This window comes from Ekhidna sp. (assembly GCF_040220215.1).
In the GTDB taxonomy this organism is placed as follows: Bacteria; Bacteroidota; Bacteroidia; order Cytophagales; family Cyclobacteriaceae; genus Ekhidna.
In genome coordinates, this window is sequence record NZ_JAVJTR010000020.1 from 229748 (window position 1) to 275725 (window position 45978).

Consider the following 45978-nt stretch of genomic DNA (forward strand, 5'->3'; position numbering starts at 1 on the left):
CTATAATGTGTGGAGTAGCTCAATATTTCCAGAAAAATCCATTAGCTAAAGGAAAGGTGATACTTGTATTTCAGCCTGCGGAAGAAAATGGAGAAGGGGCAAAAGCTATTTTAGCTGATGGTCAGTTTAACTATGAACCAGATTTGGTTTATGCCTTACATAACCTTCCAGGATACCCACTTCATCAGATTGTAATCAAGGAGGGAAACTTCACCGCAGCAGCAAAAAGTATCATCATTAAACTGGATGGTAAAACTTCCCATGCTGCTGAGCCGGAATCAGGCTTGAACCCTGCTTTAGCTATCTCTGAGCTGATTCAAATGTTTAAGGATGTTAGCCAGCCTGATTTCAATCGCGATGATTTTGCACTGATAACCCCAATTTATATTCACATGGGAGAGTTGTCTTACGGAGTATCAGCAGGTCATGGAGAAGTGCATTATACTCTCCGGACATGGAACCGGGAGACCATGAACCCGCTGACAGAAACGGTGCTGAAGAGAGTGGACGAAATATTGGTAAAACACGATTTAAAAAGTGAAATCAGTTGGACTGAAGAGTTTGCATCGAACAGAAATGATCCTAAGGCTGTTCAACTCATTGATAAAGTGATCGAGGAGTTAGGTTTTAGTAAGGAGGAACGTGAACGACCATTTAAGTGGGGGGAAGATTTTGGGTTGTTCACTCAAAAATTTCCCGGAGCGATGTTCGGAATTGGTTCCGGAGAAGATTGTCCTGCCCTTCACAATCCTGATTATGATTTTCCGGATGAAATCACAGTGACTGGAATCAAAATGTTCACACATATAGTTGAAAAAGCAATCAATGACTAGTGCTTCATATATTGAATTAAGCCGGCAAGCCTATGAAAATAACATACGTTTTCTAAGATCTGTCATTAAAGATGGAACACGTATATCTTCAGTTGTTAAGGGTAATGCCTATGGGCATGGAATTACAGATTTCATACCTATGGCAGAGTCTATGGGGATTGATCACTTTTCTGTGAATAGCTCAGATGAAGCTGAAGAAGTACTGAAAGCACGTACCAATCCTGACACAGAAATTATGATCATGGGGTACATCGCAAATGAGGATATTTCATGGGCTATTAAAGAAGGAATTTCCTTTTTTGTTTTTGAGTTTGACCGGGTCAGAGCTGCAGCAAAAGCAGCAAAAGCCGCTAATAAAAAAGCCAAAATTCATATTGAGCTTGAAACCGGAATGAATCGAACCGGGTTTGATGAAGAAGAGGTAACGAGGCTAATTCCTCTTATCCATGAAAATACTAATGAACTTGAAATCGAAGGTTTGTGCACACACTATGCTGGAGCTGAAAGCATTGCCAACTACTTACGGGTAGAGGATCAAAAGAAGAAATTCAATGAAATGGCTAATCAATTAGCAGAAAATGGCATAAAAGCCAAAATCAGGCACACTTGCTGTTCAGCGGCTGCTATTCGTCTTCCGGATATGCACGAAGACATGGTGCGAATCGGAATTCTTCAATATGGGTTTTGGCCAAGCAGAGAAATATTTATTGAATACCTGAAGGGTAAGGAGGATAAAACTGAACCTTTAAGGCGATTGATAACCTGGAAGAGTAGCGTAATGAGTGTTAAAAAGGTGGAAATGGGTGAATTTGTAGGGTATGGGACCACATTTCTTGCTCAGAGAGACATGAAGATTGCTATTGTGCCGATAGGGTACTCACATGGGTTCAGCCGATCATTGAGTAATACCGGACGAGCGCTCATCAAAGGTTTCCGAACATCTGTTATTGGGATGGTGAATATGAACAACATGGTCATAGATGTTTCGGAAATAGATGATGTGAAAAAGGGAGATGAAGTAACTTTAATAGGAAAGAGTGGGGATGTAGACATAAGTGTTGCTTCTTTCGGAGAATTGAGTGATCAGCTTAATTATGAATTACTCACCCGTTTACCAACCAAAATACCGCGAATAATAAACTAGGCATGGCATACGTAGAATTATACAAAGACAAGCTGAAGAAGAATTATAAATTCCTTGATGACATTTTTAAGGAAAATGACATAGCCTGGGCTGTGGTTTCAAAGCTATTATGCGGTAATGAAAAATACCTCAAAGAGGTTATCGATCTTGGAACAAAGGAAATCTGTGATTCCAGAATTAGCAATCTGGAGACTATAAAGAAACTGGATCCTTCAGTGCAGACCGTGTACATCAAGCCACCTGCAAAGAGAAGTATTGAAAGATTGGTAAAGTATGCTGATGCAAGCTTTAATACCGAATATAAAACCATTAAGTGGATTTCCGATGAAGCAGTAAAACAAGATAAAAAACACAAGGTGATCATCATGATTGAGCTGGGAGATCTCAGAGAAGGAGTGATGGGTGATCAGTTGATGGGCTTCTATGAATCTGTTTTCAATCTTCCCAACATAGAGGTAACTGGAATCGGAGCTAATCTGAATTGTTTATATGGGGTAATGCCTTCAGAAGATAAGTTAATACAACTCTCTCTATATGAGCAGCTTATAGAAGCTAAGTTCAATAGAAAGATACCATGGGTGACGGGAGGCACGTCAGTTGTCATTCCACTGATCTTTAGAAAGCAAATACCGGAGGGAATTAATCATTTTCGTATAGGTGAAACGTTGTTTTTTGGATTGGATTTATTTACACAGGAAGTGGTCCCAGGCATGGAGGGTGATGTTTTCAGGCTGCATTCGGAAATTATTGAGATCACAGAAAAACCTAAAGTACCCACAGGTTATATGGAGGCTAATCCTTCCGGGGAAATGTTTGAAATAAATGAAGATGATTATGGCAAGACTTCCTACAGGGCTATTCTGGACATTGGGTTGCTTGATGTTTCGGAAGACTTCCTAATTCCTGACGATGATTCCATTGAAATTACTGGAGCAAGTTCGGATATGCTAATTGTTGATTTAGGTGAATCAAGTGAAAAGTATAAAGTAGGAGACCTGGTTTCTTTCCGGTTGAAATACATGGGTGCTTTGAGTATTTTCAATTCAGATTACATCGAAAAACGGGTTGTCTGAATATTCGTTTGAACTTTCCTACTTTTGCGCGTCAAACCTAATCAATCATGTCGGCAGATTTTCAGCGTAAAAAGCTTGGGTACTTTTTCAGAATCTTAGACCTCAACAGTAATGGCTGTCTTCAAATGGATGACTTTACCGAAATGGTAGAGAAAGTCCGTGTAACGCTTAATTATGAGCCTGGAAGCAAAGAGCATAAGCGTATTACGGATAAGGCAGTAAAACTTTTTAACTCACTAGTCAAGGATATTAAACCATTTGCATTTAATCAGGTAACAGAAGAAGAGTGGGTAGATTTCTTTCTTAAGAAAGTGATTCTGTCAGGAGACGAAGATACTCTGGATGATTATAAAGAACTGATTTTCAACTTCATGTTTGATTTCTTCGATCAGAATCGAGATGGATTCATTTCGAAAAAAGAATATGAAGACTTTTACGACATATTTGGGATAGATCGCGCCTATTGTGATAAAGCATTCAGCTTGCTGGACAAGACCCAAAACCACAAGCTCTCGAGGTATGACCTTATGAGTGCTGTAGAAGAATTCTTTGCGGCAAGCGATACCACGTTACACGGAAACTGGATTTTCGGAAACTGGGAGTCAGAACCGCACGTCATTGACTAATTCAACCTGTCGATGATCTGATCGTCCACCATATTGGGAAGCGTCACTTTTAATTCCGGCGTTCGCTCCATTTCGCGTTTTATTGCAAATAAAGCCTCATCGTTTCTCGCCCAACTTCTTCTGGCAATGCCATTATTCACATCGTAGAAGAGCATGGACTTCAATCTTCTATCTGCTTCATCAGATCCATCCAGCAGCATCCCAAAACCACCATTGATTACTTCTCCCCATCCAACACCACCACCATTGTGAATGGAGACCCAGGTAGCTCCTCGGAAACTATCACCTATTACATTTTGAATGGCCATATCAGCCGTATATCTACTTCCATCGTAAATATTACTGGTTTCTCTGTAAGGAGAATCAGTTCCACTCACATCATGATGATCGCGACCCAGTACAATAGGAGCAGATATATCTCCTGATTTGATAGCATTGTTGAATGCTTCGGCAATTTTAGAGCGACCTTCTGCGTCCGCATATAGTATCCTTGCTTGCGATCCTACTACTAATCGATTCTTTTCGGCTTCTTCAATCCATCGAATATTATCCTGCATCTGCTGCTGGATTTCTGGCGGAGACTGAGCTTTGATTTCCTGCATTACTTTAACAGCCAGCTGGTCAGACTTTCTTAGATCTTCCGCTTTTCCGGACGTACATACCCATCTGAACGGACCAAACCCGTAATCGAAACACATAGGTCCCAGTATATCCTGAACGTATGATGGATACCTAAAATCAATTCCATTTTCAGCCATCACTTTACCTCCCGCACGAGACGCTTCAAGAAGAAAAGCATTACCATAGTCAAAGAAGTAGGTACCTTTTTCTGCATGTTTGTTTACTGCTGCAGAATGCCTTCTAAGCGATTCCTGTACTTTTTCTTTGAAAGCTTCAGGCTGATGTCGGATCATATCATTTGCTTCCTCAAATCCTAGCCCTGCCGGATAGTATCCTCCCGACCATGGGTTGTGTAAGGAAGTTTGGTCAGACCCTAGTTCTACGAGGATATTTTCTTCATAAAAGCGTTCCCATACATCCACCACGTTCCCAACAAATGCGATAGATACCACTTCCAAGCCTTTCTTGGCTTTTTTGACACGTGATACCAGTTCTGATAAATCACTGATGATTTCGTCTACCCAGCCTTGTTCGTGCCTTTTATTCGCAGCATTAGGGTTTACTTCTGCACATACCGTGATGCATCCGGCAATATTGCCTGCTTTAGGTTGTGCACCACTCATTCCACCCAGTCCAGCTGTAAGAAAAATCTTGCCAGCAGGTGATTGTCCGGCACCTAATTTCTTTCTGAATGCGTTCATGACAGTGATAGTGGTCCCATGAACGATTCCTTGTGGGCCGATATACATGTATGATCCGGCTGTCATTTGACCGTATTGTGTGACACCTAATGCATTAAACTTTTCCCAATCGTCGGGTTGTGAATAGTTGGGGATCATCATACCATTGGTGACAACCACTCGTGGAGCATCCTTGTGGGATGGGAAGAGGCCCATCGGGTGACCTGAATACATGTGCAAGGTTTGCTCATCGGTCATTGTAGCCAAATACTGCATGGTGAGCAGATATTGCGCCCAGTTTTGAAAAACAGCTCCATTACCCCCATAGGTGATGAGTTCTTCAGGATGCTGAGCTACAGCCGGATCCAGGTTGTTTTGAATCATCAGCATAATAGCAGCTGCTTGTTGGGATCTAGCCGGGTAATCCTGGATAGGGCGGGCATGCATCTCATACTCCGGCATGAATCTGTACATATAGATTCTGCCAAAATCATTAAGCTCAGCAGCAAATTCCTGAGCCAGCTCCTTATGCCATGAAGGAGGGAAGTAGCGCAGGGCATTTCTCACTGCTAGTTTCTTCTCTTCTGCTGATAGGATATCCTTTCTTTTAGGTGCTCTATTTACCCCTTCTTTCAAAGGTTTCTTAGCTGGTAAGCTATCCGGGATTCCTTGAAGTATTTGTTCTTGAAATGTCATTTTTTTAACCACAAAGGCCGCAAAGAACTTCACTAAGGTCACAAAGAGCCATGGATAATTCTTTTTATACCGTTTTCTAAAAGTGAAACATTAAAATTAATGAGTAAACCAAGTTTATAATCACCAAGCTTCATATAGGTTAGTGTTTGAGCCATATGTACATCATTTAATACCTCAACACTTTTAAGTTCAATTACTAATTTTCTTTCTACCAGAAGATCGATCCGATATCCACAATCAAGTCTCACCTTTTCGTATTCTAAAGGCATAGGTTTTTCTTTTTCTACAAAGAGTCCTTCACTAATAAGCTTATAGCAAAGGCATTCTTTATAGGCACTTTCTAAAAGTCCAGGTCCAAGCGCTTTATGTACTTCAATAGCAATTCCTATTACTTTATTTGCTAATTGATTTTCGGTCATTCTCTGTGTTCTTGGTGCCTTCTTCGTGTACTTTGTGGTTGAATTTTAGAATTGATCAAAATCTGAACTAAAATCTGTTTCAATGGATAAAGAATGCTTTTTCGCTGCTTCTCGTGCCACAGCGATTAGCTCTTTGTTCTTCACCATTTCAATGGCAGTTTCCATTGTTTCATTCATTATACCATCCCTGGTAATGTGATCAATTTTTGAGCGAACATGGTTGTGAATAGCCTCCATGATCTTGCTGGATTTCAATGGACGATGAAAATCCAACGCCTGTGCTGCACAAAAAATCTCTACACCAATAATTTTCTCCACATTCTCCACCACTTTCAGTGCTTTGCGTCCACCAATAGAGCCCATACTCACATGATCTTCTTGACCTAGCGAAGTAGGAATGCTATCAGCGCTTGCAGGAAAGCACATCCCTTTGTTTTCACTCACTAAGGCAGCCGTTGTGTATTGAGGAATCATAAAGCCGGAATTAGTACCAGTCTCTTTCAATAGCAGTTTTGGAACGCCCGGTGTATCACCTTCCAGTGAAAGGTAGATTCTTCGATCGGAGATATTGCCAAGCTCAGCGGCAGCAAGACAGGCGTAATCAATTGGTAAAGCCATAGGTTGACCATGGAAATTACCACCACTAATGGTATGGTCTTCGCTAAAAACGATTGGGTTGTCTGTGACGGAGTTAATCTCAATCTCCAGCATTTCTTTTACATGCAACCAGGCATTTCTGGAAGCTCCGTGTACCTGAGGCATGCATCGGAGGGAGTAAGGGTCCTGAACTCTGGCACAGTTAGCATGGGAGTGAACCACTTCAGATCCATCAAGGAGATTTCTAATAAATGCTGCTACATGCCTGCTTCCTTTATATGCCCTTACTTCGTGAAGTTCCGGTGAAAAAGGTTTTACAGAGGCCAGCAACCCTTCTATCATCATAGCTCCTGAGATATCAGCATGAACGAGCACGTTTTGTATTTTTTCTACAATTTTAACTCCATGCGCTGCAATGAACTGCGTTCCATTTATTAGACCAAGTCCTTCTTTTGCTCCGAGAATGATTGGACTAAGGTTTTCTTTTTGCATCAATTCCTCTGTTCGAATGATGGTGCCTTTTACTTTGACTTTCCCAAGACCAATGAGTGGTAGGAACAAATGTGATAATGGAGCTAAATCTCCGGATGCGCCCACTGAGCCCTGCTCAGGTACCAGTGGTATAATGTCATTATCAATGTGGAAGATAATTCGATCGATGGTTGATTCCTGAACGCCTGAGTACCCTTTTGCTAAGGCATGAACTTTGAGAATCAACATCAGTTTGGCTATTTCATCAGCAATCGGATCACCTAACCCGACAGCATGACTCATCAACAGATTTTTTTGAAGTGTACTTGTTTCTTCTTTTGAAATCTGGGTGGTGCAAAGCGGACCAAAGCCGGTGTTTATACCATAAACAGCCTTATCACCGTTGGCAATGGTTTTTACATGCGCCGCACTTCTTTTAATGGCTTCTCGAGCTGAAGATGACAAGACCCCTTTTACTTCTTGCCTGGCAATAGCAAGTGCTATTCCTACCGTCAGGTGATCTTCACCATAATGAAATTTAGATGTGTCGTTCGCCATAGTAAAAGTTGTTGTGGCAACAAAGTTAGCAGACGCTATGATAAGCTCCTATAAAAACTGATCAGAGTTGAAACAGGAGGCTTGGATTAGCTACGCTGCTGGATTTGATTAAAAAATTTCATCGTTCAAAGTAATCAGATTGGTATAAAACTTGGGTAGTGGAGTTTGGGATTTGCTATAACTCAACTAAAATCCTGATTATTACGATGAGAAATTTTTATTTAGTACTAATGCTTGCCATAGTGGTTGGCTGTGTACAGAAAGAGGAAAGTAAACCTGTTGTATTTACAGAAGGGCAGGTAATTGCCAGAGGAAAACAGCTGGTTTCGTTAGGAGCATGTCATGATTGTCACACACCAAAAGTATTTACCGAAACAGGAGGAATGCACCTGGATGAGTCTAGGCTTTTATCCGGACATCCTAATGGTTCACCGCTACCAAAAATTGATGAAACTGTGTTCAAACCTGGTCACTGGACGTACTTTAATGAACACTTTACTGCAGCTGTCGGAATGTGGGGAATGACTTTTTCTAAAAATTTGACCCCTCATGGGACAGGTCTTAAAGGCTGGACTCCTGAAACGTTCATTGCCACCATGCGTACAGGTAGACATTTGGGTATGGAAACGGCCAGACCTTTAATGCCACCAATGCCTTGGGAGAATTTGAAAGATCTCCCGGATGAAGACTTGATAGCGATATTCAAATATTTGCAGTCAATAAAACCTATCGACAATTATGTTCCGGAACCTATGAATCCAGAACAAGCTCTAGCTTATAAGAATTGATTCCAAAGCCCTGAAAAGGGCTTTTTTTTTTGACCATTGCGCACCAATTGCGAAAGTGAATATTAAAACTCGATTAACATCAACATTTAATCTCCAATGTGATTATTTGAATATTAACTATAATTATTTTTATGGATCGTAAATAGTTTGAACTATATCATCCTGACCCACTTATATAAGGAGTATTATAGTATAAAGTAACCTAACTAAAGTATGAGATAAATGGTAATCCTTTTTTCTCATTCAGTTTTTAACCTTAAAATATTAACAATAGCATGGCCAAATGTTTCGCACTAATGGGATGGAGTCTTCCCGTAATAGAAAGTATGCAAAAAACAGGAAAACCCTTTGTTGTGGTTTCTTTTCCTGATTTTGAACCTTATGCTAAAGAAAACAACATTCCATTTATTCCATACCAATTGGACGAATGGAGTGATACGTCCAATTCCCTTGATTTGGCTGAAAAGCTAAAAGCTTTTGATGCAGATGTAGCAGTGCCATTGTATGAAGAAACCGTAGAATGGGCAGGGGCACTAAACTCAATTTATAGAGGGGATCCAAGAGTATTGAATAGAGCCTTCCTTTTCCGAAATAAGGCCATGATGAAGCGAAAGGCCTTAATAGGAGGTCTTCGAGTAGGTTTATTCGAAGAAGTTCACAACAAAGAAGGAGTTAAAGCTTTCATGAAACGACTAAATGAAGCCAATCTTCAATTAGATGGAGAAGAAGATAGCTGGGTGCATATCAAGCCTTTTGCTTCTGCAGGTACTGTAGGGCATAGGTTATTGAAATCCATGGATCAGATAGATGAAGAATGTGAGGATGGTGATTTTCCATGCCTGGCAGAAAGTCATTTGTCTGGCAGAGAATTTTCTTGTGAGGCATTTATCCACGGTGGAAAAATCAAATTTTTGAATATTACCGAATATGTGAAGTTGGGCTATTCCAACTTTATTCCAGAAGGAAAATATTTAGAGACCAAGCGACAGCTTATTCATGACCATGTTCAAAAGCTGGTTGACATTTTCGGAATAGAGTATGGAATGGTTCACCCAGAGTGGTTCCTGACTGAAAAAGATGAGTTGAACTTTGGAGAAACTGCTTGCAGAATTCCGGGAGGCCACATTCTGGAGCTATGTGGTAAGTCATATGAATTTGATGCGCTTGCAGCGTTTGTTCAAATTCACGATCCAAGCCTGACAGATGAAGAGTTGAAGGATATTCTTCCTCCGGAAGGATTTAAGCCTAAAAATCACCACGGCAATGTGATGATTTACCCACACAAAAAGCAATTTTCTAAACTTGAGATTCCAGAAGAACTCAACAATGAACCTTACTTTGTGGATCATACGTTGGTTCCGCCACTAAGCTCACAAAAGATCAGTGATGAGCGTGCAGGTTTCGGAAATCATTTTGGAACCATTAACTTCAAAGGAGAGGATCCTGATCGTATGACTGAATTACTTAAACACTATCAAAAAGTTGACTTTTACGTCTAAAGGCGAACTCAACGAACGTTAATGGAAATAGCAGAAAATCGACTTTTTAAAAATTTTGAAGAAAGTTTAGATTCCTTTAAGGAGGCAACTGATCTTACCAAACGGGACAAGGCATCCAAGCTTGCCAGTCAAATAGATATCCTTGCATTGACCCGGGACGGTCTGACATATTTATATCAAAAAAGTACAGAACTGGATGAGTTGGGTTTCTTTTCGGGTACTTCCTGGGAACAGCCGCTAAAGTTGGTGCCGACATTGGTGAAGGGAACGCTACAAGCAGGGCATCCCTCATCGAGCTTCGAAATTTTATCTGACCTTAGGTTGCTCGCTAATTCTAAGGGACAATCAAATAAGAAAATTTCTAAAGATGAGGCCAAATCACTTCTTGAAGAGATATTGGTGCATAATCTGGAGTTTGCTTTAAATGACCTTTCCGAGGATTCACGTCTCGCCATGAGCGAACGGGAAATTAAAAAAGCAACCAACCTTTTTGGGTTTCTCTTATCAGAAGTACCTGTGGACGGAATTTATGAAAAGCTGGCACTTGAAGTGGATTTGATTTGTAGCCAGCGTCCGGTTGAAACTCGCAAAGCAAGAGAGTTGATTCGATTGATCGATCAAAGGTTTGATACCTCCGGAAACACAGATACAGATGCCTTAGTCAAGTCGTTCATCAATGCACTAAAAGCTCCAACCAAATCAATTCTAAATAATCGATTGTCTCCCGATGACTATGCTACATATTTAGAAAGCTGTTCTAAAGTAGGCCTTGAACAAGAAGCAATGCAGATGGGAGAGTCGATGGTTGATACCGGCCTTGTCAGTCAATATCATGCTTATCTATTGCTTCACTGTGTCGAACATGAAGTTTCATTGATGCCTTTATGCCTGGGGTTAAATGATCGCGGCATAGCAGAATGGGAAAAGTTTGAGCAGACCATTATCACACTCATTAAAGAGATAGTCACTCCTGAAAACTATCAATGTATTTATGGCTTAAGCTGGGTTCTGGGAAGAAACTTACTTTCAAGACGTCCGGTTAGAGCCGGGCTGGAAAATCTACGTCGAGCTAAGATCAATGCGCAGGTTGAAAAAAGAATTCTCAAGTCCATTGATAATCCTAAAAGCTCCGTTTCTGCTTTGCAGTATTTAATTGGCGGGACTTTAAAGGTACTGGGTCAACCACTGGGCGTGGGACAGGGGAATAATCCAACGTGCCAGTCTGCTAGAGGTATCAGCATGTGGAGTCAGCATGCGCCAGCTAAGTTGATCGATATGATTATCACGGTGGCTACTCAAAACAACCTGATCATGAGATTTGAAAATCATGATCTTGAGTCTATCAAGTTGGCCAAAGGGTTAGTTGAAAAACTGGATTACAACCTGGATGTAGTATCAGCGATCCTCGTACCTCACCTTGATCGTATTTATAATGAAATGATGAGACGTTCAATGGGCCGAACGGATGATCCTCATAAGTGGGTAAACCCTGCTATGTACGGCCATTGGATTCCGGTTGGGTTTGCTTCCTGCTATGATTACCTATCTAACTCAATCATGGACTTTGATGGATTTACGCGAATTTTCTATGCTGCGTTTCATCCAAAATACAACGACAACAAACAAGTGGTCTATCCAATCCCCATAGGGATTTTTGTAACGAGTAATCATGGAAGCATGTTAGGGTTTCATGCTATTTCGCTACTCCGTGTAGACCTTGATCCGCATGATGAATATCGCATCTATTTCCTAAACCCAAACAATGAAGGACGTCAGGATTGGGGACAGGACATTAAACCATCAGTGCATGGAAACGGTGAAAAGCCGGGGGAATCTTCCTTACCATTTCACCAGTTTGCAGCAAGAATTTATGCCTTTCACTTTAATGCTTTAGAGGCAAATGCACATTTGCATTTAGTTGATGATGAAACCATTTCGAGGGTAAAAGATTTGGCGAAGGAGAGTTGGGGAACATCATATATCTGGAACGAACAAACCAAATTATGGTAAGACACTCCTCACGTATTGAGCTGAGTCAATCTTCACTGACCAGTAACATCAACTTCATTAAAAAGAAAATTGGATCTGAGGCCAGGATTTCCTCTGTCGTAAAAGCTAATGCCTACGGACATGGTATAGAGGAGTTTGTAAAAATGGCTGAACGAGCAGGGGTAGATCATTTTGCCACCGCGTCAGCATTTGAGGCGGAGACTGTACTGGAAGCTAAATCAGACAAAAGTGATGTCATGATCATGGGTATCTTGTATAGTGAAGATATCGCCTGGGCCATTGAAAACGAGATTGAATTTTATGTATTCAATTTTGAACGTTTACCTCTTGTTTTAGAAGAAGCTAAGCGATTAAATAAAAAGGCTAAGGTTCACCTGGAAGTGGAGACCGGCGCAAACCGTACCGGACTTCCTGAGAAGGAATTCCAACCGGCACTCAGTTTCCTGAAAAAGCATAGCAAGCACCTTGAATTCACTGGTCTTTGTACCCATTTTGGTGGAGCTGAGAGCTTCTCGAATCAGTTTAAGATTGATCGTCAACATAAGAAATTCAAAGAGTTCCTTAAGGTATGTAAGCAGAAAAAATTCATGCCTCAAATCAGGCATATTGCATGTAGTGCTGCAGCATTAGCATATCCGGATACCGTATATGATTTGGTGAGAATAGGCGTAGCTCAATATGGCTTCTGGCCCAGTCCGGATATCTATTATATGCACATGCAGAATGCTGGCCGTTCTTCCAATGGAGGTTCACTTAAGCGCTTATTCACATGGAAAACCGATGTTATGGATGTCAGAGACGTATGTGCAGGAGAGTTTATCGGGTATGGCACAGCATATCAGGCTACCCAGGATATGAAGGTAGCCGTCATGCCACTGGGATATTCCAATGGTTATCCTCGTGCACAATCCAATAGAGGCCATGTACTGGTAAAGGGAAAGAAAGCTCCGATCGTGGGACTTATTAACATGAACTTATTCATGGTAGATGTGAGTCATATTGAAGGAGTAGAAGTGGGAGAGGAAGTGGTCTTAGTGGGGAGACAAAAGAATAATACCATCAATATCAGTTCATTCACTCAGGTTACGCAGTTGATGAACAACGAAATGCTGAGCAGATTGCCGGCGGCAATACCCAGAAAAATTGTGAAATGAGGCGTCCGATTAGTAAAAAGGAAAAGCGTTTACTCAAAAGATTAATTAAATCTGATAGGGATAGCTATGGCTTAATAGATTTTTTGTCTCATGATTGGCCTGATGGAAAGATTGAAGTAAGTACATTTCAGCAAACACTTAGCCTTCAGGTTGAAGACGATCAACTTCCGGATGTAATGCATCATCTGGTAGATCGATTGAATTTCGTAAAAGCACTTGAAGGGGAAGGATATATTAACCTATGGTCACAGCTACCAACAACGGATAATACTAAGTCTTGTGGAACTGCTTCTTCGGATGCTAAAACTATTTTTGTTCCGGATATAGCAATAGCTACTGATATACTCAAGTATGCCAATTATTACATTTCCTTTAATGATTCATTGATCGAGTGGTCAAAACGTAATTTTAGTAGCAGGAATGATTTCAACTTGTTGAAGGCTGCTGTATATGTTTTTATTGTTTTGCTGGCAGCTGACTTAATTTATCATGCACGTGGTATTCGTTCCAGCATTAGCTCAGATCATCAGGAGATTGTTGCAAACAGTCAGGAACTGATTGAAAATCAGCTGCTGAGCAACCAAATTATAGACTCTCTTCGATTACAGAATAAGAATCTGGAGGAAATCACCAACAGAATTTCATCAAACACTCAGAACATGAAGGATGTTGTGGGATTGGTAAGGCAACAGCAGAAATCAATTCGTACCATCCAATCCCAATTTGACAAGCTCGATGAACAATTGAGTAATAATCGTAAATTTTTACTTAAAGCAGATAGTCTACTTACCAGACTGACAAAAAGAAAACCATGACCATACCCAAAACCATAGTGATAAAATATGGTGGGAATGCGATGGTGAACGAAGAGCTTAAGAGTGAAATCATTGATCGGATTGCTCAACTCAAAAGCCATGGATACCATATTGTTTTGGTGCATGGCGGTGGTCCATTCATTAATAAAATTCTGGACAAGGTTGCCCTTAAGTCTGAGTTTATCGGGGGACACAGAAAGACAACCAAAGAAGCCATGCGGTACATTGAAATGGCGCTCAAAGGAGAGGTTAATACGGGTCTGGTCGGTTTAATGAATGCTAAAGGCATAAAGGCGATAGGCATTTCAGGAAAAGACGCTGGTCTTGTAACGACTAAAAAGCGATATCATATCGAAGCGGATAGCAAGGTTGATTTAGGGCAGGTTGCAGATGTGGACGAGGTGAACTCACAAATTCTGATCGATCTGATAAATAATGGTTATTTACCGGTGGTGGCTTGCGTTGCAGCTGACAAAGAAGGAGTTTCATTAAATATCAATGCAGATATGATGGCCGGAGCACTTGCTGGAGCATTAGGTGCGGAGTATTTAGTACTCACTGATGTTGATGGTTTGAGAAGGGATAAAGACGACCCTGCTTCATTGATGTCTCAAATCCGAATGAGCGAAATACCTGAGTTAATGAAAACTGTGATTGTAGGAGGGATGATCCCTAAAATCGAATCATGCCAAATAGCTTTAAATACCGGCTCACCAAGAGCCAGAATCATCAATGGTACTAAGCCGGATATGCTACTTAAAATTATGAATGAAGAAGTTGAAGTTGGAACAGTAATAAGGAAGTAAAATGAGTTACACAACAGAAGAATTACATAAAATAGATCAGGAATATTATCTACCCACATTCAAGCGGTATCCGCTTGCCTTCAAAAAGGGCAAGGGTTCCAGACTGTGGGATATGGAAGGAAATGAGTATATCGATGCATTGGCCGGTATTGCTGTGAATAACATTGGGCATGGCCACCCTAAACTGGTAAAAGCCATAGCAGATCAGGCTCAAAACCTGATCCACATCTCTAATTTTTATGTCAGCGAACCACAGATGGTTTTAGCCAAAAAGCTGAGCGAACTGTCTGGCTTGAAGCGAGTATTTTTTGGAAACAGTGGTGCGGAAGCTGTAGAGGGTGCCATCAAGATTGCGAGAAAGTATGCAAGCAAGAACGGAAGAGGTGGGACTATCATCAATATGAAAAACGCCTTTCATGGTCGGACGATGGCAACCATAGCCGCTACAGGGAAGAAAGCAATGATGAATGGGTTTGATCCAATCCCCGAAGGATTTTGCCATGTTCCGTTTAATGAAATAGACCTGGTAAAGGAAAAAGTGAACCAGGATGTAGCCGGCATCATGCTGGAGCCGATTCAGGGTGAAGGCGGCATTATTCCGGCAGAGGCTGAATTCTTAAAGAAGTTGAGAGCTTTCTGTGACCAAGAGAATATCGCATTGATTTTTGATGAAGTTCAGTGTGGCATTGGCAGGACCGGAAAAATGTTCGCTTTTGAGTACTACGGAGTGGAACCTGATATAATGACTCTTGCAAAAGGCCTGGGTGGTGGTGTTCCAATAGGTGCAGTTCTGGCAAGTGAGAAAGTGGGTGGAGCTATTGACTGGGGCGATCACGGAACCACATTTGGTGGGAATCCATTGGTATGTGCTGCAGCCCTTGCAACCCTTGAAGTTATTGAAGAAGAAGGATTGTTGGAAAAAACTATTGCCAATGGACAATGGTTTAGAGAGCAGGTGATGAAGGCTACAGCCGACTATCCTGAGATTGAAGGTATAAGAGGAGAAGGGCTGATGTTGGGGGTGGTATTGTCTGTAGAGTCTAAACCTATTGTAGCAACTATGATGAAGCACAAAGTATTAGCGAATGCAACAGCCGGGAATATTGTTAGAATAGTGCCTCCATTGAATATTTCGAAGGATGATCTTCAGGTGGTACTGGATGTATTGTTTCAGTCTATTAAAGAAAATAGAAAATGAGCAAGAAGATAAATGTGGGGATTATTGGTGCTACCGGGTATACGGGATCAGAGCTTGTGCGAATTCTCATTCATCACCCATCGGTTGAAATTGCTGTGATTACTGCTGATTCTAGAAAAGGTGAACGCTTTGTTGATGTTCACCCACAATTCCGTGGAATTTTCGATGCTCCATTAGTCGGCATTGAAGAAATTGATAAGCATGATCTGGACGTTGTTTTCCTGGCACTCCCACACGGTGTTTCGATGGGTTTTGTAAAGGATTATCTTGACAGGGATTTCAAGATTATAGATCTATCTGGTGATTTCAGGTTGTCCTCTCCAAGTGTATATAAAACATGGTATAAAAAGGATCATAATTTTTCTGAGGGTTTTGAGTCTGCTGTTTTCGGACTACCGGAATTATTCAGGGCTAGAATCAAAAAGGCTCATCTTGTTGCAAATCCGGGTTGCTTTCCAACTTCTGCCATTTTGGCTTTAGCACCTCTACTCAAAGAAGGTGTAGTAGATAAAAACCACTTGATCGTAGACTCTAAAACAGGGGTGACAGGTGCTGGAAATAAAGCAAAAACCAATACACATTTCCCTGTTGTAAATGACAATTTCACAGCCTATGGAATAAAAACTCATCGACATACAATTGAGATACAGGAAGTCATCAATTCCTATTCAGGAGAAGAATCCAGTGTTTTGTTCACACCACACTTATTACCTGTGGATCGAGGAATTTTGTCTACCTGCTATTTAAAGCCAACCAAGGAAATGACAGAGCAAAAGCTATCAATGCTTTTCAAAAATTACTACGGTAATGAGCCGTTTGTAAGATTGGTGGATCAGGTACCTTCTATCAAGCAAGTCAGAGGTACGAATTTTGCCGATCTATTTACCACGTATGATGAACGTACGCAAACGATAATCACCGTGTCAGTCATTGATAATCTGGTGAAAGGCGCTGCAGGCCAGGCTGTTCAAAACATGAATTTAATGATGGGTCTATCGGAAGATGAGGGCTTGACGATTGTTCCAATACAACCATAAATAATTATCAATTATCGATATGATACGAAATATTACGAATGTTAGAGGAATAAAATGCTGGGGGGCACATACGGGTGTCAAATCTATGCGTAGGGATTTAGCTATTATGTACTCAGAGGTTCCGGCCAAAGTTTCTGCGACATTCACACAAAACCTGGTCTGCGCTGCACCGGTTACGCTTTCTAAAAAGCATTTGAAGGAGACAAATAACGTAGCTCGTGCCATTGTTGTAAACTCAGGAAATGCGAATGCAGTAACAGGCAAGCAAGGTGAGGAGGGAGCCCTTGCCATGGCGAAAGCCACAGCAGAGGAACTTGGTATTGACGTCAATCAAGTGCTTGTGTCTTCCACCGGAATTATAGGGAAAGAATTTCCGACAGATGAAGTGGTTGGAGGCATTAAAGAAAATGTTAAAAATCTTTCAGAAAATTCACGTGCCGGATCCTTTGCTGCAAATGCCATTTTAACCACTGACACCTTTGCAAAAGAAGGACATGTGGAATTTGAAATTGATGGAAACACGATAAACATTGCGGGAATAGCCAAGGGCTCTGGAATGATTCACCCCAATATGGCTACTATGTTAGCTTTCACTTTTACGGACATCAATATCGATCAAAAACTACTTGACAAGGCCTTTAAAGAAGCGGTAGATGATTCATTTAATATGATCACTGTGGATGGAGATACTTCTACTAATGATATGGCTTCCATTATGTCTACCGGATTGGCAGATAATGAGATAATCACCTCAGCCAGTGATCCTAATTTTAAGCTTTTCAAAGAAAAGCTTCATGAGTTGATGACCTACCTCGCCAAGTTGATTATATCCGATGGAGAGGGCGCTTCTAAGTTCATTGAATATAGATTAACAGGAGCCCGAAATAAAAAAGAAGCCAGAAAAATGGTACGTGTAGTATCCGATTCTTCACTGGTAAAAACCGCCATGTTTGGTAGAGATCCCAATTGGGGGCGAGTACTTGCGGCCATGGGCAGGTCTGGAATTGATTTCAATGTGGATAAAGTTGATCTTTTCTTGGGAAATGAAACTGAAACCGTGAAGATGCTTGATCAGGGTAAACCATTGGATTTTGATATGAATCTGGTAAAGCGGATTCTTAAGAAATCAGAGATCATTATTCAGATGAAGCTGAAAGAAGGTAAGGCTTCTGCAGTAGGATGGGGAACCGATCTTTCCACAGATTATGTGATGTTCAATTCTATGTACACAACCTAAGCAATGTTTCAGAAATAGATTTCCTGAGCCAGACGATATGTATTCGCGTGTGCCTCTAGTATATGTTTTATGTCTTCCGAATATCCGCCACCCATTGAGGCAACAAGCGGTATATTGTTCTTCCTCGCTAGTGAAATGACCAGCTCATCTCTTTTTCTACAACCAGCAATCGTGAGTCCCAAACGCCCAAGCTTATCTGTGGAAAGAACGTCCACCCCTGATTGGAAGAATATTAAATCGGGCTGAACATTATCAACCAATGTTTTAATGTTATGATCCAAAATTTTGAGATAGGTGGAGTCACTGGTGCCATCTTTAAGAGGAATATCCAAATTAGATCGCTCTTTATGAAGTGGGTAGTTATGCTCGCCATGCATACTGAATGTATAAACTCGATCTTCATTTTGAAAAATTTCCGCAGTTCCATTTCCCTGATGAACGTCCAGGTCTACCACCAGAACCTGTGATGCCTTTCCATGGTCAAGTAAGTATCTGGATGCGATGGCGATATCATTGAGTAAACAAAATCCTTCTGCACGATCTGAAAATGCATGATGTGTTCCACCGGCAATATTCATTGCTATTCCGTATTGAAGTGCAAATTCAGCACATTGGATGGTCCCTGCATTAATGGTTACTTCCCTCTTTACCAGCCCTTCTGAAATCGGAAACCCACTTCTTCGTTCTTCTTGTCTGTTAAAGTCTAGTTTTTGAAGTTTTTGCCAGTATTTCGTGGTATGAACCGCGAGTATCTCATCTGTGATTAGAGTACGAGGTGAAAATAAATCTGATTCTTTTATGGTCCCTTCATGTACCAACTGTTCTGGAAGCAAGTCATACTTCTCCATAGGAAACCGGTGCTTGGGTGGAAGCGGGTGATTGTAAATAGAAGACCAGGCTATCTTCAGCATTGGATATTAACTCTGACTTTAATTTAATGTTTGAGAATGGTAACTTAGGCATAGTAATTTTTAATCACTCAACTCACAACTATGCCCAAACTCAAAATAGAACGCTCCATCAAAATTAATGCGCCTGTTGCATTGGTGTATGCCGCGATCAGTGATTTCAATAAATGGGTGGTTTGGTCACCCTGGCTACTCATGGAGCCTGAAGCAAAAGTAGATATTGCAGACGATGCAAAATCATATAAATGGGAAGGTGATCGAGTGGGGGCTGGCAATATGAAAGTACTGGAGGAGAGGGAAAATGAATACCTTCATTGTGATTTGAATTTTTTGAAACCCTGGAAATCCGCCAACACTACCAGTTTTTACCTCACTAACACCAACGAAGGAACGGAAGTTAAATGGACCATGGATACAAGCCTTCCATTTTACCTTTTCTGGATGAAGAAGATGATGGGAGCTTGGGTTGGTGCAGATTATGAGAGAGGTCTGGATATGCTAAAGGCCTATGTGGAGCAGGGAGAGATTTATTCAAAGCTGGATTTTAAGGGAAATTCTGAGTTTGCAGGATGTAAATGGATTGGGATAAAAACGGACTGTCTGATTGATGATATGGCCACAAAAATGTCTGAGGATTTTGGAAGAATATGGCAGTATACAGAACGAGATGGAGATAATATTGATGGGGAGCCGCTAACTATCTACCATAAATGGGATATTGTAAAAGGCAAAGTTGCTTATACAGTGGCTGTTCAGGTAAAAGAAATTCCATCTGATTTACCCGACGGATTTGTTACCGGAGAGATTGAAAAAACACCGATATACACTCTTCGCCATACTGGCGCATATAAGCATTTAGGAAATGCATGGAGCACATTGTACACTATGCATAGAAATAAAGAATTTAAACCCAGGAAGGATATTCATCCATTTGAAACCTATCTAAATGATCCTCAAAAAACTCTTGAAAAGGAATTGATTACTGAAATCCACTTTCCTATTAAGTGAAAGCTTAATCCAAACCTACAATTCTGGGTTTACGCACATTCGGATTTTGGAAAAATTGTGGTGCAGAAAGGGTAACCTTAAAGTAAAATATCTGTCCTTCTGTGGGGGCGTTGGGAAATAAAGAGACCCTAAATTCGAATGTGTCGAAAACTAAACTTTCATTCCTGATCCGAACACCACCACCCGCTGTAAAGTAAGTTTTGTTATAGGGGTCTTGAATCCTGGATTCACGAACATTTCCGACACCTAAATGGCCATAGGTTGCAAAGCGAAAGCCATAAAAGTACCATGGTTGAAACACCACATATTCAGAAGTGAGTGTCATTAATTTATTACCCTCAATTTGCATTCCTTCAATGTTTCGAATTCTATTTTGCCCTGATAAACTTTGGGATATCGGAATAGAAAGGTTATCCCCATCGAAATAATGAAATCTAGTAAATATCCTTGAATAAGCTCCTCCAAAATCAAATAGAGGAGTAAAATGGCGTCCATCTATTTGCAGTACTTGATTTTTTCTCTTATTCGAGCTAGAAAAATAACCTGACTCAAGATTCAGAAAGAAATATCCCCATTTCTCTTTATAGGTAGAATAGCTTATTTGCACGCCTTTATAATCCCTTTCACCAAACTCTGTCCAGTCTTTACCCATTATAAAAGAGTAAATAAAACCTATTGGAACATCCTCAGTAATGTTGAACGAGAGGATATTCTTTGTTTTAAGGAAATTGATTTTACTATAGGAGAGAGCCCCAATCAGGAAGTGGTGATTGTGATATAACTCATTACTGTCAGGTCTCACCATCGGACGCTCATCAAAATTGTCATGTTGCAATCTCAATGCGGCATTAAAAGTCTTCCGTTCGTCTATTTGAAATGATCTGCCTCCCCAAACATCATAGCTTTTCCGGTCTATATTGAAATCCTTTTCGTATAAGGAATCAGCAAATATCAAATCAGAAATAGGCTCTACATGTTCAAAAGTAGCTTCTCCATAGTACTTAATATTTGGTGAAAGAAAATCCCTTTTGAAGGTGATTCCTTTACTCTTTCCCAAATAGTTGTCAGACAAAAAGATGGTTCCGTCAATGAATGAGTCATCTATGTTTCTCACGGTGTAATGAGCATCATAGCCATGCATTGGCATTTCTTCCCGTGTGTGCAGATAACCAATACCAAACTCATTTCCTGACCCTAAAATATTCTGATTGGTGAAACCGACCCGATAGGCATCATTGTTATCAATTGAGAGGTCTATAGACCAAGGAAATCGATCTTTTACGATAACATAGACCTTTACTCCTTCCAGATTTTCAGGATCTATTTTCAAGACTATTCTGGCATCTTCGATATATGGAAGTGATCGTATTATTCGCTCTGTATCTGCAAATTCGAAGGCATTCACTTCATCACCCCTGTCGAATAGAAGATGTTTAAAAACCACATTTTTTTTGGTGTTTTTGTGGAGCTCGTTGGTCAGTTTTCCAATACTGGATTCGGCCTTAAGTGTGGTGTCATTTACAGATCCACCAAACAAATCCACGGAAATGTAGTCAATGGAGGAAATCACTCGCCCTTCGAAATCTTCAAAAAATGATTCACTCTTTACAGGCTCTTTATTCTTAAAAGGATCCTGCTGTGTCGGTCTGTTAGTGATAAGCAGATTGTACAACTCTTTGGTAACTCGGGTCTTTTTAGCGGCGGAATATATCGAATCATAAAAACCTTCAGATAAAACATATTTATTGTCCAATACTTTATAATCAGAGCCGGCAGGTAAAATGATGGTGGTGTCTTTCTTGGGGATTACCAACGAATCAGCGATGACAATAAGCTGATTTTTACGTACTAAAATGGTATCAGTTTGTGCAGATGAGGTGCTAAAACTTAACAATAGCACGATTGTTACAATTACCCTATTTACGTAGTTCAATTTCCTCATATTCGACAATTGGCAAGTATAAAAGAAGTTCGTCTTGATATCCTATTTTTTTAGATAGTGATATTACTTTCACTTTTTATACAACTAATTGATTACTTTCACGTATTGTACAACAAATAAAAATTAGATTTTTATGAAAGGGAATCATCTTGGGGAGCTTGAAGAGCTTGTTTTGCTAACAGTTGGGTCACTCTACAATGAAGCCTACGGAGTAGCTGTAATGGATGAAATACGGGAGAATGCCGGACGAGACATGAACATTAGCGCAATTCATGCAGTGCTTCGGCGACTAGAAGAAAAAGGATTATTAAAGTCCCATATGGGAGGATCTACCAATGAAAGAGGTGGTCGTAGAAAAAGACTGTTTACACTTACAAAGGCGGGTAAGCTGGCCTTGGATCAAAGTATCTCCTTACGCCAATCACTATACGAGCGTATACCTAATATCACTTATAGTTTTTCAATATGAATTATGAGCCACCCAAATGGGCCGATCGGTTTCTAAGGTGGTATTGCAATCCACGATTCCTTGAGGAAATAGAAGGGGACATCTATGAACTCTTTGATCGTCGTGTTGAGCAGCAAAATCCAAATGTGGCAAAACTCAAATTTATCTGGGATGTTTTTCGATTTTTCAGATGGTCAAATATTAACAGGACAAACTCAAAATATACTAATATGAACCACTTTATGCTACTTAGGAATTACCTGAAGCTTGGTATGCGAAATATTCGTAAAAACCTGGTTTCTTCTTCCATTAACATTTTTGGAATGGCGATCGCAATTTGCTTCGCCATATCCATTTTCATTTTCACAGACGCTCAGCTAAGTATGGATAATTTCCATTCCAATGCTGATCGTATCTATCAGATTACAAATTATGTGGAACAGGAAGGGAATGATAACTTATGGAGCGACTCACCCATGATGCTGGGCCCGGCTCTTAAGGCGGACCACCCTTCAGTGGAAGAATTTGCAAGGTTTGAGTTTAGAAGTACTGTGGCAAAATACAAATCAGAAGTTTTTGATGAGCTGGCGGTTTTTACTGATCCTTCCTTTTTCAGGATGTTTGATTATGAAATGATAGCCGGAGATCGTGATGTGCTTTACAATAAAAGCAATGTGGTTATTAGCAAAGAAATGGCCATTAAGTACTTTAATGATGAAGATCCGATCGGCAAGGAGCTTTCCTTCAAGTTTATGAATGGAAAAGTTAAGCGCCTCGTAGTAGGAGCTGTTTTAGAAAAGTACCCTTACAATACCAGCATTGGATTCGATTTCTATTTGCCAATGGAAAACTTCTATGATCTGGAGTTTGAAAATGCTAATGATTGGGCGTTCATGACTGATGCGAATTTCATTCTATTGAAGGAAGGAGAGTCAATCAGCTCTATTTATGATTCATTTGACAAATACAAAGAATTGCAACATGGAAGTAACCCGGAATGGAAGGTTAGGTCGTTCGAACCGCTTGTTTTAACGGATCTTTCCACCACATCATATATGATTGAAGGATCTGTTTCTGGCGGTGGACACCCTGCCGGAAGAGTTGCATTGATTGTCATTGCGGCCTTTTTGTTAGGAATGGCTTGTTTCAATTTTATGAATATCTCGGTGGTAAGCGCTTCAAAACGATTGAAGGAAATAGCCTTGCGGAAAGTAATGGGTAGCGTAAGAAGGGAGATCATCTATCAGTTTATGGTTGAAAATTTACTCACATGTTTTTTTGCGTTGTTGGTAGGAGCAGCATTGTCCTATTTTCTACTCATTCCATGGTTTGATAGAATGATTCCTGAAATGGATATCCAGTTTCGGACGAATGATCCATTCACTCTTATCTACCTATTGCTTGGTTTATTGATTGGTGTTGGAATCATATCCGGTGCATATCCGGCATTCTATATCTCCAAATTTGACACCATCACCATCTTTAAAGGCAATGAGAAATTTGGTTCTAAGAATTTGTTTTCGAAGATCATGCTTGGGGTTCAGTTCTTTCTGGCGGTCATGACCATTGTGGGGTGCTTTATTATGACTGAACAAAGCATTTACCTCGGAGAAAAAGATTGGGGCTATGATCCTGAGGGTACCATGTCTGTCTATGTAAATGGGCAGGAGCAATATGATCTATTAAAGAATGAAGTGATCAATCATCCGGCAGTCATCAACCATACTTCTTCTGATTTACTCATTGGACGAGGTATAACTAAGGTCTCATTCGAAATGGGAGACAAGCAAATTGGTGTGAGGCGGATAGCAGCATCAGAGGGATATTTCGATACGTTCCGATTGAGGATGAAAGAGGGTAGACCTTTGACCGATAGGGCAGAAGACAAAAAAGGAAATGTAGTGGTCAATGAAAAGTTTGTTGAGTCTATGGGTTGGGAGAGTGCCTTGGAGAAAACGTTTACGCTCGATAGCACACTATATAAGGTGGTAGGTATCGTTGAAAACTTTCATTATTATGATTTCTTCTCACCAATTGACCCTGTAATGATTCATGGGTTGGATAAAGAAAAAGTAAGATACCTGACTGTTCAGGCGGATCCCGAAAAATTACCGCAACTAGAACAACATACGCGGGAAGCCTGGTTGGCTATTGCCCCAAATGATCCTTTTGATCGTGTATTTCAGGAGGATGTATTTGATGGTTTTTATCAGGAGAATGAGAGTAACATAAATATTTTGCTACTGATCACAGGTATAGCTATTGTGCTTGCGTGTCTGGGATTGTATGGGTTGTTGTCGTTTAATGTCCAGGGTAAACTAAAAGAATTTAGTGTTAGAAAAGTGCTCGGTGCAGAACCAAAAACACTTATTAAAATAATAAGCAAGCAATATTTCTGGGTGTTATTTATTTCGTTTTTGATTGGAGCGCCTTTAGGGACCATTGGTATGCTCAATCTGGTGGTAACCGTATTTCCGGATACAAAACCGGTAACAGCACTTCCTTTTATTGTGGCGGTATCAATCATTCTGCTAACATTGATCATCACAGTTGCTGATCAGATCAAGAAGGCCATAAACGTCAACCCAGCGGATTTGCTGAGAACCGAATAGGGCTACATGATTTGTGAGGAGATTCTAAAACCAGATCCTCCTCACAATCATTATCACTCCACTGATCACCATCATTGCAATCACAAGAATTCTGAATTGTTCGCTCTTTATTTTCTTGAGATAACCTTTTCCAATAATGCTTCCCAATGTAGCACCAAATCCAAGGGTTATTCCAAACACCCAATTTTCGGTAGTTAGCAATCCGAAAAACGTATAGCTACTGATCTGAGCTAGACCAGTAAAAAATGAATTCGCCGTTTTAGTCGCGATGAGCGCTTCCTTATCTAATCCGGCATTGAGGTAGAAGGGGTTGAGCACAGGACCTAATGCCCCGATCATGGTACCTAAAACAGAAACTATCAATCCGAGCGGAATAAAATACCATTCCTTGAACTCAAATGACTTTCTGGTTTTTCCAAACCGAAACTGAAATACAGTACTGATCAAAAATAGGCCTACTAATATTTGAAGGAAGGAGAGGTCGGCTCTTTTAAATAATAACGCTCCAATCCATGCACCGACAATAGCAGCCGGTGCGTAATAGACGCACAGTCTCCATTTAATATTTCGCCAAAAAATAATCAGCCGGGCGGGTCTCCCCAGAAAGATACCCAGATTTAATACTGGAGCAGTATGTGTAACACCAATGAGCCAATTGAGCACGGGTACAAGAACAAGTGCTCCTCCACCGCCGGAAATAGTCGATAGGATAAAGGCTAAAACCCCGGAGAAAAAAATAACTATCAGAAGAATGAAATCAATCTCAGTAAGCCATTCCAGCAGTGCACCCATGTGTCTAAATTTATGAACCTATAATTTACTATTTCTCATTAGTTTTATCCACCATGAGCGACACCAACCAACCAATCACTCCCAAATGGCTTTCGGAATTGCAACAAAAAAGCTGGGAGCCTGAAATCCTTTTATCGGGTATTGTGCTTTATGGAATGTTCAAAGTGCCAGGCCTTTTGGATCAATTCCTGAGCTTCTTCAAACTCAATATTTTTGGTAACTCTAATGACATTGACAACCTGGTAGCCCTTTTTAAAATGGGTATCTATTGGTTAATTTCCGGGCTTATTTTGCATTTGATTTGTCGGGGAATTTGGATTGGCATGGTAGGGTTGAGTTATACATTTCCGAATGGCATCCGACAGGATCGGCTAAACTATAAGGAGAAGTTCAGGGTCAAGGTGAATCAAACGCCTTCATATGAGCTCATTGTAATACGGCTGGAGAAAGTCTGTAGCTCGTTGTTCAGTATTTCCTTCATGCTCTTTATGAGTTTGATAGGAGGGTATCTGTTTTTTCTGGTTTTAGTGGTCATACCCTTCACAGTTGCATACGTCTATTTGGATCTTGGTTTTGAAGGGGCAGCATTTGAAGTATTTCAGTATTATGTAATGGTCATTGTAGTTGTCGCATTTATTGGATTACTCGATTTCATAAGCTTAGGATATTTTAGAAGGTTTAAGTGGTTTGCAAGGATTTACTGGCCGCTCCATAAATTGATAAGTGTACTTACACTCTCTCGTTTTTACCGTCCCATTTATTACGGGGTGGTGACTAACTTCAAAAAGTGGGTGTTCTTTGTTTTTTTACTCGTTTTTACCTTCGTGAGCATCTTTGGAGCAGGATCAATCACTGATACTACTTATCCAGGCGATGCATATAGCCGGCTTGAGTTCTGGGGCAATTCGAGAGGATACATGGCCTTTTCAGGATATTATGACGACCAAAACAATGAGTTACCATCGACCAGAGCGTCAATTCCTTCTGATGTTATTACGGGTAATGTTTTAAGGTTATTCGTTGTGGCCAATATTACTACGGAGGATCTTTACATGGAGCACATGCCCTTAGATTCGCTAAGAGAGGCGTATCCGGATACGAATTTGACCGCTTTAAAATTGATGGCCACTAAATCTTTTTATAAGGTACAAATAGATGGAGATTCTGTTGACGTGAGCTCCTGGCTTATGCATTATAAGTTTAATACTAAACAGCGCGGTTATCTGGCCTACATTGATATTAGTCAATTACCGGAAGGCATGCATTGGCTTACACTTGGAAGGCAGGGTAAAAATGCAACTGTCTATGCTGAAATTCCATTTTACAGAGATTTTACATTTAAATCTGTAGACATTTCGGGAAAAGACGATAATGAAAAGAATGACGCTGATTTTCAACCAAAGCCTTTTGGGATTAGAGATTAAAAAAGCTGTCCAAAAAGTGGATTTTTAGAAATCCTTAAACAGGTTCAGGATGACTGAAAGCACTTTTAAGACAGCTACTTGAAATTGTCTTTTTTCACTTTAACTATGAATGCGAAGGTTTAGATATAGTCACTGACTTATCGTCTTTTAACCATTGCATCGAAACAAAGGAAAATATAAAGCTTGATCCCATGGCCTCAATAAAAATCACCATAGCCAGGGTAAGCTGATTCATGAAAGTGTTATCAGGGAAATCAGCAAGGATGTTCGTCGTAAACACAGGGTCGAGGAATAAATAGACAACAACGAAAAATGAAAATAGTATTGCCGTGATCATTCCTACAGCCATCCCGGTTCCTATACCGGCGAGATAATTGAACTTATACTGAAAGTCTCCGTCTCTAAAACGCTTTATCGCTAAAAAGGCACCAGTGAACATAATGAATGCATTGAGTGCCCGGAGTTCTGTTATGTGGATGAGTCCTAAAAGTTTCATAACAAAAAAGAATGCAATGAGGCCTAAGCTTGTCTTTACCCCGTACAGTACGATGTGTTTTTCTAAGCTTTTCATAATACAATCAACAGGAATTAGACTGTGATTGTTTCATGAACCTGAAGATCATGCATTTTCGTCACTGAGCTTCTTATTGATATCCCGAAGAGCGTCATCCAACTCTCGTGCCGATATGTGAAGGCTTTGATTGATAAAATCCAGGTTAGAATTGTCGCCCGGTTCATAAAGATCAACCAAACCGAGTATACGTGCCAAAGGCGCCCTGACTATGTGTGAATTTGAAGATAGATATTCCTTTAATTGCTTGTTTCTCAACTTGAGTTCCTGAGTCCGACGATTGACAATGGTTTCCAGGTTGTTGTTCATCACTGTAATCTCGAGGTTTGCCCGTCTCAACTCTTCAGCTTGCGATTCTATTTGCTCATTGAGTTTTCTTAATGCTTCATTTGCCTTTCGTTTCCGGGTAAAGTTTTTATAAATCAAGTAGCAAATGCATATCATTAAGATGAGTCCTGCTATTAATGTGTTTCTAACCCATATCGCGTTGTTCAACACTTTGGCTTGCTCCAATTCAAGTTTTTTTCGTTCTACTTCATCTTTGATTTGCTTCTGATTAAACTCATATTCAGCTTCCTGAAAAGCCATCCTTCGAGCCAAATCTCTATTGAACAATGAGTCATTGGTTGATTTGAAAATCTTATGATACATCAAAGCCTTATCATATTGGTTTTGAGTTTCATATATGGTTGAAAGGTGTTGTGCGGCATCACGTCTTTCTCCCCGCATTCCTGCCGCAGAAGCCACATCGTATGCTTCAAGAAAACTACGTTCTGCTTCCTTCAACTGGTTCTGTTTCATATGAAGTTCACCCATATCTATGAGCGTAAGACTTTGGATGTAATGATTACGAAGCTCTTCTGATAAACTTAGTGACCAATCCAAATATTTCTTAGCTGAGTCTATGAGGTTCAATTTCATGAATACACTTCCTTTATTGTAAATAGGGAAGACCAAATTCTCAGGTCTACCGGTGTGCTTTCTAGAAGAAGCATTTAAAAACTTCAAAGCTTCATTATAGTCACCCTGTAGTTTATGAATGTGCCCGATATTGTTCAACATGCTTCCTTCTCGGGAATCATTTTTCAATTCCGCAAATAATGTAGCCGCTTGTTGGTAATGTTCCAGTGCCAGGTCATAGTCTTCAATGAAGTTGTAAATTCTCCCAATATTGTTAATGACCGAAGCTATCCTGGCCTGCACTCCTAAAGTTTCAAAGGTGGACTTAGCTTCAAGGAATAATCGCAGCGCTTGATAATAATGGCCTTGTGAGGTAATGGCTATTGCCTGTCGCATTTTTGCGTCAGCTACACCGAGGGGATAATTGGCCATCCTCGCCAATTGTTCGCTCTGGGTCGCTAGCAACAGCGCACTATCGGGATTGATATTTCTGATTGAGTATGAAGCTCCATTTAATGCATCTACCCTAAGAATTGTGTCAGGGGAATGTTGGGCATACTCCAGGAGACTATCCAGTTCCCCTTGTGCAAAAAGAGACGATACAAGTGCGCTTAGAATTGATATGGTTAATATTTTAAGTCTCAATAAAGTATAAGCCGGCGAAAGTATTTAAGATAATGAAAAAAGCGTGTTGCTACAATGGTATGCAAAATGCTACGGCAAATTTTTAAAACATTTTAGATTTAAATGTCTTTTTCATGGACAAATAGAATTGCGAAAGTGGAAGTAAAATTATGTATTCATCCAACGCCACCACCTACCCAACCAAGTTTTTGGTTCCTGCCTCTTTGAAGGTTCTGCTTTATGCTCAAAAGGCTCTGAAGTTCGTTTGACGGTTTGTTTCTGTTTTTTTACTTCAGGTTTTTGAAGTTTTTGTTGGTAATGAGAGGCTTTCAGTTCTTTTAGCTTTCTGGCTTCTTGTTCTTTGCGTCTCTTTTCCTGACGCGCTTCATAAGCTTCCTGCTTTTGTTTTGCCTTTAGTCTGCGTTTCTCTTTTTCCTCATCACTGATTTGCGGTCTGCTTCTTCGCTGATTTGAGTTTTCTGTCTCCTCGTTTTTAGCTTCAGTCTTCTTCTTTGGTTCTGGTAAATTAACTTTCCCTAAAACTTTTAACCCGGCTAGTTCCTTCTTAGGTGCTTTGATCAGTTTGATTTTGTCCAGGCCCATAGGACTTTCTTCAGACTCCAGCATTTCCAAAAGTTGATCTGTTTGGATCACCTCATCCTCCTTGATCGCTTCTTTTTCTTTCGGTTTATCATCATTGGGCTCTAACTCTTCCTTCAGCGTTTGTTCTGTCGATTCTGCAATTTCACCTTCAACCGAGGCAATATCATCCAGTGGTGTTTCAGGATAGGCCGGTGCTTTATCTGTCCTTACACCATACTCAGAGTCTTCGGCATCCCATTCGGGCTCTTTTTCCGTTACAGGTTCAGACATTACTACTGACTCTTGCGATTCTTTCTTTTTAGATTCCGACGCAATTTCCGGCTCATCCTCTATGATAGGAAGTTCCTTTTGAACCTCAACATCGATACCGAAAAAGTCCAAAATGTCGGATTCTACTTTATCACTTAGTTTGGTGTTGGAGTGAATTTCTTCTTTAGCATCATTCTCCAAATAGGAGATGAGGTCTTGTACGCGGATGTCATATTTTCTGGCAAATTGTCCTAGTCGCATTGATCAAGTCATTAGGCACTGCAAAGCTAATTTTTTAATGAAACTTTTTTTCAAATCGCATCAGATAAAAGGAAGCATAAAAAAGGGCAGCCATCCGGCTACCCTCATTTAGATTTTTAAAGATAAAATTAATCCTGATCCATTGCAGAATCAGCAATTAATTTCAGATGTGCTTTATGTGCTTTTGAAAGTGTATTACCTCCATTGTTATTTGCCATGCGTTTAATCTGTTGCAGATTGTACAGCGCCATTGAACGCGAAGTGTGACCATAGTTTTTGTCATCCTTTACGATGGAAGCCAGCTTATTTGCATACTCGATCTGTAGATTCTGACGGAAAGTGTTCACACTACCACTGATGTCAGCCTGCATAATGGCATTATTCAATGCACTCATCATTTCACCTAAATCATACGAATTTCCATACAATTCGGAATCAACCAGTCGTTGCAATGTATTGTAGTGCAATAAATGATCAAGGGCCTGATTTTGTATGTTCAGAACCAGGCTATGAATTTTCGGATCTTCCGGGCTCGAGAAGAAGTTATAACCTCTTCGCTGCATAGCCAGGTAGTTGTAAAGTGCATCTGAAGTTTTCCATGCATTTGGTGCAAATACATATTTACTTAACGCATCCATTGCTCGCTTTTGATCTGCATAAGACACTGGTGTGAATGGCTGTGTACCACCTTCCTGACCTGCAACAGCTCGATCAACGTAGACTCCACCAATGTATCTGGAAACAACCTTGGAAGCTCCGGCATACTGACCGCTAAGGATGTAGAAATTCTGTCTCAGTTCCTGGTAAGTATCACCATCTTCAATGGTGTTTTCTTTAAGGTCAGCCATCAGTGATCTCACTGTTTCAAACCGATCGATGCTATACTGAATTGCATCACTGGATAGGTCTCCTGTATTCACCCTTGGGTCAATTGCTTTGCCCGGAGAGCGCATATCATCTGCATCGTTACCAAAGATCAACTCAGGCTTAGTGGATTGTGCTAATAGCTCATTCATTTCACTATCATTAGCAAATGGTTGGTATCCGTATTGTACTGCCCATATATCGTAAGGGCCAACAGCCGTAGAATAATAATTTCCTTGTTTTGTACGGTCTTTAGTTACGTTTACTACAACATAATCCATCACAGAACCAGTAAGCACTCCGCTTGTATTATCAACCAACTGAGCAGGAGATAACATCTGTGAAGCCTTCATGTTGTGATTCAATCCTATGGTATGACCAACCTCATGTAGGATGAGTTCAATCATAGCTTCTTTCTTGATGCCTTCCATTGCCATATCGTCACCAGCGTTTATTCCGGCTGCAATCTGACCGAACAGCATATTCTGTTGCATGAAATCACCATAATTGCAGAATTTATTATTTCCTTTTCCAAACTGAGGGGTAAACGTTTCTTCCTCATTTGCTGCCAGGTTGTAGATCTTATCATATTTTACACGGTTAGCGAAATGTACAAATTCCAACATGATGTCTGCACCTAATATCTGACCGGTTCTAGGGTTGGTAAAGCTAGGACCATAGCCACCAAATGGCGGGTTAGGGGAGCTGGTCCATCTCAATACATTGTATCGGATGTCACCTGCATCCCAGTCAGCATCATCCGGCTGTACTTTTACAACCATCGCATTTTTGAATCCAGCCTTTTCGAATGCCGGATTCCAGGCCAAAACACCTTCTTTAATAGTCTCTCTCCACTCAACAGGTGTAGTGTTTTCAATCCACCAGGTAATAGGCTCCACTGGTTCTGAAACAGCCGCATTAGGATCTTTTTTCTTCAAATGCCATCTGTTGATCAAATCCCGATAAGGCGTAGCAGATGGAGAAGTCTGATCAGTTACCTGATTCAAAAAGTATCCAACTCTAGGATCATCGAAACGAGGCTCGTAATCATTTTCCGGTACTTCGAGCAAGGTGTAAAACACCTCGACACTCACATAGCGCGCGTCCGTAACAGCACTACCACCATAGTTTTTCGGTGAGCTATTATCATAAGCATAACGAACAGCCACATTTAGGTTTTCAGGATAGTTTTTGATTGATAAGATTTGTGTTTTATCCTTGCTTGCACTTCCAAGTGAAAAAGCATTTGGATTGCTAGAACCTGATCCTTTCACCTGGGTCAGTGTTTCCTGCACAAAAAGGTTGTTAGCATCGATTAGATATACGCCATTCTCATCTGTGATAATTTCTTCACTGGCCATGATTGCACGACTTATATTGGCATCAGCTGCTCTTTTAAGCGCACTTTCTTCATCGAAATAGAAGCTGGTGTTTACTTTTTCAAACTCCAGTCTATTGAAATATTTGTTGATCTTGAAAATGAACTCGCCATCGTAGGCGCCTCTGAAAGCACCAGCCTCCAACACACCATCTTTCACTTGTCCGAAGTAGATGAATTCTTTGCCGATTTGATCTTCACGAATAGCCATCTTCACCTTTCCGGTTGTACTGTCCTGATAGATCGTGAAAAGACCATCCATTTGAGAATGCTTCTTGGTCTCTTCCGCAATCGTTTTTTTCTTGTCTTCATTTTTAGGCTCTGCAGCCTCCGTGTCGTCCTTCTTTTTTTTCTTTTTCTGTGCTTCCACAGGGACAGCAAAGATCAAAAACATGCTTATCATGAGCATGCTGCTGTTTCGAATGATTTTCATGAGTTTTTGAGTTAAAATTTTATCCAAGATACTTCGGTGAGTACTATCAAGGAAAATATTCTTGATAAAGGGTTGGATTTAAGTTATTGGTGGTTTTATGAAGTAATAACCATACAAAAAGTAGTCGAAAAATCAGACTAATTGTTTTTCCGAATGGATAATACCCTTGGATTCCATTGCCATAAGGATAACTTCTATGATTTGATGAGGCTGTAGCGTTTGGGTATTAAGGACAAGATCGTATACAGCATCACCAACAAGATCACGACTAAGCTGATTGATCCAGGTGGTGCGTTTTTCATCTATTACTCTGCATTGCAATTCTGCTTCCTGAGGGCTTAATGACCACTTCTTTTGAACTTGAGAAACACGCCATTTGCGAGGAGCCTGAAGTTTGACGTGTAAAGACTTATCGATATGTTTGGCGATGTGAGCGCCCCCCCGTCCAACAATGATGACATGCCCCTCTACAGCATAAGACCAGATGACATCCCTGAGGGTTTCTAAGATTTTTTTACTGTTTGTGCCGTAATGCTGACTAAAAGAGGCAAATAGATCTTCAGCAGCACTTTCAGCGCTCTTATCCATAAAACCACGAATTTTTCGCTCGGATAATTTCAAATCATGTGCGGCATCTTCCAGTATTTCTTTGTTGATCGCTTTCCAGGTTTTGGAATCTTTGTAGATCGGTCCAGCTAGTTTTTTAATGAGTAAGCGGGTGATATTGTTTGCGTCGCAACCGTGCTCCCTGGAAATGGTGATTACCGGACCAGGCACCTGCTCACTTTCACGAATTTTATCTCGTTCATCCAGATATTCTTTGAGATCGATCTTGGCCATGACTTCATCATTCTAGCCTATAAAAGTTACTAATATTTGAACTTAAAAGGAAGAGGATATGACAATTTATTAGTGCCATTTTCATAAATAATTTAATGATCGGATTCATTCGGTTCAGTCAACTTGCTTATCTTCAATGCATGAAGCCGCTGACATGTATTTCCATTGATGATAATCCGCTGTTTACCCGCAAGCTTGAAGCCTTTACTGAATCAATGGATTGGATTTCGATTGTCGATTCATACGATAATCCGATACAAGGAGCAACTGCCGTTGTAAACACCAATCCGGATGTTGTTTTTCTGGATATTGAGATGCCTTACATTGATGGGGAGTATCTGGTTGATTGGATCAAGCCACGACTGGAATCGATGGAGAAGCAACCAAGAATTATTGTGATATCTTCCGTAACTGAGCCACCGGAGGAACTCCTTGCCAATACCGCGGGCTTTATTAATAAATCTACTGTTACTGATCCGGAAACACTTGAGGCTAGCCTCAAGTCAATTTTAGGTTGATTTTATCGGTAGGTTTATCGTGAAGGTGGTGCCTTTACCTTTTGTACTGGTCACTTCTACCTGACCTTTGTTCAGTTTCGTAAATTCTTGTACCAGCTGCAATCCTAATCCAATTCCTTTTTCACCTTTGGTACCATAAGTACTTGATTTCTCTGTGAGTATGAACAGGTTATCGATTTGTTCCTGATTCATCCCTACACCCGAGTCATGTACACTTACAGCTACCTGCTGTCCATTCGGTTTGGCAGTAATATCGATGGTGCCACCTTCGGGAGTGAATTTTAGGGCGTTATGGATCAGGTTACGAAAGATGGTCACCGTGCTGTTAAAATCGACATAAGCACTTGACTTTGAGGCTATACTGGTTTTCAGTTTAATGTCTTTGCTTTTAGCAATGGGTTCGAAGATGCCGAACAAATCATTGATCATGGTGTCTATAGCTACGACCTCTGGTTTATAAGGTATTTGACTAAGTTCGGAAGATGCCCAGTTTAGCAGGTTGTCTAGAAGTTTGGAAAGTTGATCGGTGGCCTGATCCACTTCCTTCATCATTTTTTCGAGCTCTTCATACTTGGCTTGCTGTAGGTAAAGTGAGATGATTTGAGTGATGCCCTGAAAAGAACTCACCGGTCCTCGCAAATCATGAGAGATGATGGCGAAGAATCGATCTTTCAATCTTTTCTGTGCCTTGATTTCTCGCAGATAGATTTTAAGCGTATCATTTTCCCTTAGCGTCTCTGCATTCTCCCTCAACTGCAGGATGTGTTTGATGGTCTTTACCATCGTGATTTCCAGGTCTTTAAAGTCGATGGGTTTAGTGATGAAATCAAATGCACCCAGGTTCATGGCAGTACGTATGTTTTCCATATCACCATAGGCCGAAACAATGACGGTTTTCAGGAAGTAGTTGCGTTCATTTAGTTTGGATAACAGGGTAAGACCATCCATCTCCGGCATATTGATATCGGTGAGGACCAGGTCAACTTCAATATCGTCAAGTACATCGAGGGCATGCCGTCCGTTTTCTGCAAAGTAAAATTCGTATTCTTTGTTACGGATGTTCTTACGGAACTTTTGCTTTACCAAAGTCTCTAAATCCGGCTCATCATCAACTACCAGAATTTTCGTCATGCGCTTAGTGATTTAATCTTTTCTCGTAGCATATTGAAATCCAGTGGCTTGGTTAAAAAATCATTCGCACCAAGCTTTTTGGCTGTGTTGATGTTGTCTTCATCGCCGTAAGCAGATATCATCATCACGACAGGTGGGGGTGGGGAAGAAGACTTCTGAATTTTATCGAGAAGTTCCAGTCCACTCATGCCGGGCATGTTTATGTCAGATAAGATGAGCTTATCATGAAAACCACTGTTTTGAAGATACTCCATCGCCTCTTCGCCGGATAGAACGAACTTCAATTCAAATTCCTGTGATTTGATTTCTCGTCTGAATCGCTGCTCAAAGAGAGGCTGAACGTCTTGCTCATCATCGACTACTAATATTTTCATGGCGGTTAGTTTGTGATTGGTAATTTAAATATAAATGAAGTTCCTTTCCCTTCTTCACTTTCTACTTCAAGCGTACCTCCATGACCTTGCGTAATAATTTCATGACTCATGGATAAGCCTAGCCCTGTGCCTTCTCCGGAAGCTTTCGTCGTGAAGAAAGGTTGAAAGATTTTATCTCTAATATCCTGAGGGATTCCTGTGCCATTGTCTTTAACAATGATGACAATCTCACCTTGTCTGGATTGCGTAATCACTTTGACACTTGGTACGAATTCATCACCTGCTGTTTTTGTTTTTTCAGTCACCGCATAAAATGCATTGTTGATGAGGTTTAGAAGCACCCTACCAATATCTTGCCTGACGGCTCGAATTTTAGGTAGTCGTGGGTCTGAGACCAATTCAAAATCGGCTCTGAATTGCTTGGTTTTAGCGCGAATGCCGTGATATGAAAGGCTTAAACATTCATCAGCAAGCGCATTAATATCGGTTTCTTCTTTCTCTGAGGCGCCTGTGCGGGAGTGAAGAAGCATACTTTTAACTATTTCTTCTGCTCGTCTTCCATGATGAATGATCTTCTTTTCATTTTTGATCAAATCATTAATCAGCTGCTCAGCCTCTTTATGATCTCCTTGCCTGAGTGTCTCTTTTAATTCATTCAGCAGTTCATCATTCAGATCAGAAAAGTTATTTACGAAGTTCAGTGGGTTTTGAATTTCATGAGCGATTCCAGCTGTGATTTCACCCAAAGAGGCCATTTTTTCTGCATGAATTAGTTTTTGTTGAGCGGTTTTGAGTTTGTCGTATGCCTTTTCCACTCGTTTTTTTCCTTTTTGCTTAATGCGGTTGTTTCGCCAGAGTGCAAATGCAATTACAAGTAGGGTGAAGGTGCTGCCCAAAAAAGTGTTTTGTCGGATTTTAGAACGTAATTCATTTTCGGTTTGCTGAATTTCCAGCTCTCTCAGTTTCTGGTCAAAATCATTGAAACTATTGATAGATTGATCTTGTAAAATGTATTTAAGGCTATCTCTGGCAGCATTACTTTCAACGACATAATTTAAAGCTATCTGCTTATTGATTGGGGCATACAGGTTGGATAAGTACTCACTGCTTTTAATAACCAAAACAATGCTTCGGGACTTCTTCGCACTTTTAATAGCCAGTTCTGCATAATGGAATGTTGAGTCTCGTTGATTAATTTCTGAATAAAAACGAGACATATCCATATAAGTATGGCTCAGACTGACGTCATCATCGTAGTAGATGGAAGCGCTCTTTGACTTTCTATAGTAGGAAATGGCCTCAGCTTTGTTCCCTAATCTGCGATGCATGTTGGCAACCATCCGCAAAGGGTAGGGAGGGTTGTAGCCGGAAGGTTTCATTGCTTTATCAGTGATATCGGCAAAAATGTTTGCTGAGTCTGTCAGGTTCAGTTTGGTATAACAATCTGCTAATTGAGCGTAATTGGTCATCAATTGAAATTGATCCTTGCTTTTGAAGTCTAATGCTTGTTTTATAGCAGCAATGCTTTCTCTGTATTTTCCAGCGGATGATAGTGCCTCACCGTAAACCGAATAAGACTTGCTTAGCAAACGTTCGTTTTTCAATTGCTCAGATAGTTTGATAGCCATGGATGAGTATTCATATCCCTTTACCACATCTCCAATGACTGAGCTAACCAGTGATAGCGTGAGTAATGCATTTACTTCTCCTGTTTGATAGTTGCTTTTTCTGGCTATAAGGAGGCCATTTCTTGCATAGAAAATACTCGAATCGTATTCCGACATCCAATAAGATTCTGCCAGTGAATTTAGGGTTTGTACTAGCGTACTGTCGTTATCAGCAACAAATAGCCGGGATTTTAAACTGTCACGATAACTTTTATTATTGTGGTTATTTTGTGTGAATCCTGATTGCTGTAAAATCACTAAGGTCGATATGATAATCAGCTTCCTCATTTTGCAGGTAGTGTAATGATGAAAAAAGAGCCTTTGTTTGCTTCGCTTTCCACCTCAATCGTTCCGCCATGTCCTTTTGTGATAATTTCATGACTCATGGATAGCCCAAGACCTGTACCCTGGCCGGTCGCCTTAGTTGTGAAAAATGGCTGGAAGATTTTGTCCCGTATTTGATCCGGGATTCCGGGCCCATTGTCGGATACGGTTATTTGGATACCCCCGGCCCCTGAAGGGGTGTCGCTCAACATGGTCTTTACGGTAACTTGAGGTTGGTATTTATCTCCCCCTTGAGGGGGTTGGGGGGTGAGTTCACGACTCCTCGCTGAAACCGCCTGAAAAGCGTTGTTAATGAGGTTGAGCAGTACACGCCCAATATCTTGTGGTACCACCTTGATCTTAGGTAGAGAAGGATCTAGCTCAGTTTTAAAATCTGCATTGAAAGATTTGTCCTTGGCACGCAATCCATGGTAGGCTAGTCTCAAATACTCATCAGCCAACACATTGATGTCAGTCAGTTCTTTTTCACCACTTCCAGTGTGTGAGTGTTGAAGCATACTCTTCACAATTTCTTCTGCTCGCTTGCCATGATGAGCTATTTTATTCTCGTTCTCAAGCAAATCATTCAGAATATTCTGAACTTCCTTTTGATCATTCTTTGCTACAGTATCCTTCAATTCCTCAATCAACTCTTTGTTCAGGTCAGAGAAGTTGTTGACGAAGTTGAGTGGGTTTTGAATCTCATGAGCGATCCCGGCGGTGAGTTCACCGAGAGAGGCCATTTTTTCAGCGTGGATGAGTTGTGTTTGGGTTGACTTTAAGTCCTCAAGAGATTGATTAAGGGCTGCCGTTCGTTCGTTTACCTGCTGTTCAAGTAGTACATTTTGATTGGCCAGTAGTTCCCTTTTTTCCTCGTTGACTTTTAGCACCTTTCGGCTTTCTTCATAGACCTCTTTCAGCGTTTCATTCAAGCGTGCAGACACATAAGCTAGTAGAAACAGTGGCAGAATAAGATTTGCTAACGAAATAATCGGTTTGTCATATTCATTGTAAAAATCGAGCAGGTATTTATGAATGCTGATATAGAAAAGAGTGGCAAGTGTGGCCGAAATAACACCAATCACCACTGCCCATTGGGCGCCTTTAATGGACTTCCAGTTTTTGTGCAGTAGGTTACCATAATATGCCATCATGATTGAAAACGCTATTCCAAAAGGTAATGAGACGGAGAAAAGATGAGCCGGTGAATTCGTTAATAACATTACCGTAAGAATAACGATAGACCAACGTGAGATTCGTTTGATTAACATCCATTCCAGAATAACCAATCCGAAAATGGTAGCAATGGCTTGTAAGTTGATCAATGATAGGAATCGTATTTTCTCCACGAAGTAACTAATCTCAAAAAACGAATGGAAGTAGATGGCAACCGAGGTGAGCATTACAATGGTGACCAGCCAGGCAATCAGCTTAAATATCTTTTGCGTCGGGTTAAGAAAAAACAGGAACCAAAACAACACGAATAACAATACACTTAAGCCGATACTCAGTGTACCAAAAATGTAGGTGGTTTTGACAGAACGCTCTAAATAGTTAAGATATTCCGGTCCTGTAATTGCAAGGAGATTCTTGAGATTATCGGGCTTTAACCTGAGCTCTCGCTGAGTAAAGAAGCTCTCATAATCCACAAAGTGAATCGCGAGAAGGTATGTCTTTCCAACCTCCAGGTTGATTGGAACTGGCTCTTTTAATACAGGATTAAACGCTCGGTATGGATTGCCTGTATCACCGAAGGAGTGAAGCAACTCACCATCGATGTAGATGTCAGTAGCTGCCCAGAGATCTCGGCTGATCGCCAATAACTTTCCTTCAAATGATTTATCCAGCTTGATTTTCACCCTGAACCAACCTTCCAGTCGACCGGAAGCATCTTCCATCTCTGCAGTGAGTTCAATTGGTTTAAATGATTGCCAGTCATCGGTGCTTAATTGCACTTCCGACCAGGAGGGATCATTCCCCTGCTTAAAAATCCATCCGTCCAAGGGTGCGAGATACAATCGCTCATGTGACTTGAATTGATTGGTACTTAGTGTTATTACCTTTTCCTGGCTCCAGCTTATTTGACAGAGCAACAAACCAACCATGATAAAAGCAAAGTGATGACCTCTTTTCATCCGATGGGAATTTTAACCGTAAAAGTTGTTCCCTTCCCTTCTGTACTTTCCAGTTCAATTTTACCTCCATGGCCTTTGGTCACAATGTCGTGACTAATTGAGAGACCCAGACCGGTACCGGATCCGGTAGCTTTTGTGGTGAAAAATGGTTGAAAAATTTTCTCTTTGACCTTTTTTGGGATACCGGCTCCATTGTCTTTCACATGGATGATGAGATTCTTCTCATCACTTTCTGTGATCACCTCTACTTTTGGCTTGTACCTGGAGGCTCCATTGTTTTTAAGTCGCTCAGCAGTGGCATGGAATGCGTTGTTGATCAGGTTGAGGAATACCCTTCCAATATCTTGAGAAACCACCTTGACTTTTGGAAGATCCTCAGCCAATGTGCAAATAAAGTCGGCGTTAAAGGTCTTGTCTTTGGCGCGTAAACCATGATAGGATAGACGCAGAAATTCATCTGCAAGTAAATTAATGTCGGTCAGTTCTTTCTTTCCTTCACCGCCCCTGGAATGCTGAAGCATGCCCTTAACAATGTCTTCCGCTCTTTTCCCGTGATGAATAATTTTTTGCTCATTCACCCTTAAATCCTTTAGAATTTCCTTCACCTCTTCCATATCACCTGCATCTAATGCTGCACTCAGCTCATCGATGAGCTCTGCATTCAGGTCAGAGAAGTTATTCACGAAGTTGAGCGGGTTTTGAATCTCGTGCGCAATACCGGCGGTGAGTTCACCAAGAGAAGCCATCTTTTCGGAATGAATCAGCTGGCTTTGAGTAGATCGAAGTTCACCGAGGGCATCTTCAGACAGTTGCTTGGCTTTCTCTAGTTTGATGAAATCCTCATACCTCGTATACGCAATGGAGAAGGCGTTTCCTACATCGTGGATTAAGTTCAGGTCGTCATCGGCCAGAAACTCTTCGGTTCCGATGTAGAGCATGCCTTGTTTGAAAGGAACGAATTGGAGGCAAAGTTGGTCAGGAGGGAGAGGTGAATGTTGATAGGTGTATGGACTGTCCACTAATCCCTGATCTGCCAGACCCTCAGACCACTGAACGAACTCTTCTTTACTCCATTTTTCACTAAATATTTTCTGATTCTTCCAGTGTTCACTTGCCGTCTTTGTGATTTCACTGTTGTCAAAATCCAACGTCATAGAGGCGATGGATTTTCCCATTGGAGTGGATAAGTACATGTGTATTTTTCTGGCGTGTTCATCCATGATAAAAATTCCACATCTAAAAAAGGAAATTCCAAGCGTACTAAGCTCCATCCAGATAAACGGTGTGAGTTTTTCCAGGTCATTCTGACTTCTCATAGAGGCAATCTCAGCTCGGATTCTATCTAAGGATGCCTGCTTCTTAGCCTGCTCTGCTTGCTGTGCGGCTTTTTGTAAATCATCAAAACGCTGATAGGCTAAATCGAACGTACGAGCCATCTTGATGACAATCTTCTCCGTGTCCTTGTCAGGCTTAGTCATCATGTCAAGTGTCAACAATCCACTGGAGAAGCTGCCAAACGGATTCCATTGCGTTTTGAGCTTATTGTTTTCAATCGCTCTTTTCAGGCTTTGGTAGTTCTCTTCGTCCACCAGCTTCCATTCTTCCAGCTCTTTTTTGTTTTTCTCCAGGTCGTACTCTATCACAAAATACTCTTCGCCTTTTTTCCATTTGCGCCAGAATTCACCCAGCATGTTAAACTCCTTTGGATCATAGGTAGACTTATGATCACGGGTATAGCCCATGTTGCCGGGATCCGAGATATCCCACATGGTCACTATGTCATTTTCATCAATCAGAATGAATGCCGCACCCGTGATGCCTTCAATGCCGAGCATTGTGATTTCTTTAATGAGCGTCTGTGTTACTTTGACCAGATCACTTGGTTTGTGCATGGCCATCGCTTCAGATCTAACCCGCTCAACTGCCGCTTCAATTTGGGCTTCTCGCGCTTGATGTTCTGCCTGCTTCAGGTCTTCGAACCTTCTGTATGCCAAATCAAATGCTACGGCAAACCGCCGAAGTGTTTCAACCCCTTCTTTTGGAGGATCAGGGATGTTTCCCGGCAAACTATAGCCAATTTCTCCGTGGGTAGTTCGGGCCATGATGAAGGTCAGTCCACCAAGATTTCGTACGTCTTCCAGACTGGGGGCATTCGGATCCAGCTGCTCGAAATCGCCAAGAGAAATCATCTTATCGACATACGTCACAGCTGTCTCTGTATCCATGGGAAAAACCAACGTAGGTTCCTTACCTTTTTCCCACTTGTCAACTAGCGGAATGTCACCATGGATATGCCGCGGCAGTTTCATCACCATGCCAATCCGTGTACCATCACCGGCAGTCATGGCCTTATCGTATCGATCCTGAAGCCAACGCATGTGCCAGAAGTAATGGGCCTCATGGCCCAGACTCACAAATTCCTTACGCATGGTGACCACAATATCCTGAAGGTCTCTTGATTCCTTCATTGCAGTGGCCTGGGCTCTAATTCGTTCTAATGCCAGTTCTATTTGGGCTTCTCTGGCTTGAGCTTCCGCTTTCTGCAGGTCCAGGAAACGGGTGTAGGCCTGCTCAAAAACTTTGGCAAACCTTTCAAACACTTCTTCGCTCTCATAGGGTTCTGTGGTGATGACCAGCAAGTACCCATACTTAAAGTAGGCCGCATGCCACTTTTGCCAGGTTGGAAATTGGATTCCATTATCAAGCATCCCCTGAAAGATTGGATTAACATCAGGTACGGAGAGCATGTATTTGTAATGATCCCTGAGTTCCTGACCACCTTTTTCGATTGAAAATGATTTTAGCTGCTTTTTCCAGCCCCTGTACATTTGTTTGTGCGCTGGATCAATGTTATTGGGAATTTTGAGGTGAGGCATAATTCCATTTTCATTGGCAAACCAAAACTCATCCACATCCGAATTATTTTCACAGAATCCAAAGCCTGTTCCCCAAAGCTCACCACCTAAACTCTTAAGTTGTTGAAAGAGAACAAATGCGACATCTCCAATTTCTTCACTTTGGTGCATGGCCATGGATCGTGCCCGCACCCGTTCTAATGCCGTCTCTATCTGCGCTTCCTTCGTCTGCTTTTCAGCTCGTTGCAGATCGAGAAAACGGGTATAAGTCTGTTCAAAAACCTTTGCAAACCGTTTGAAAACATCATGTGACTCAGGTACAGGCTCGATGGTGATAAAGAGAAGGTAGCCGTATTTAAAGTAGACCACATGGTCGATCTGATATTCCGGAAAAGAGCCGTTGGTTTCTTTTAGTTTTTTAAGCACATCGCCTATTACCGGAAGTGTGCTCATGTATTCATAATGTTCGATGCACTTTTGACCTTTAAATTCCTGCACATGAATGGAGTTTCCTTTTTGTCCCAGGTCATAATATTTCTTAAAAATACCTTTCCTCGGGATCGTGTAGGTTGGCAGGATACCTTTTTCATTTCCAAACCATTCGATGGAATCCTTTTCTCGGTATATGTTGAAAGCGCATCCCCATGTTTTAATGCCCAGATTTCTAACCTCCTGATCCAGCAGAAAAGAGGTCTCCGACAGCTCATCACTGTGTTGCATGGCCATCGTTTTGGCACGAACACGTTCCAATGCTGCTTCAATTACAAGTTCACGGGTTCTTTCTGCAACTTTTTCTTCTAGTTCAACCTTTAACCGATCCCACTCATTTACCGGCATGATTTGATCTTCTAACACATTGGGGTCTGGTGTAGAAGCGTGAGCGTGTGAATACTTCCAGGCTTCATCTATTTGTTGCAATATGCTAGTGACCCTCGTATTAAAGAGAGAATTACCATTAGTTGTAAACTCGAATGCCTCAACAATACAATAGGTATTATTACCAAAATAAAAGCTTGAAAGTATCGACCGCTTCAATTCAGGCTTGATGTGAGCTAGTTCATTGCTCTGATTTTTAAAAAAATGACTAAGCTCTTTTATTCCTCGAAACACTTCATTTTCACCGGTTCCGATGACTAAAACATCTTTTGTACAAATTTCCTTTAAGTTCTTAGTTGGTGCACCATGAAAAGCTACTGCTAAAAAGCGTTCATAAACGTCAAAGATGTCTTTTGGAATTTTTTTAAGTGATTTTGTTGAAGTAGGCAAGGTAATATGTGGTGTTAAAGGACATAAGTTACCCGAGTTTAAGGAATCACGCAAGTGCATAATCTGCATTATCTAAAGAATAACCAACCCCTTACCCTCCAGGGAGGGGAATTTTCTTCCTGATCCGGTCTTCTTCCGTCGTTGGGGATGAGCGTATAACTGTATCTAATAACCTAAGATATTTTAGGTAGCGGATGTCATCCTGAATTTATTTCAGGATCCGGCATTCGAGGGTATGTGTTGGGAGGGGGATGTAAGTACACTAAACAACTACTAACCCCTTTATTAAGTGCGATTGATATAATGCGCAAATGCATTTTACCACTCAGGTATTCTAAGACAATTCCAAATTTAAATTATTGGAATAGTAATATTTCTGCTTAGCATACTGCATAGTATCTACATATGGTGTACCTCGCTTGACGACAGCAAATACTCTTGACACGATCTTATTTCTTATGATGTTTTGCGTTGACAGTTTGTTTTTCCCCATCTTCAATCTTCGTTCGTTGTAAGCCTTCATCTCTGGATTAAATCGTACTGATGTTGTAGCTGCATTTGACAAAAGGCCTTTGAGCCTCTTGTTAGCCATTGGATTGATTTTTTTAGGACTGGTGCTCTTTCCAGATTGGTGATCAAACGGAGCAATTCCTGAATAACATGCAAACTTCCTCCAATTGTCGAAGCAAGTAAAGCATTTGGTGTAGGCTATGAAGTGAAGTCCGAGAACAAATCCTACACCCTTTACTGAAGTCACGAGTTTGTATGTTTCACTTATTTTGGGGTCGCACTTCATCTGATCCATCAGCTCAGACTCAATCTTGTTTATCTGTTTGTCAAAAGCCTTGATCATGTCATTGTGGGTCTTGAACAAAACTTCATTCTCACCTGCCTTCAGGAATGCTTTAAATTCCTTAATTGTGCCCTTATATTGAGCTCTCTGACGCACTAACCTATCCCTGAATGACAGTAATCGCTTGATTTTAGTGATGGATCCAGAAGGTAACACGGTTGGTTCCATCTCCTCTTTTCTTAGGTAGGCATACTTTGCAATCTGAATAGAATCAATCTTATCGTTCTTCCCTCTTACCATCCCTAAGGATCTCTTGATCTCCAGCCCTGGAACCATTGCAAAGAGAAGTCCTTGAGCATTTAAATACTCAGCCAATGGAATTGAATACAACCCGGTATGCTCAAAACAGAACAGGACATTGTTAAGCTCCCCAGAGTTCCTAACCCATTTGATGAGCTTCTTGATACCCGGTATTCCATTGTGAAACTGCTTGTGTTCTTTGAGATGATAATTGTAAGCGTCGAGGGAATCTTTTGAGACATCCACCCCAACTGTGTTCATAATCTTCTTCATTCTAGGTAATTTTAATAGTTGCAAAAACTAAGACCTTTAATAAGACCTGGGAGTCTAAAATTCTAAATGGTTCTTAGCAACAAATTGGAATGGGGACTAATACTTGAGATAGGTCATTCCTAGCCGCGGGGTAAGTTCACCCCATTCCTTTCTTTAAAATACATCTCTTGAAATAATTATAGAAGACTAAACTAAAGGCCGTGGTGGCCCTTCATTTTTGGTT

General features: G+C 40.9%; 35 protein-coding genes (1 of these 35 running past the window's edge). 18 read left to right on the forward strand and 17 right to left on the reverse strand.

Features of this window, described 5'->3' with window-relative positions:
- The 4 genes in view from RIC88_RS14785 to RIC88_RS14800 are tightly spaced (at most 47 nt apart) and all read left to right on the forward strand, a layout consistent with a single transcriptional unit that may run on beyond the window.
- Positions 1 to 833 carry the 3' portion of an amidohydrolase gene (locus RIC88_RS14785; protein WP_350218332.1) on the forward strand. Its footprint begins 304 nt before the window's first position, so only the last 833 of its 1137 coding nucleotides appear in the window; the start codon falls outside the window, past its left edge; its stop codon occupies positions 831 to 833.
- Positions 811 to 1977 (forward strand): alanine racemase, encoded by a 1167-nt coding sequence (gene alr / locus RIC88_RS14790; RefSeq protein WP_350218333.1) that lies wholly within the window; start codon positions 811 to 813, stop codon positions 1975 to 1977. The genes RIC88_RS14785 and alr (RIC88_RS14790) overlap by 23 nt, the downstream gene beginning before the upstream one ends.
- A 2-nt stretch (positions 1978 to 1979) precedes the next feature.
- A complete protein-coding gene (locus tag RIC88_RS14795; RefSeq protein WP_350218334.1) occupies positions 1980 to 3050 on the forward strand; it encodes an alanine racemase in 1071 nt (356 codons plus the stop codon).
- Between the two features lie 47 nt (positions 3051 to 3097).
- Positions 3098 to 3676 carry an EF-hand domain-containing protein gene (locus tag RIC88_RS14800; RefSeq protein WP_350218335.1) on the forward strand — a complete coding sequence of 193 codons (579 nt, stop codon included), beginning with the start codon at positions 3098 to 3100 and terminating at the stop codon, positions 3674 to 3676.
- On the opposite strand, the gene hutU is transcribed toward RIC88_RS14800, so the two are convergent.
- From hutU to hutH, 3 genes are read right to left on the reverse strand one after another with little or no spacing between them, the layout of a single operon-like run.
- Positions 3673 to 5673 (reverse strand): urocanate hydratase, encoded by a 2001-nt coding sequence (hutU, locus tag RIC88_RS14805; protein ID WP_350218336.1) that lies wholly within the window; start codon positions 5671 to 5673, stop codon positions 3673 to 3675. The genes RIC88_RS14800 and hutU overlap by 4 nt on opposite strands.
- Positions 5674 to 5711: 38 nt before the next feature.
- Positions 5712 to 6092 carry a GxxExxY protein gene (locus RIC88_RS14810; protein WP_350218337.1) on the reverse strand — a complete coding sequence of 127 codons (381 nt, stop codon included), beginning with the start codon at positions 6090 to 6092 and terminating at the stop codon, positions 5712 to 5714.
- Positions 6093 to 6137: 45 nt separating this feature from the next.
- Positions 6138 to 7718 carry a histidine ammonia-lyase gene (gene hutH, locus RIC88_RS14815; protein WP_350218338.1) on the reverse strand — a complete coding sequence of 527 codons (1581 nt, stop codon included), beginning with the start codon at positions 7716 to 7718 and terminating at the stop codon, positions 6138 to 6140.
- 206 nt (positions 7719 to 7924) lie between these two features.
- On the opposite strand from hutH, the gene RIC88_RS14820 reads away from it, so the two are divergent.
- From RIC88_RS14820 to argJ, 9 genes are all read left to right on the forward strand, one after another.
- Positions 7925 to 8506, forward strand: a complete 582-nt coding sequence (locus RIC88_RS14820) for a c-type cytochrome (RefSeq protein WP_350218339.1) — start codon at positions 7925 to 7927, stop codon at positions 8504 to 8506.
- Between the two features lie 275 nt (positions 8507 to 8781).
- Entirely contained in the window at positions 8782 to 10005 is a 1224-nt protein-coding gene (locus tag RIC88_RS14825) for an ATP-grasp domain-containing protein (RefSeq protein ID WP_350218340.1), read from the forward strand.
- Between the two features lie 21 nt (positions 10006 to 10026).
- Complete coding sequence (locus RIC88_RS14830) at positions 10027 to 12015, forward strand: hypothetical protein (protein ID WP_350218341.1); 1989 nt, start codon at positions 10027 to 10029, stop codon at positions 12013 to 12015.
- The gene (alr, locus tag RIC88_RS14835; RefSeq protein ID WP_350218342.1) at positions 12009 to 13169 is read left to right on the forward strand and encodes an alanine racemase; all 1161 of its coding nucleotides are present in this window, start codon (positions 12009 to 12011) and stop codon (positions 13167 to 13169) included. Before RIC88_RS14830 ends, alr (RIC88_RS14835) begins: the two co-directional genes overlap by 7 nt.
- A complete protein-coding gene (locus RIC88_RS14840) occupies positions 13166 to 13984 on the forward strand; it encodes a hypothetical protein (protein ID WP_350218343.1) in 819 nt (272 codons plus the stop codon). Before alr (RIC88_RS14835) ends, RIC88_RS14840 begins: the two co-directional genes overlap by 4 nt.
- Positions 13981 to 14790, forward strand: coding sequence for an acetylglutamate kinase (argB, locus tag RIC88_RS14845; protein WP_350218344.1), 810 nt, complete (start codon positions 13981 to 13983; stop codon positions 14788 to 14790). The genes RIC88_RS14840 and argB overlap by 4 nt, the downstream gene beginning before the upstream one ends.
- A gap of 1 nt (position 14791) precedes the next feature.
- Positions 14792 to 15988, forward strand: a complete 1197-nt coding sequence (locus RIC88_RS14850) for an aspartate aminotransferase family protein (protein WP_350218345.1) — start codon at positions 14792 to 14794, stop codon at positions 15986 to 15988.
- A complete protein-coding gene (gene argC / locus RIC88_RS14855) occupies positions 15985 to 17025 on the forward strand; it encodes an N-acetyl-gamma-glutamyl-phosphate reductase (RefSeq protein WP_350218346.1) in 1041 nt (346 codons plus the stop codon). Before RIC88_RS14850 ends, argC begins: the two co-directional genes overlap by 4 nt.
- 19 nt (positions 17026 to 17044) lie before the next feature.
- On the forward strand, positions 17045 to 18262 hold the full coding sequence (argJ, locus tag RIC88_RS14860; protein ID WP_350218347.1) for a bifunctional glutamate N-acetyltransferase/amino-acid acetyltransferase ArgJ: 1218 nt from the start codon (positions 17045 to 17047) through the stop codon (positions 18260 to 18262).
- Between the two features lie 8 nt (positions 18263 to 18270).
- On the opposite strand, the gene RIC88_RS14865 is transcribed toward argJ, so the two are convergent.
- On the reverse strand, positions 18271 to 19173 hold the full coding sequence (locus tag RIC88_RS14865; RefSeq protein ID WP_350218348.1) for a histone deacetylase family protein: 903 nt from the start codon (positions 19171 to 19173) through the stop codon (positions 18271 to 18273).
- Positions 19174 to 19254: 81 nt separating this feature from the next.
- On the opposite strand from RIC88_RS14865, the gene RIC88_RS14870 reads away from it, so the two are divergent.
- A complete protein-coding gene (locus RIC88_RS14870) occupies positions 19255 to 20178 on the forward strand; it encodes an SRPBCC family protein (protein ID WP_350218349.1) in 924 nt (307 codons plus the stop codon).
- A 4-nt stretch (positions 20179 to 20182) separates the two neighbouring features.
- Here RIC88_RS14870 and RIC88_RS14875 read toward each other — a convergent pair whose 3' ends face one another.
- Positions 20183 to 22120, reverse strand: coding sequence for a hypothetical protein (locus tag RIC88_RS14875; RefSeq protein ID WP_350218350.1), 1938 nt, complete (start codon positions 22118 to 22120; stop codon positions 20183 to 20185).
- Positions 22121 to 22253: 133 nt separating this feature from the next.
- Here RIC88_RS14875 and RIC88_RS14880 point away from each other — a divergent pair, with 133 nt between their 5' ends.
- Together RIC88_RS14880 and RIC88_RS14885 are read left to right on the forward strand one after the other, a co-directional pair.
- Complete coding sequence (locus RIC88_RS14880; RefSeq protein ID WP_089355690.1) at positions 22254 to 22589, forward strand: PadR family transcriptional regulator; 336 nt, start codon at positions 22254 to 22256, stop codon at positions 22587 to 22589.
- Positions 22586 to 25180, forward strand: coding sequence for an ABC transporter permease (locus tag RIC88_RS14885; protein WP_350218351.1), 2595 nt, complete (start codon positions 22586 to 22588; stop codon positions 25178 to 25180). Before RIC88_RS14880 ends, RIC88_RS14885 begins: the two co-directional genes overlap by 4 nt.
- Positions 25181 to 25204: 24 nt before the next feature.
- Here RIC88_RS14885 and RIC88_RS14890 read toward each other — a convergent pair whose 3' ends face one another.
- The gene (locus tag RIC88_RS14890; protein WP_350218352.1) at positions 25205 to 25972 is read right to left on the reverse strand and encodes a sulfite exporter TauE/SafE family protein; all 768 of its coding nucleotides are present in this window, start codon (positions 25970 to 25972) and stop codon (positions 25205 to 25207) included.
- A gap of 53 nt (positions 25973 to 26025) precedes the next feature.
- Here RIC88_RS14890 and RIC88_RS14895 point away from each other — a divergent pair, with 53 nt between their 5' ends.
- Positions 26026 to 27396, forward strand: coding sequence for a hypothetical protein (locus tag RIC88_RS14895; protein ID WP_350218353.1), 1371 nt, complete (start codon positions 26026 to 26028; stop codon positions 27394 to 27396).
- Positions 27397 to 27499: 103 nt separating this feature from the next.
- Here RIC88_RS14895 and RIC88_RS14900 read toward each other — a convergent pair whose 3' ends face one another.
- From RIC88_RS14900 to RIC88_RS14920, 5 genes are all read right to left on the reverse strand, one after another.
- The gene (locus RIC88_RS14900; protein ID WP_350218354.1) at positions 27500 to 27967 is read right to left on the reverse strand and encodes a DUF4199 domain-containing protein; all 468 of its coding nucleotides are present in this window, start codon (positions 27965 to 27967) and stop codon (positions 27500 to 27502) included.
- A gap of 48 nt (positions 27968 to 28015) precedes the next feature.
- Entirely contained in the window at positions 28016 to 29512 is a 1497-nt protein-coding gene (locus RIC88_RS14905; RefSeq protein ID WP_350218355.1) for a tetratricopeptide repeat protein, read from the reverse strand.
- 147 nt (positions 29513 to 29659) lie between these two features.
- Positions 29660 to 30604 (reverse strand): hypothetical protein, encoded by a 945-nt coding sequence (locus tag RIC88_RS14910; protein WP_350218356.1) that lies wholly within the window; start codon positions 30602 to 30604, stop codon positions 29660 to 29662.
- Between the two features lie 128 nt (positions 30605 to 30732).
- Positions 30733 to 33279: a zinc-dependent metalloprotease gene (locus tag RIC88_RS14915; RefSeq protein ID WP_350218357.1), complete on the reverse strand. Its 2547-nt coding sequence runs from the start codon at positions 33277 to 33279 to the stop codon at positions 30733 to 30735.
- Between the two features lie 132 nt (positions 33280 to 33411).
- On the reverse strand, positions 33412 to 34119 hold the full coding sequence (locus tag RIC88_RS14920) for a cytidylate kinase-like family protein (protein ID WP_350218358.1): 708 nt from the start codon (positions 34117 to 34119) through the stop codon (positions 33412 to 33414).
- A 140-nt stretch (positions 34120 to 34259) separates the two neighbouring features.
- Here RIC88_RS14920 and RIC88_RS14925 point away from each other — a divergent pair, with 140 nt between their 5' ends.
- Positions 34260 to 34637, forward strand: a complete 378-nt coding sequence (locus RIC88_RS14925) for a LytR/AlgR family response regulator transcription factor (RefSeq protein WP_350218359.1) — start codon at positions 34260 to 34262, stop codon at positions 34635 to 34637.
- Here RIC88_RS14925 and RIC88_RS14930 read toward each other — a convergent pair.
- The 6 genes from RIC88_RS14930 to RIC88_RS14955 all read right to left on the reverse strand — a co-directional run bounded on the left by RIC88_RS14930 (position 34629) and on the right by RIC88_RS14955 (position 45755).
- Entirely contained in the window at positions 34629 to 35768 is a 1140-nt protein-coding gene (locus RIC88_RS14930; protein ID WP_350218360.1) for a hybrid sensor histidine kinase/response regulator, read from the reverse strand. The two genes, RIC88_RS14925 and RIC88_RS14930, sit on opposite strands and share 9 nt — an antisense overlap.
- Positions 35765 to 36142, reverse strand: a complete 378-nt coding sequence (locus tag RIC88_RS14935) for a response regulator (protein ID WP_350218361.1) — start codon at positions 36140 to 36142, stop codon at positions 35765 to 35767. The genes RIC88_RS14930 and RIC88_RS14935 overlap by 4 nt, the downstream gene beginning before the upstream one ends.
- Positions 36143 to 36147: 5 nt before the next feature.
- Positions 36148 to 38097 (reverse strand): ATP-binding protein, encoded by a 1950-nt coding sequence (locus RIC88_RS14940; protein WP_350218362.1) that lies wholly within the window; start codon positions 38095 to 38097, stop codon positions 36148 to 36150.
- Complete coding sequence (locus RIC88_RS14945; RefSeq protein WP_350218363.1) at positions 38094 to 40268, reverse strand: sensor histidine kinase; 2175 nt, start codon at positions 40266 to 40268, stop codon at positions 38094 to 38096. The genes RIC88_RS14940 and RIC88_RS14945 overlap by 4 nt, the downstream gene beginning before the upstream one ends.
- Positions 40265 to 44389 (reverse strand): ATP-binding protein, encoded by a 4125-nt coding sequence (locus RIC88_RS14950; protein ID WP_350218364.1) that lies wholly within the window; start codon positions 44387 to 44389, stop codon positions 40265 to 40267. The genes RIC88_RS14945 and RIC88_RS14950 overlap by 4 nt, the downstream gene beginning before the upstream one ends.
- Positions 44390 to 44723: 334 nt before the next feature.
- Positions 44724 to 45755 carry an IS110 family RNA-guided transposase gene (locus tag RIC88_RS14955; protein ID WP_350218365.1) on the reverse strand — a complete coding sequence of 344 codons (1032 nt, stop codon included), beginning with the start codon at positions 45753 to 45755 and terminating at the stop codon, positions 44724 to 44726.
- Positions 45756 to 45978: the final 223 nt, after the last annotated feature.

Coding starts and splice junctions, on each gene's coding strand:
- RIC88_RS14810 (WP_350218337.1), bottom strand. CDS start 6,092: ATGACCGAAAATCAATTAGCAAATAAAGTAATAGGAATTGCTATTGAA.
- RIC88_RS14930 (WP_350218360.1), bottom strand. CDS start 35,768: ATGACGAAAATTCTGGTAGTTGATGATGAGCCGGATTTAGAGACTTTG.
- RIC88_RS14925 (WP_350218359.1), top strand. CDS start 34,260: ATGAAGCCGCTGACATGTATTTCCATTGATGATAATCCGCTGTTTACC.
- RIC88_RS14875 (WP_350218350.1), bottom strand. CDS start 22,120: ATGAGGAAATTGAACTACGTAAATAGGGTAATTGTAACAATCGTGCTA.
- RIC88_RS14940 (WP_350218362.1), bottom strand. CDS start 38,097: ATGAGGAAGCTGATTATCATATCGACCTTAGTGATTTTACAGCAATCA.
- RIC88_RS14955 (WP_350218365.1), bottom strand. CDS start 45,755: ATGAAGAAGATTATGAACACAGTTGGGGTGGATGTCTCAAAAGATTCC.
- alr (WP_350218342.1), top strand. CDS start 12,009: ATGGTAAGACACTCCTCACGTATTGAGCTGAGTCAATCTTCACTGACC.
- RIC88_RS14800 (WP_350218335.1), top strand. CDS start 3,098: ATGTCGGCAGATTTTCAGCGTAAAAAGCTTGGGTACTTTTTCAGAATC.
- RIC88_RS14920 (WP_350218358.1), bottom strand. CDS start 34,119: ATGGCCAAGATCGATCTCAAAGAATATCTGGATGAACGAGATAAAATT.
- RIC88_RS14935 (WP_350218361.1), bottom strand. CDS start 36,142: ATGAAAATATTAGTAGTCGATGATGAGCAAGACGTTCAGCCTCTCTTT.
- RIC88_RS14910 (WP_350218356.1), bottom strand. CDS start 30,604: ATGCGACTAGGACAATTTGCCAGAAAATATGACATCCGCGTACAAGAC.
- RIC88_RS14900 (WP_350218354.1), bottom strand. CDS start 27,967: ATGAAAAGCTTAGAAAAACACATCGTACTGTACGGGGTAAAGACAAGC.
- RIC88_RS14895 (WP_350218353.1), top strand. CDS start 26,026: ATGAGCGACACCAACCAACCAATCACTCCCAAATGGCTTTCGGAATTG.
- RIC88_RS14840 (WP_350218343.1), top strand. CDS start 13,166: ATGAGGCGTCCGATTAGTAAAAAGGAAAAGCGTTTACTCAAAAGATTA.
- RIC88_RS14880 (WP_089355690.1), top strand. CDS start 22,254: ATGAAAGGGAATCATCTTGGGGAGCTTGAAGAGCTTGTTTTGCTAACA.
- RIC88_RS14820 (WP_350218339.1), top strand. CDS start 7,925: ATGAGAAATTTTTATTTAGTACTAATGCTTGCCATAGTGGTTGGCTGT.
- argJ (WP_350218347.1), top strand. CDS start 17,045: ATGATACGAAATATTACGAATGTTAGAGGAATAAAATGCTGGGGGGCA.
- RIC88_RS14795 (WP_350218334.1), top strand. CDS start 1,980: ATGGCATACGTAGAATTATACAAAGACAAGCTGAAGAAGAATTATAAA.
- argC (WP_350218346.1), top strand. CDS start 15,985: ATGAGCAAGAAGATAAATGTGGGGATTATTGGTGCTACCGGGTATACG.
- RIC88_RS14865 (WP_350218348.1), bottom strand. CDS start 19,173: ATGCTGAAGATAGCCTGGTCTTCTATTTACAATCACCCGCTTCCACCC.
- RIC88_RS14890 (WP_350218352.1), bottom strand. CDS start 25,972: ATGGGTGCACTGCTGGAATGGCTTACTGAGATTGATTTCATTCTTCTG.
- RIC88_RS14850 (WP_350218345.1), top strand. CDS start 14,792: ATGAGTTACACAACAGAAGAATTACATAAAATAGATCAGGAATATTAT.
- RIC88_RS14870 (WP_350218349.1), top strand. CDS start 19,255: ATGCCCAAACTCAAAATAGAACGCTCCATCAAAATTAATGCGCCTGTT.
- RIC88_RS14915 (WP_350218357.1), bottom strand. CDS start 33,279: ATGAAAATCATTCGAAACAGCAGCATGCTCATGATAAGCATGTTTTTG.
- hutH (WP_350218338.1), bottom strand. CDS start 7,718: ATGGCGAACGACACATCTAAATTTCATTATGGTGAAGATCACCTGACG.
- RIC88_RS14945 (WP_350218363.1), bottom strand. CDS start 40,268: ATGAAAAGAGGTCATCACTTTGCTTTTATCATGGTTGGTTTGTTGCTC.
- RIC88_RS14825 (WP_350218340.1), top strand. CDS start 8,782: ATGGCCAAATGTTTCGCACTAATGGGATGGAGTCTTCCCGTAATAGAA.
- RIC88_RS14885 (WP_350218351.1), top strand. CDS start 22,586: ATGAATTATGAGCCACCCAAATGGGCCGATCGGTTTCTAAGGTGGTAT.
- hutU (WP_350218336.1), bottom strand. CDS start 5,673: ATGACATTTCAAGAACAAATACTTCAAGGAATCCCGGATAGCTTACCA.
- RIC88_RS14830 (WP_350218341.1), top strand. CDS start 10,027: ATGGAAATAGCAGAAAATCGACTTTTTAAAAATTTTGAAGAAAGTTTA.
- argB (WP_350218344.1), top strand. CDS start 13,981: ATGACCATACCCAAAACCATAGTGATAAAATATGGTGGGAATGCGATG.